Origin of the sequence: Arenibacter sp. P308M17 (assembly GCF_003426735.1) — a bacterium.
GTDB lineage: Bacteria > Bacteroidota > Bacteroidia > Flavobacteriales > Flavobacteriaceae > Arenibacter.
On record NZ_QVON01000008.1, the window covers coordinates 57672 to 115342 of the forward strand.

Here is a 57671-nt window from a genome sequence, read left to right on the forward strand (position 1 = left end):
ACAGTCTAAGACTTTTATTTCCAAAATATCCAGTTTGGAACTAGTTAAGCAATACCGTGCGGAACTCCTACATGGAACTGTAATCTTCGGTACAATGTTGATCGGTCTATGGGCCGTTTTTTCATGGTTTCCAACATGGGTCCAAAGTTTATTGCAGCACAATGACGGACAAAAAGAAAGAGGTTTTGCGATGATGCTATTTGGTGTGGGCGGACTCATTGGTGGATTTTCTTCTGGATGGATTTCGAAAAGCTTGGGCGTAAGACAATCCATGATGCTTTGTTTTGGAGGATGTACCATTATGGCCGCTTTGTTATTTGGATCCAATTCTACCTTTTCCTGGTTAATATATGCGGAAACGGTCATACTCGCTCTTTTTTTTGGACTTAGTCAAGGTTTATTGTCCTTTTATATCCCTCAACTCTTTCCGACAGCGATTAGAGCGGGGGCAACGGGATTTTGTTTTAACTTGGGCAGAATATTTACAACTTTTGCCGTTTTTTCCTTGGGTGCTTTGGTAGATACCCTGGGAGGGTACAGCAATGCCCTATTAATTTTCTCATTGGTATTTGTCCTTGGTTTTCTTAAACTGTTTTTTGGCCAAAACTTTAAACCGGAAATCCGTTTGTCCCAAGATTGAATAAAAATCATCTTAAAGTAAAAAGAATCATGGCACACATTAAAGTCCCCGAAGGAGTTCCTGGAATAAGGAGCCTGGTTGCATTTCGGCCAGAAACCGGAAAACCACTATATGAGTTGGCTGAGGTGTTATTGCGAAACGAGTCACCACTTTCCCCAGCTGAACGGGAACTTATTGCTGCTTATGTCTCATCCCTTAATCAATGTCAATTTTGTACACTCAGTCATGCAGCGGCGGCACGTGAACTTTATGAAAGTGATGGGAAAATCGTTGATGTGACCCTCAAAAATATTAATAATGCGTCAATCGGACCTAAGTTAAACTCCTTGCTCCAAATCGCAGGAAAGGTACAACAAAATGGGAAAGAGGTTACAAAACAGGATGTCGAGGAGGCAAGAAAGCATGGTGCCTGCGACCGAGATATTCATGATACGGTGTTAATTGCCGCCACCTTTTGCATGTTTAACAGATATGTTGACGGACTCTCCAGTTGGGCACCTACCGACCTACAAGTTTATAGGGAAATGGGAAAAAGGATGGCAAAGCATGGATACCAATTTACTAAAGAGAACTAAAATGGCCCATATTCAAATTAATGAGAAACTTCCTGGGATAAGGGGCTTGATGGATTTTCGCCCAGAAACAGCCCAGCCTATGAACGATCTGGCAGAGATACTTTTACGTGGGAACAATACTCTGAGCCGTGGAGATCGGGAATTGATCGCTACCTATGTATCCTACCTGAACGGCTGCTTTTTTTGTCAAAATGCACATGGGGGAATCGCACAGCATTATTTACAATGTGATTTAAATTTTATTGATGGTATAAAGGAAAATTACGAGACCAGCTCTATTTCGGATAAACTTAAGTCCCTATTGGCAATAGCCGTAAGCGTACAGAAAGGGGGTAAAAATGTAACCGTTGGGGAAGTTGAACAAGCACGGAAATTTGGGGCCACGGATATGGAAATTCATGATACCGTATTGATTTCCGCGGCTTTTTGTATGTTCAACCGTTATGTGGACGGATTGGGGACCACTGCCCCTCTCGACAGAAACCTCTATATAGAAAGGGGTAAACAAAGAGCCGAAGAAGGCTATGCCAATTTTGATCCAAAAAACTAAATAACATGCAAAGAATATTTTATATCGGAATAGTTGGTCTTGTCCTTTTTGAGGTACTGAAGATCTATTTCATAATGCCGATGCCTGGAAGTCAGGAAATGCAGAGTATAGATTTGGCCTATTATTTAGAAACTTGGAAGTGGGCATTTCGATTACTATTTGGGGCATTTATTTTGACAGGGGCGTTTTTTGCCTATAGGGCCAAACGATGGCCCATGCTTATTTCTCTTGGACTTTGCATTGCCGTGGTATGTGTTTTTAACTTTAAGATGAGTGCAGATAAAATGTTTTATCAGCCTACCAAAATAATTATGGCGGACAGTAGTACCAATACCATTTCTATAGATAAGCTTGTTCTTGGAATTCATCATAACGGGGAATCGAGGGCATATCCCATTCAGTTGATCGCCTATCACCATCAAGTGATGGATACGGTTACCGGAAATCCCATTATGGTCACCTATTGTTCCGTATGTCGGACAGGAAGGGTATTCGAGCCCAAGGTAAACGATGCGCATGAGGTGTTTCGGCTAGTGGGAATGGATCATTACAATGCCATGTTCGAGGACAGGACAACAAAGAGCTGGTGGCGACAAGTAACGGGGGAAGCTATTGCCGGTCCTCTGAAAGGAGAGGTTTTGCCCGAGATCTTAAGTGAGCAGACTACATTAAAAAAATGGCTTGAACTTTATCCAAAAAGCAAGATTTTACAGTCCGATTCCGTCTTTATCGAGGAATACGAAGATCTAAAGGATTATGATTTTGGAATTGGGAGAGGAGACCTTACCCGAACCGATACCCTATCCTGGAAGGAGAAATCATGGGTGGTAGGCGTACAAATGGGAGATTCTAGCAAGGCCATCGATTGGAACAAATTGAAAAGGGAACGGATCATCAATTTTACAATTGAGGGGAAACCATTGTTAGTTGCTTTGGCCTCGGATGATCAAAGCTTTTTTGCCTTTGAAAGACCGGACTCGTCTCCATTTGAAATTATAAACGATACACTGGTAAATACCGATCTTAAATACGACCTATTGGGCCATTCGCGTTCTCCAAACATTCCCCCTTTAAAACGAATAAAGGCCTATCAGGAGTTTTGGCATAGTTGGAGGACTTTCCACGCGGGAGCAGAAAAAATTGAATGATCCTTTCGTTAAAAAGCCCTGTGGTGCATAAGTAGTGGTATTATTAAGGGAAGACAGTAAATACAATTGGCATTCTGTCCATGGGAAGATTTCGGATATAATGCAGGAACTGGACTAAAATGGAGTATAGCGATGGTTTTTTACATAAATCCGGTAATTTGTCCTGACCTTTACCTTTTTAACAGCTAATTTATTTCAATTATTATTTTTCTTTTTATGATATTGATTTTTAGATTATTATGATAATTGGGGATCCAGTATACGCGCTTCATTTTTTACCTAATATCACAGTCCATTTTAAAGTTATCATTGCAGGGACATGACCATGCCTATGCCCGGGACAGGTAAAAAATAGAGGGACCGGATATAGCACAGGATAATGGTAGGGAAACAAAAATTAATGCTTGGGGAGTGGAAAAAATGCCCCATGCCTTTATCATTGCTATGGATGGTTACTTGTCATGGATAAAAAGAGATACCATGCCAATTTATCTAGGCAAGTGTGTCCTCTCCGATTTTGCTTACTGCCTGGCAGATATGATTATTTTCCCGAACACCACAAAAATTGGGCAGGGTCCATGCGCAACATTTTTGGGTAAGAATTTGGGTACCATTGGATTGGTCTTTTATAGGACCAATTAATTGTAATACCGAAATTATAGGTTATGGTTTTATATATTATAGTTTGGTCCGTAAATTATTGTTTGGCGGAATTTTCGTTATATTAATAAGGTGGTTTAAGGGAATGCTTTATTATTTGGAATATACTAAGAAACTGTCTAAGTTTTATCCTTTGGTCCTTTTATGCGTCTTTTCCCGCCATACATCAGCTATTTTTCGGTCCGTAGCTATGGCTATGAACCTCAAAATACCTTCGTCTAACAAAAAAATACACTATAAAATATTCCAAAAACAAAATTTGGACAGTCTCTAAGTTTGCGTAACTTCCATAATAATTATAATGTGTCCCAAAATTTCAACGACCAGGATAATCTATGAGATTTTTAATAGCGCTTTATTTTTTTGTATTGGCAAGCCCATTGGTTAGAGGACAGAACCTTGTTCCTCCAATAGAAAACTATAGGATATTTGAATATAAGGCAGCGAGTAAAAATTGGGACCTGGCAGTAAGTCCGGAAGGAGAATTGTTCGTTGCCAATAACAAGGGATTATTGCATTTCAATGGCGAGCATTGGGCATTCTACCAACTTCCCAATAAAACTACGATTAGATCTGTGGCGTGGGTTCGGGATAAAATTTATACCGGATCATATGAGGAATTTGGATTTTGGGAAATGAATGTTTTTGGTATTTTGGAATATACATCACTTATCCATTTAATTAAGGACCATGAATTTACGAGTGAAGAGTTCTGGCAAATTTTACCTTATGGCGATGCCATAGTATTTCGATCTTTTTCTGGTATTTATGTTTTGGAGGAAAACCAAATTACCAATATTGAACCGCGTATTGTGGTGAATCATATGGCCGTATGGGAAGGTAAAATATTGGTTGCGGGGGGGAACAATGGGCTAAGTTATTTACAAGGAAAAGAATTAGTGCCCATAAATGGAACTGATATGTTGAATTCCAAGATCGTAGTAGATATGGAATCGACCAACAATGGTCTGTTGATTGGGACTAAGCTTCATGGCGTATATTTTTTTAAGGATGGCCTTCTTCGATCCCTTGATGATGACATAAATATGGAGTTGAAACAACACCAATTGAACCAAATTCTACCATTGATCAATGGACAAGTAGCCTTTGGAACTATAAAGAATGGAATATATTTTTATAATTTGGGGGATAGTAGCTATTATTCTGTAAATAGGGAGGCGGGTCTTCAAAACAATACGGTTTTATCCCTTGAGCAATATAATGATCAACTATGGATTGGGTTGGATAATGGAATAGACCGGCTGCAGTTGGATAATCCGCTTACATATTATACAGACTTAACGGGTATGGTAGGTACCGTCTATGATGTGGCCAAACACAAGGGTACCATATACTTGGGCAGCAATACAGGTATTCATTATTTTGAGGGGAAAAAACTGAAATTTGTTGAGGGCTCACAGGGTCATATTTGGGATTTGGAGGTCATAGACGGAAAATTGTTTTGTGGACATAATACAGGTACGTTTATCCTTGAAAATGATAATTTAAATTTGATTTCCGAGATATCCGGGGGTTACCAAATGATTAAAGTACCTAGTTCTGCATCACTATATCTTCAAGGAACTTATACCGGTCTGGCAAGGTATCTTAAGGAAGAACAAGGTAACTGGTCCGTAAAAGCGATTGAGGGAATAGCTTTTCCTATAAAATATCTCTGTTTTGAAAATCCTACGACCCTATGGGTGGCGCATCCGTATAAGGGTTTATTTCGGGTATTCCTAAATGAAAATTATACAAAGGTAGTGCGGATTCAGGAATTTAAGGAAGATAGTATACCGAATGTCTATAATATAAAACTCTATAATATTAAAAATCAGATCGTTCTCTATAGTGATGGTATATGGTATAAATACGACCCCATAAGAAATGGGATTTTTGTTTTTGAAGAGTTTCAGGATTACAATTTTAAAGAATTGGTTCATTTTGATAGGGATTATTATTGGTTCCGGGATCATGAGGGCGCTAAGGAATTAATTGTGACCAATCTGAATGATGATAATTTTGTTTTGGAGGATGCGCAATTGGGCAGACGTCTGGTGCCAGAGGCAGAAAATGTAATCAAGATCAATGACAGCATTTATTTTTTTACCCTAAGTGACGGTATAGGCAAACTCAACCTGGCAAATTTCCGTTCCCAATTGGGAAAATTTGAATTAACAGTACCTAGGCTTGTTTTCTTTAAGGATAAGGATGGTGCCCACGCTTTGGATGGTACTCCATTTGTGATAGAGAATAAACGGTCCCGTGAAATTGAAATGGAATTTGCCGCTCCCAACATGGTACAGCCTAAATATTTTTATATTTTAAAAGGACCGATGGAATTATCCTCCAATGTGGATAACGGAATTTTGAAGTTTCAAAATTTGCCATATGGTACATATGTTTTGGAGATTTTTACCGTGGGGATCAACAATGCGCGATCACAATCTCGAACTATTGAATTTCAAATTAAACCGCCTTGGTATCTTTCCAATTTAAGTTTTGTGGGTTATGGATTAATGGGGCTTGCTATCATCTTTTTGGTCCGAGGGTACAATAGTCGTAAATTGAGAAGGAAACACTCCCTTTTAAAAGAGAAACTGGAACGGGAACAGCAAGAGCAGCTGGCCCAATTGGAAAAGGAAAAACTGGCGAAGGAAATTAAGGTTAAACAAAAGGAACTGACCAGTACCACCTTGAGTATGGCCAGAAAGAACGAGCTTATCCTCGAACTTAAGAACCTTCTGTTGATGAACAAATCCAAATTCGATAACCAGCAACGTTACCGTTCCTTTATGAAAAAACTGAACAGTGCCATTAGCGATGATGAGGATTGGAGGCATTTTGAAGTCAATTTCAAAGAACTGCACAACGATTTCTTTGAGACGCTATTGCAGCGTTATCCAAATCTTACCCCAAAGGACCTAAAATTGTGCGCTTACCTTAAAATGAACCTTACCTCCAAGGAAATGGCACCTCTTATGGGAATAAGTACAAGGGGGGTGGAGATACATCGTTATAGACTACGCAAAAAACTGGAATTGGACAGCGAACACAACATTTCCAACTTCCTGATTACCCTGAAGTAAGAAAATCAAAGTATTAAGATAGGATTTCTCTGTTGTTTTGTGTATGTATCTACTACATCATTAATACATCTATCTGTTAAAAAATCTTAATAAATCTAGTTCATTACTACTGCAAGAACCTATTGAATGGGGCTTATGGGCATACTTTTTCCCTGATGTAGTTTTTATGTACTATTCCCAAACCTAGCTGAGCCCTTGTTTTAGTAATTTAGTAATAATCTAACTCAATATTTACATAATTATGAAAAATAGAAACGTTTTATTATTAATTTCGTTCCTGTTGCTCCAATGGTTTGTCTACGCCCAGGACAATATAACTGTACGTGGTACGATCATGGACAACGATAATTTGCCCCTACCTGGGGCTTCGGTTGTTGTTAAGGGAACAACTACCGGGACACAAACCGATTTTGATGGCAACTTTGTTTTGGACAATGTGCCTGGCAATGGTACTCTGGTCTTTAGTTATTTGGGATATACCACTTTAGAGATTTCCGTTAATGGCCAGACCTCTTTTAGCATTCAACTTAAAGAGGATACCCAAGCCTTGGACGAGGTAGTGGTTGTAGGGTATGGAACACAAAAAAAAGCGGATTTAACGGGATCCATCACTACCATTAAATCTGAGGATATTACTAGGACACCTTCTGGTGCCGCAATGCAGGCTCTTCAAGGAAAAGTAGCGGGTTTACAGGTGGTAAGTAGTGGGGCCCCGGGTTCATCGCCCACAATTAGGGTTCGTGGTATAGGTTCTTATGTAGGGGGGGCATCCGATCCTTTATATATAGTAGACGGTACATTCTTTGACGATATCGATTTTTTGAACAGTGAGGATATTGAAACCATATCGGTACTTAAGGATGCATCCGCATCGGCAATCTATGGGGTAAGGGCTGCAAACGGGGTGGTACTTATAGAAACCAAGTCCGGAAAGGTAAATCAGAAACCACAGATTACTTATAATGGTTATCAAGGTGTTCAAGTAGCCCAAAATGTGGTGAAATTATCAAATTCTGAACAATTTGCTACCCTGGCCAGGGAGTCCGGCTCTGCTTCTGAAGCACAGTTTATAGAAAATGCGATCCAGCGCTACGGACGGAGTAGGATAAACCCTAACGTGCCCAATGTAAATACGGATTGGTACGATCTGGTTTTGCGCCATGCACTTCAGCAAAACCATAGCTTTGGGGTTACGGGAGGAACAGCAGGTACTACCTATTCCGTAGGCCTTAGTTATTTTGAACAAGAAGGTATTCTTAAAATGAAAAATGACTACGAACGATTAAATATCAGGAGCAAATTGAATTTTGATATAAGCGATCGTTTAGAGGTAGGTGTTTCTACCCTCTTGAGCAATGCAACCAAATTTCGTCCGGAAAATACGGCTTTTGCATTGGCTTATTTTGCGGTGCCCACTATGCCCGTTCTTGATCCCTCCAAAACGGATGCATTTCCCAGACCTTATGCCAATGCACAGGATTTGGGCTATAGAGGTACCCAAAACCCTTTTCCTATAATGGAAAATACGGAAAACAGGGATAAAATCCGAAATACCTTAATGACCATAGATTTAAGCTATCAGCTTATTCCCGATAAATTAACTTTTAAAACAGCATATTACCACAATTTCGAAACCCTTGAAACCAGGGAAGTAAGGCTTCCATTCTTTTTTGGTAATGGCAATGCCTTTAGGGAAAATGCGGAGTTGATCAAAAAAATGGAAACGTTTTCCGAGCAAACTTGGGACAATACGTTGACCTATAACGACAGTTTTGGAAAACACAATTTGACCGTTTTGGGAGGCAGCTCTTTTAGGGATAGGTCTTTGGAGCAGTTGGAAGCAAAAGGACTTAATTTTCCCAATGGCCCAGGAATTGGGGACGAATCCTATTATTTGGATCTGGCAAAAACCATAGATGTAGATGGTGTAGGGGACAATGGGGTAGGACAATACTTCTTCTCCTATTTTGGCCGTGTCGCTTATAATTTTGATAGTAAGTATTTGCTATACGGTACGTTCCGTGCAGATGGCACCAGCAAGTATCAGGAGAAATGGGGTTATTTCCCAACAGTGGGTGCCGGTTGGGTAGTTTCTGAAGAACCTTTTATGGAGAACAATGGTGTTTTCGATTTCCTAAAACTAAGGGCAAGCTGGGGAGAATTGGGGAATGCCAATGTAAACTCCAGCACAGGCGGAATAACTTCGGAAGAGGTTAGTGCTGCTTTTGGGGATACAAGATTTCCGGGATTGGTAACCAGTAGCGATTTTGAAGCCTTAAAATGGGAAGTGACCGCAGAAACGAATGCGGGTATGACAGCCAGATTGTTCAACAATCAATTATCCGTTGAAGCCGATTATTTTAGCAGGGAAACAAGGGATGCCGTAATACCGGTTTCAAGGCTTTTGGTACCTGGAGAAACCAGACAGAATGTTGGGATCATCAGAAATTCGGGAGTTGAGATAGTATTAAATTGGAACAAGCAAGTCTCTGAAAATTTTAAGTATAGCATAGGGGCCAATTTTTCGACTTTGAAAAATGAAGTGTTGGATCTTGCTGGACAGGAAAATTTAACTTCGGGAGGGGACACTGCACAGCGGACCGTTGTGGGTGGAACCATAAGCCCATTTTTTGGACTTGAGGTTGCAGGGGTATACCAAACGCCCGAAGAGATCCAGGCAGACCCCATGGCACAAGCTGCTATCACGGACGGATTGGTGGTACAGCCTGGGGATTTCAGGTTCGTGGACCACAATGGGGACCAGATGATAGATGCACAGGATAGGGTAGATCTGGGGTCCTATATACCAACTTATTCCTTTGGGTTTAATATGGGGCTTAATTATAAGGCGTGGGATTTTTCCTTGAACGTAATTGGGCAGGGGGGCAATGTCATAGCCAATCAAAAACGTTTTGCCATACGGCAAACGTCAGATCCCAATATGGATAAGGATTTTGCAGTCAACCGTTGGCATGGTGAGGGGACTTCCAATACATACCCTTCGGCAAGGGGGATTAGAAATCCGTGGAGCAATCAATTCCTGAATAGCTTTTTTGTGGAAAAGGGCGATTTTGTGAGGCTGCAAAACGTAACATTAGGCTACACCTTACCACAGTTAAAGGGCAAATTCAACCCCAACATCAGGTTTTATATGACCGCTGAAAGACCGTTGACCTTGTTTGACTACAATGGCTTTACCCCCGAGGTTTCGGATGGTAGGGACAATCAAACCTATCCTATCCCCGGAGTGTATACTTTGGGCGTAAATATTAAAATTTAAAAAAACAGCTATGACTCAGTATATAAAAACAAACAGATTTCCGCTGCTTTTAGCCATGTTGGTAGTTATGTTAACAGCTTGTTCCGATCAATTGGACCAACCCGAGCTTAATAACAATTTTGCAGGAGGTACGGACTTTTCCAAAACCGATGATATGATTTTTTCCCTTATCGGGGCCTATCAGGCGGTAAGTGACAGAGGTTGGGAACAACCGTTGGTCGTCTCAACAAGAGGGGACGATGTAAATGCGGCCGGAGATCAGCAAGGCCTTAAAAACCAAGATCGCTATGTCTACGATAACTCTTTTTTTGGTTCAAGAACCTTATGGGAAACCTATTATGGGGATATTATCCGCGCCCATACGGCAATGGAACAAATTGAGCGGTATATGGAATTTGCGGATGCCGATGGAATAGATAAGGGAAACCAATATATTGCCGAGATAAAAGTGCTCAGGTCGATATTGCTCTTTCAACTATCCCAAGTTTATGGGGCGGTTTTTATACCGGAATCTTCCGATCTTGACGCTTTTGCCGATGTAACTTCAGTACCAACAAAGGACGAGGTTATGCAGCATATCTCCGATCAAATGGATGGGGCAATTTCATTTTTGCCCGATATGCGCCCCAATGAGCGTACGGATTTACCGGGTGGGGTTACCAAGTACACCGCTTTAATGGTCAAGGCGGTAGCCAATCAGGAATTGAAGAACTATCAGGAGGTAGCTGATGCTGCCGGACAGATTATAAGTTCAGGAAAGTTTAGTTTGTTCAACGATTTTTACGAACTCTTTAAAACACCCGGAAAATTGAGCGATGAAAGTCTCTTTGAATTTCAATATTCCGATTTTGGTACTGGTGAAGGAGAGAGAGTGGGCCATCTTTATGCACCTTACGGTCCTAATTCTTGGACACCTACGGTAGCAGGGGCCTCCAATGGCTGGGGCTTTTTTGAGCCTAGTATGAAATATGTTACGTTTATGTTGGACCGGGGGGAAACCGAACGCTTGGAAACCTCCGTGTTTTTTAGCCAAAAAGGAATCGATAGCCTTATAGCCACTACCTCCTATACCGCTGAAACATTGCCCGCCTTTGTTTCTCCCACTACTAGGGACGGTGATATTAATACTTCAACTGTAAGATCTATATTCTCCAGTGGAAAGCACTATTTGCCAACGAATCAGTTAATTTCTGGGCGTACGGAGTATGGCAGTAATAAAAATTATATCGTGTTCCGTTATGCCGAAACACTTTTGATATATGCGGAAGCGCTACTGCAAGGGGCCTCGAATTCTGCAATGACCGCAGAACAGGCTGTTAATTTGGTAAGGGGAAGAGCTGGTATGGACCCGTTGTCGGGGGTGACCCTGGATCAGGTTATAGACGAAAAGTATGCCGAATTGAGCATGGAATGGGGCAAGCGGTTTTTTGATATGGTCAGGTTGGGCAGAAACGAGGAGCTAAGTTATGAAGGAAGGACCTTTACCGCTAATAAAGCGTTTGTAACCTATCACCAGGACCAAATAGATGAATTCCCGATTTTGGGGGAAATAAGTAACTAACAAACAATTTGGAAAAAATGAAAAATATAAAATTAATATATGCCAGCTTGATCGCCGTATTTCTTTTCTACGGTTGTGATCAGGGAATAGACGCAATCACACAAGTGGATCCGGGAGCGGACGCCACCGCACCACAGATAAAGATCAATTACCCTACGGAAGGGGTGAAAATTAAAGTATTGGAGGTGGTAACCGCTATTATGATCGATTTTGAAGTGACCGATGATATAGAAATCGCCAAAGTAGAGGTGATGCTGGATGGGAATACTATAGGAACCTTTAACAATTTTAAGGATTACCGTAGATTTTTGAAAAAAGACCTGGTCTATGATAAACTGACCGATGGTGCCCATGAACTTTCTGTTAGCGCCACGGATTTGGAAGGAAAAACTACCGTAACGGCCATAAATTTTGAAAAAGAACCTGCTTATACACCATTATTTGCAGGAGAGACCTTTTATATGCCGTTCGATGGGGACTATTTTGATCTAGTGGGCCTTAACCAAGCGGAGAAGGTTGGAACTCCCGGATTTGCGGGCGAGGGATTGATAGGGACAAATGCCTACAAAGGGGCAACGGATGCCTATTTAGCATATCCAACGGATGGTTTATTGGGCGCCGAGTTTACCGCAGCTTTTTGGTATAAGGTAGATGCCAGTCCAGACCGTGCAGGGATTCTTGTAATCGGGGATGATGCCGATGATCGTTTTCAAGGGATTCGTTTGTTCAGGGAGGGCAATGCAACCAATCAGACCATAAAAGCGAATGTGGGAATTGGCACTGGCGAAAGTTGGAACGATGGCGGGGTGCTCGACGTTGCTGCTGGTGAGTGGGTGCATATTGCCCTGTCTATCTCCGCTACACAAAGTACCATCTTCTTTAACGGGGTAGCCGTCAGGACTGCCGCTTTAAGTTCGCCTGTAGATTGGACGGGTTGTGATGAAATGGTAATAGGTTCAGGAGGACCTACTTTTAGCTATTGGGACCATAAATCCGACAACAGCCCCATGGATGAACTACGTTTGTTCAATACAGCGTTGACAGAAACCGAGATACAGGATATGATCAATATTACCAATCCCTATACTGGGGAGTTTGATGGTGAGATGTTCTATCTTCCTTTTGATGGGGACACCAAAAATAAATTCACCAATGCAGAGGCTACAATTGTGGGAGCTCCTAGTTTTGCTGGAGAAAGTATTAGAGGGGCAGATGCCTATGCCGGAGCTGTCGATTCTTATTTAAGCTTTCCGACAACCGGACTGACCACAGCCGAGTTTAGCGCTACCTTTTGGTATAAGGTAAATGCAGCGCCTGATAGAGGAGGGATTCTTGTTATGGGTCCGGAAGATTTGGAAAGACCGGAATATCCAACAGTACAAAACTTACGAACCAATGGATTTAGATTTTTTAGGGAAGGCAACGCTACCAATCAGACATTTAAATTAAATGTGGGTAATGGAACAGCTGATACATGGGTAGATGGTGGAGCTGCTGCATCGTTGGATCCTACCTCTACCGGTTGGGTGCATATGGCATTTACGATCGGGAACGGAAAGGCCATTGTGTATTTTGATGGTGAAATTGTTAAAGAAGTAGATTTTACAGGTGTGGATTGGACGGGATGCGACCTACTCTCCATAGGATCCGGGGCACCTAGGTTTAGCGAGTGGGGACATTTGTCAGATTCAAGTTTTATAGATGAACTTCGATTGTATAATAAGGCATTGACCCAAGAGGAAGTGCAAAATATTAGAAACGCCGATTTATAGAATATTGAATTATGAGATCAACAATAATATTGGTCGTTGCAATCCTGTTACAGGGTTGCAACGACCAAAAAAAAACAGTTGCCAAAAATAAGGACGGTACGGAAGACCTGATTACGGAAGATTTAAGGGATGCGGAATTATTGGATAAGGTTCAAAAACAGACCTTCGATTATTTTTGGGACGGTGCCGAGCCTATTTCCGGCTTGGCCAGGGAGCGTATCCATATGGACAATATCTATCCAAGCCATGATAAGGATATAATCACTATTGGGGGTTCGGGATTTGGACTGATGGCAATTTTAGTGGGAGTGGAACGTGGGCTTATTACCCAAGAACAAGCAGTGGAACGTTATATTCGGGTATTGGATTTTTTGGAAAAGGCAGATCGTTTTCACGGGGTCTGGCCACACTGGTTAAAACCTGACGGAACCACGGCACCTTTTAGTAAAAAAGATGATGGGGGAGATCTTGTGGAAACCGCGTTTTTAGTACAGGGGCTGCTTACGGTAAAGGAATTTTTTGATAGCCGGGGCACTACAGAGAAGGAAAAATCCATTAGTAGTAGAATTCAAAAATTATGGGAAGAAGTAGAATGGGACTGGTACACCAAAGGAGGTGAAGATGTGTTGTATTGGCATTGGTCCCCTAACTATGGTTGGGAAATGAATTTTCCTGTAGGCGGATACAATGAAGCCCTTATCATGTATGTTTTGGCCGCCGCCTCTCCCACACATGCCATAGATAAAGAAGTATATGATAAGGGGTGGGCCCTGAATGGGGAAATTGCTAAGGACACCGTCTATTATGGATTGGAAACAGAATTGAACCACTACGAGCATGATAAAGCGCCCGTTGGCCCCTTGTTTTGGGCCCATTACTCTTATCTGGGATTAAATCCAAAAGGATTGAAAGATCAGTATGGGGACTATTGGAAATTGAATCAAAATCACGCTTTGATCCATTACAAACATGCCGTCGCCAACCCTAATAATTATAAGGGGTACGGAGAGAATTTATGGGGACAGACATCTAGTTATTCTATGAAAGGATATGCGGGCCACAGACCGGATAAAGATCTAGGGGTAATTTCCCCTACGGCCGCCTTGTCCTCCATGCCCTATACCCCAAAAGAAAGTATGCATTTTTTAAGGTATATGTACCAGGAACAGGACTCTTTAATTGGCAAATACGGTCCCTATGATGCCTTTAGTTTAGAACACAACTGGAGTTTGCCAAGGTACTTGGCCATAGATCAAGGTCCCATTCCTGTGATGATCGAAAATTATAGGTCTGGAATGTTATGGAATTTATTTATGAAAAACCCCGATGTGGGGAAAGGCTTAAAAAAATTGGGATTTACCTTTGAAAGAGAAAATGATTAAAAACTTTGAATTAATTATTATTGCGCTGTTCTTTGTGTGTTGCTCCGGTGATGATGCCCAAGGGCTTACAGGTGAATCCCAATTGCCCGATCTACCTATAGTGAAACCACCGGTGGTAGAAGCGATTTCTGATGAGGAGCTGTTGGATCTCACCCAAAAGGAAACTTTTAAATACTTTTGGGATTATGCGGAAACCAACTCTGGTTGCGCTAGGGAACGCTATCATCCGAATAATCCCGCCCACGATGCCAATACTGTCACAACCGGGGGCACAGGTTTTGGACTGATGGCCATTTTAGTGGGAATAGAGCGAAATTATATTACAAGGGAACAGGCGGTAACAAGACTGCAAAAGATGTTGGGCTTTTTGGAAAGCGCTGACCGATTTCACGGTGCCTGGCCACATTGGCTGGATGGGAATACCGGAAAAGTAAGGCCCTTTAGTGAAATGGACAACGGGGGAGATTTGGTGGAAACGGCTTTTTTGGCGCAAGGGTTGATCAGTGTAAAGGAATATTTTAAAGAAGGTTCCCTGGCAGAAAAGGAATTGGCTGCTAAGGCCGATATTTTGTGGAAAGGGGTGGAATGGAATTGGTACACCCAGAATCAAAACGTATTATACTGGCATTGGAGCCCTAATAATGGCTTTGCCATCAATTTACAGCTCAAAGGCTACAATGAAACCTTGATTACCTACGTCTTGGCCGCAGCCTCTCCGGATTATTCCATTTCCAAAGAAGTATACACCAATGGCTGGGCCTCCAATGGAGGTATAAAATCGAATAAAACGACCTATAATTACCCGTTGTTGGTAAAACATCCCGGTTCTGAAACCTATGGGGGACCCCTGTTTTTTTCCCATTATTCTTTTTTGGGCTTAAACCCTATAGGGCTAAAGGATGGGTTTGTGGATTATGGGGAGGTAAGTGTTAACCACGCCAATATCAATTATCGCTATGCCGTGGAGAACCCCAAACAATTTTTAGGTTACGGCCCTGATTGTTGGGGATTAACCGCTAGTTATTCCCGAAATTCGGATGGTAGTATGGGGTACAATGCCCATTCCCCGGCCAATGATGTAGGTGTTGTATCCCCAACCGCCGCCATAAGCTCTATACCCTATACTCCAGTGGAATCGCTTAAGGCCATGCAGTATTTTTATCAACATAAAGATAAACTGTTGGGTCCCGCCGGATTTTATGATGCCTTTAGTCCACAGCATAATTTTTGGGTGGCAGAAGCGTATTTGGCAATAGATCAAGGGCCACAGATCATTATGATCGAAAATTATAGATCAGGTTTGTTGTGGGGATTATTTATGCAGAACGAAGAGGTAAAAACGGGTTTAATCAAATTAGGATTTACATATGAAAGCTAAAAATAAGATCCTTTTATCAATATTTTGCTTTGGCACCCTTGCTATCTATGCGCAGGAAGTGGTTCCGGAAACTTATATCAATCCTCTGGATATTGACTATACCTATATGGTTTATAATTCAAGTAAGAATATTTCCTACCGTTCCGGTGCAGATCCCGCAGTAATTGAATTTCGTGGTGAATACTACATGTTTGTCACTCGGTCTTTTGGTTATTGGCATTCTACCGATTTGATGAACTGGAAATTTATTAAACCCAAACAATGGTTTTTTGAGGGTTCCAATGCCCCAACCGCATTTAATTATAAAGATTCGCTGGTATATTTTGCAGGTGATCCCGCAGGTTACGGAAGTATTCTTTATACCGATGACCCAAAAAAAGGGGAGTGGACACCTACCGCTTCAATTACCAACAACATCCAGGATTCGGAATTGTTTATTGACGACGACGGGAAAACCTATCTGTATTGGGGTTCGTCAAACGTACATCCCCTTCGTGTAAAAATGCTGAATAAGGACGATCGTTTTCTTGAAACCGGAGTTGGGAAAGATCTTTTCAATTTGGTTGAAGAAGAACATGGTTGGGAACGTTTTGGCGAAAATAATTACCATCCAACCTTAAAGGAAGGATACATGGAAGGTGCCTCGATGACCAAACACGACGGGAAATACTATTTACAGTATGCAGCGCCCGGGACGCAATTTAATGTGTATGCCGATGCTGCTTATATTGGTGAAACCCCACTTGGTCCTTTTACTTATATGAAAAATAATCCCATGAGTTTCAAGCCGGGCGGTTTTGCTAATGGGGCAGGCCACGGTATTACCGTAAAACAAACCAATGGTCAATACTGGCATTTTGCCACCATGGCATTGGCTTCAAATTCCCATTGGGAACGTCGTTTAGCCATGTTCCCCACCTATTTCGATGATGAAGGGTTAATGTATTCCAACACCAGCTATGGCGATTACCCTTTATTCGGGCCAAATCATCCAACAAAAGCAGGACAGCATAGTGGCTGGATGTTGCTTTCTTACAAAGGAAAAACAACGGTTTCATCTTCACAAATGCAGGTGAAAAAAAGTACTTCTACCGATAATGATTTTGAAATCACCGAAATGCCACTTGAAAAGAATAGTGAAGGTGAAATTATTTCGAAGCTGTTAACCGATGAAAGCCCGAAATCCTTTTGGGTCGCTGAATCCAATGATGATCAGCAATGGGTTAAGATCGAAATGTCTTCATCTGGAAATATTTATGCTTTTCAATTGAATTTTCATGATCAGGAGTCGGGCATTTATACCCGTACCGAAGGCCTACGACATCGATTCACACTGGAGGTTTCAGAGGATGGAAAAAACTGGGAAACTGTTGTGGACAGAAGTAGAAGTTATAAAGATGCGCCAAATGCCTACATCACCCTTGATCAATCTGTACGGGGAAAATACGTACGCTACAATAATGTGAAGGTTCCGGGGAGTAACCTGGCGTTATCAGAAATAAGGGTGTTTGGAAAAGGTTTAGGAAAGAAACCGGAAAAGGTGAAGGGATTTGAAGTATCCCGGGAGGAAGACAGAAGAGATGCCTCTTTTACCTGGAATCCGGTGAAAGGAGCACAGGGTTACAATATCCGCTGGGGTATTGCACCAGATAAATTATACCACTCCTGGTTGATTTATGATGTAACTGAACATTTTATGCGCAACCTCGATCGCGATACGCAATATTATTTTAGTATAGAAGCATTTAATGAAAATGGGGTATCGGAGAAATCAAAATTGATAAAAATAGAATAAAAAATAATAATGAGGTCAGTAGATAAATACATATTTTATAAAAATGATAAGTAATTGATAATCAGCTATGTAGTATTTATTCTGTTGTCTGTTCGAGACCCAAGAAATTTTATTTTTCAAGCGGATAAAATTACATTATTTCAAAAATTTGATATTGAGGTACATAACCAATACGGTACCTGTAAAGGGATAGTTAAAGGTTTCCGTTATAAATTGAAGGTTTCCAGGTCGTCATTTCGAATGCATATGAGAAATCGCACATATAGCTCCCTGCCAGAATATGCGACTTCTCGTCGTCCCGAAAAGGGACTCTGTCGAAGTGACTACTGTTGTCCGATTCATATCATTAATATTGAGATTCCCAGTAAAGATGTCAATGGTAGCGCAGTCGAGAACTATTGGGAATCTAAAAACAGGTTTCGACTGCGCTCAACCAGACCTATGCCAACCTTATTAAATATTTTATAGGGAACTGTCTACTGACCTCTAAAACAATAAAAATGAACATATCAAAAACAATTAAAACCATTGCCTTATTTTTTGCAGGGCTTTCAAGTCTACAAGGTCAGGAAAGGATCCCGCAAGTTGAAGAATTTCTTGCAAAAATGACCCTTGAAGAAAAAATAGGACAACTAAACTTACTTACTCCTGGAGGCGGGGTGGCCACCGGTGCGGTGGTCAGTGAGCATGTGGAAGCCAAAATCAAAGCGGGCCAGGTAGGCGGACTCTTTGGAGTGGCCGGTCCGGAAAAAATAAGGAAGGCCCAGGATTTCGCCATCAACCATACCCGTTTAAAAATTCCGTTATTGTTCGGTTCCGATGTCATCCACGGATATAAGACCACCTTCCCCATTCCTTTGGGACTGTCGGCAAGTTGGGATATGGCCCTGATCGAGAGAACGGCAAGGATAGCGGCTATTGAGGCAACAGCTGATGGGATCAACTGGAATTTTTCTCCCATGGTGGATATTGCCCGTGATCCTAGGTGGGGCCGTATTGCCGAAGGAGCCGGAGAAGATCCCTATTTGGGCTCGGCCATAGCAAAGGCGATGGTACAGGGTTATCAGGGAAGCGATCTTTCCCAAGCCAATACCATGCTGGCCACGGTAAAACACTTGGCACTCTACGGTGCTTCGGAAGGCGGACGCGACTATAATTCGGTGGATATGGGCAAAGTGAAAATGTTCAACCAGTATTTGCCGCCCTATAAAGCGGCCATTGATGCAGGGGCCTCAAGCGTTATGACCTCCTTTAACGATATAGATGGTATTCCCGCATCTGGAAACAAATGGCTGTTGACCGATCTGCTGAGAGGGCAATGGGATTTTAAAGGATTTGTGGTGTCCGATTACACCTCGGTAAATGAGATGATTGCCCATGGACTCGGGGATCTACAGGCCGTGTCCGCTTTGGCCCTCAATGCGGGCCTCGATATGGATATGGTCGGGGAAGGCTTTTTTTCGACCCTAAAGAAATCTGTGGAAGAAGGGAAGGTCAGTGAGGAGCAAATCACCCAAGCCTGCCGTAGAATCTTGGAGGCAAAACATAAGTTGGGTCTTTTTGAAGATCCTTATCGCTATATCGACACCAAGAGACCGGCCAAGGATATCCTGAACGAAGAAAACAGAAAAGTGGCCAGAGAAGCTGCCGCACGTTCTTTTGTACTCCTAAAAAACCATAACAATACCTTACCCTTAAAAAAGAATATTAAAATAGCCTTGGTAGGACCTTTGGCCAATAATAAAAACAATATGTTGGGTACTTGGGCACCAACTGGAAACCCACAATTATCCGTTCCTATTTTGGAGGGCTTTAAGAAAGCAGCCCCTATGGCAACAGTTTTGTATGCCAAAGGGGCCAATATTTCCGATGATCCTGAATTGGCTAAAAAGGTCAATGTATTTGGGCCAAGAATAGAAATTGATGGGCGTTCCCCAGAGGAAATGCTCAAAGAAGCTTTGGATCTGGCCCATACATCCGATGTGGTGGTCGCTGTAGTTGGAGAGGCCACCGAAATGAGCGGCGAAGCGGCCAGTAGAACAGATCTTTCCATTCCGGAAAGTCAGAAAAAAATGATTCGGGCCCTAGTAGCCACGGGTAAGCCTGTTGCCCTGGTGCTTATGAGCGGTAGGCCTTTGACCATTCCCGAAGAGTTGACTCTTCCGGTCAGCATACTGCAAGTTTGGCATCCGGGCGTAGAAGCTGGGAATGCTATTGCAGATGTAATTTTTGGGAACTATAATCCCGCAGGAAAACTAACGACCACATGGCCCGTAAATGTTGGGCAGATCCCCATTTACCACAGTATGAAAAATACGGGTAGACCGGCAATTTCCCCCGTTTTTCAAAAATTCCAATCCAATTATTTGGATGCCCCCAATACGCCTTTAGTGCCTTTTGGTTACGGACTTAGCTATACCCAATTTGAGTATTCCGATCTTTCCATCGATAAAAAGGAAATAGGACAGGGAGAATCCGTGAAGGTTTCTGTAACCCTGAGAAATACGGGCAACTATCACGGAGAGGAAGTGGTTCAACTCTATCTTAGGGATGTGGTTAGGAGTATTACGCCGCCTATGCGGGAGTTAAAAGGTTTTAAAAAGGTATTCCTAAAACAAGGCGAAAGTATATTGGTTAGTATTACCCTTACTCCCGACGATTTAAAATTTTATAACAGTCAATTGGAATTTGTTTCGGAACCAGGAGAATTTGAGGTATATGTGGGGACGGATTCCAATGCCTCGAACAAAGTAACCTTTAAATTAAAATAGATCAACAGGGTCAAGCACTACGAATTGACACAAAAGAATTGAACATGCATTACCTTAATAAATTACTGATTCTGGCTCTTATAGTGCTTAGCTTTTCCTGTAAACGGGAGCAACCAAAAAAAACCGTCGACAATAAAAGGCCCAACATTCTTTTTATAATGGCAGATGATCATGCAGTACAGGCCATTAGTGCCTATGACCATCCTATTGGAAAGGTGGCACCTACTCCTAATATAGATCGGATTGCCAAGAATGGAGCTCTTTTTACCCATAGTTATGTCACCAATTCTATCTGTGGACCCAGTAGGGCAGTGATTCTAACAGGGAAACACAGCCATATCAACGGTTTTAGACAGAACGGCGACCGCTTTAACGGGAGTCAGCCCACCTTGCCCAAGATGCTGCAACAGGCAGGGTACCAAACTGCCCTTTTGGGAAAGTGGCATTTACATGGATACCCAGAGGGTTTTGATCACTGGAAAATAATAGTGGATCAAGGCAATTATTACAATCCCGATTTTATAGTAAATGGGGATACCACAAGAATTAAGGGGTATGCCACAGACATTATTACAAATGACGCCTTGGATTGGCTAAAGAACAATCGTAAAGATAGTTTGCCATTTTTTCTGATGGTACAACACAAAGCCCCGCACAGGAATTGGATGCCGGCACTGCGTCATATTAATAAATATGATTCCGTACAATTTCCATTACCGGATACCTATTTCCCCACTTTTGTAGAGCAAGATGCTGCGGAAGAGCAATTACAGACTATTTATAAGGACATGTACGAGGGGCACGACCTTAAGATGTCCAAAGAATATGGCAGCACGGAATTGGCCCATAACCCTTGGAAGACCGATTTTGAAAGGATGGGCCCGGAACAGTGGAAAAAATGGGACGCCGGATATTTGCCCAAGAATAACGCTTTTCACAATTCCAATTTAAAAGGAAGGGAGTTGGCAATTTGGAAAGGACAGCGATATTTACAGGATTATATGGCAACCATAGCCTCGGTAGATGAAGGGGTAGGCCAATTGCTGGATTATCTGGAAGAAACGGGGTTGGCGGAAAACACTTTGGTAGTCTATACTTCCGACCAAGGGTTTTATTTGGGAGAAAATGGCTGGTTCGATAAGCGGTTTATGTACGAACCCTCCTTTAGGACTCCATTATTGATGCAATGGCCAAGAACGATCAATCCAGGAAAAAAAATTGATGCCATGGTACAAAATCTGGATTTTGCCCAAACTTTTTTAGAAGTTGCAGGAGTTCCGGAAATGGGGAAGGAGATGCAAGGGGAATCGTTTAAGGGCCTTTTGGATGGCAGTAGGTCAGAAACCGATTTTAGAGAAATTATTTACTATCATTATTATGATTTCCCTGCCTTCCATATGGTAAAAAAGCATTATGGGATACGCACAAACCGCTATAAATTGATGCATTTTTATGACGATATCGATCAATGGGAACTTTATGACCTTAAAAAGGACCCTCTTGAAAAGAATAATTTAATAGAGGATGGGAAATATAGTGATGTATTAATTGAAATGCACCGTAAATTGGACAGTGTCCAGGATTTTTATAAGGTGACGGATAAGGAGTTCCAAAAAGCCCCCAAAGAAAAAGTGGAGAACGCCTATAAGTTATTTGAAAGGCTAAGGGGGCTATTGGATAAATGATCGGTATAAGCTTAAAGGCTCCGCCCCATCCAAAACAGCACTATCCAACTCTCTTAAATAGTAACAAGCGCATATCCATAACTTCCTCTCCAGGTATTTCTATTGCTTTTAATGTTAAATTGCCCTTGCCCTTCTTCAGTTGAATTTTCCCTAGATCCATAGGAATAAAATCCTTGGTATAGGATTCAATTCTGGGGGCACGGTCCCGATCTGCCCCTACTAGCAGCGGATCATGCGCCTTTGTAATGGTCGCCTTTAAGAAACTTTCCCCAAAGCGTAATTCAATTTGGGATCCTAAATCCCTTTCTTTCGCGGTATAATAAAGCTCCACTTCAAATTCACCGTCGGTCAACACTTCCATATCCCAGCTTATACTATCCTTGGGGCTCTTCCATTTTGTGAAAAAAGTACAGTTGGGATGCCTATTGCTCCGTTCTATATTACCATGTGCCACCCCATCCCTGGCAGGAATTTGAGTATAGATATAATCAGGATGACCTAAAGTAAAGGGCCGCTCCTCTGTCTCTTTGGATTTTGGTGTTACTTCTTGTAGCCAATCTCTTTTTAGCTGTTTCAAGGAATCCGTGAGTTGTGGTAGTTTCACTGAAAGGTCTATGGTCTGTCCACCATCCTTGATTATATCATAAAGTCTGTCCCCACTATCCAAGCGATATCTTTGTGTTCGGATACTAGTACGGCCGTTCCAATGATTATAGACCACCCGATCATCCCAAAACGGCTTATCGTCCATCAACAGCGGTTTTAAGCTTTTCCCATCCAAGGGTTTCAGCGTATTCATTCCTATTTGGGCCAAATCCGTTAAGGTGGGCAATATGTCTATGGAACTTGCTATTTGCGCTATATGTTTGCCCTTAGGCAGCATGTTCTTCCATTGCATTATCAAGGGGGAACGTACCCCGCCCTCATCAGTGGATCCCTTTCTGCCCCGCATCCCCGCATTCCAACGCCACCCATTTGGTCCGTTGTCCGACAAGTATATCACCAATGTATTTTCTTCCAGTTCCAAGTTCCTTAGTTTATCGAAAACCCTGCCAACATTGTAATCTATGTTTTCCACCATAGCCAGGGCTGCCCTCGTAAAGTTCTCGTTCTCTTCTTCCTCCCCGTGATATTTCATAGTCAGTTCCTTGTTCTTAAACCTGTTCCAATACTCATCCGGTACCTGCATAGGGCTATGGGGCGTATTATATGGAAGATAAAGGAAAAATGGCTTTTCCTTGTTCCTATCAATAAAATCCAATCCTTTGTTGGTAAGGTCGTCAATGATAAAGCCTTCACCCTTTACTACTTTCCCGTTGTGTTCCAACATGGGACTGAAATAATTGCCCCAATGCCCAGAAGCAAACCCGTAAAAGTCATCAAAACCCTGGGCATTGGGATGGTAAGGAGGTTGCATCCCGTTATGCCATTTGCCATAAGCGGCAGTAGCATATCCGGCCTGCTTAAAAACTTCCGCAAGAGTGGTTTCATCCAAATTTAGGCGTTCACCACCCGATGAGGTGGAATAGACCCCTACCCTGGGATAGTAACGCCCGGTCAAAAGTTCGGCCCTGGTGGGCGAACATACCGGACTAACGTAAAAATGATCAAAAGTGACCCCATTTTTTGCAATGGCATCTATGTTCGGGGTTGCCAGATTGGTATTCCCGGATATCCCCAAATCTCCCCATCCTTGATCATCGGCTAATATGAACACAATATTCGGTTTTTTATGCTGTAAATTATCAGAATTTGATTCTGTTTTTACCGTTTCCATACATGAAAGAAATATTCCAAACATGACAATAATCATGCGTTTATGTAAGAAATACCCCATATGATTCCTTATTTTTAGTTTGGATTTTGAAACTTACTTATTGAAAAAATGTATGTTTTCTTAGAAAATTAACCCTTTACTTCCTTTCACCGGCTGTGTTCTGGATATATGCCGTTAGTTTTTGGGACAATTCCGAAGCCTTATCAGGATTTTGGGTATATAGGTTGTGACGTTCGCCTAAGTCATTGGACAGGTCGTACAACTGCCCTTCATATTCATCACGTGGAAGAATTTCAGGGAACTTATTCATAACAGCCTTGGAGAATCCACCAGGCCCCTTTCCGTTGATATACTTCCAATGGCCATCAATTATACTGTACATATCTCCATTGTTATGGATAATGGGGGGTCTTTGAATGTTGTTTTTACCCGTAAGTAATGGAAGGAAGCTATAGCTATCTTCACCCGCATTTGCGGGCAAAGGCTTATCAAGAATATCGGCAAAGGTAGAAAGGACATCGGTAAAACAGATGGGATTATTATTTTCCAAACCTGGCTTTACCATATTTGGCCACCTTACTATAAAGGGCATCCGATGGCCACCCTCAAGCAGGTCACTTTTCATGCCACTAAGGAAGCCAACGCTATTATGACCATATTTGGACACGTCATTTGGATACCAAACAGGCCCATTGTCACTAGTAAATAAGACTATGGTGTTTTCGCTCAGTCCCAACTCATCCAATTTTTGTAGTACTTTCCCAACATAATGATCTGCCTGCATTACAAAATCTCCGTACATTCCTACTTGACTCTTCCCTTCAAATTCTGGTTCGGGTAACCAAGGGGTATGGGGTGCCGTCATTGCAAAGTACAGGAAGAAGGGTTTTTCCGATTCAGACTTTTTGTAGTCTTCAAGATATCCCGTAACCTTACCCGATAGTTCCTTTAGTATATTTTTATGTTCGTATCCTTCGGCAATTTTACCCTTTCTCCAAAAAGCACCTTGAATTGGGCTCCATCTTTCGCTGTTATTGTCGCCTATGCTGTCATAAAGGGAACCAACGATTAGATCATTTTCTATAAAATAATAGGGCGGAATATCTAGTGAAGCCGGTAATCCGAAAAAATAATCGAAACCATTGTCTACCGGACCACCTCTAAGTCGCTCTCCCGCTTTCGGGTTTTTCTCATCAATGATACCCTGGTGCCACTTTCCGATGCATGCGGTTTGGTAATTGTTTTGTTGTAAAAACCCTCCTATTGTAATCTGTCCAGGAGCTATCAAAGATTCTTCGTACTTACGGTCATTCCTAAAAGGATATCTCCCAGTCAATAATCCATAGCGGGAAGGAATACACCAAGGTCCAGCGGCATGGGCGTTAGTAAACTTCATGCCGCTTTCTGCCAAGTTATTTATGTTTGGGGTTGCAATCTTAGAATTGATATTATAGCTAGCTGGATCACCAAAACCCATGTCATCTGCGAGTATTACCAAAATATTCGGTGTTTTCTTTTCCTTAGTGGTCTTTTGTTCCGAACAACTAAAGAGCAATAGAGAAGTTAATACAATTGAAAAAGTGGTTTTAATCGAAATTGTCATATCCTATTTTTTGGTGCTTTCGCATAATTTAGCGCTTTCTTTTTTGGATTTAATAAATGACCTCCTTTATGTGAAAGGACATATCACGTATTCGAATTACTGTCAGCGGTGCCAAACAGAAAGAGTAGGTGATATGTCCTTCTTGCATTATATGCGCTTTATAATATTATTGGCCATTGGTCAAATTTGGATTTGCTTGTACTTCGCTTAATGGAAAAGGAAACAACAAATGATTTTCACCATATGTTTTTCCCCAATTGTTGGTATAGCCCACAATATTTACATATTCTCCAGATGCATCATCCCTAATAAGCCGAGTCCTAGCTATATCAAACCACATTTTGTTCTCATAACATAGTTCAAAATAACGCTGATCCCAAACCTCTTTTCTAAAGGATTCCAAATCAAGATTCGTGAAGTCCAGAAGATTTGCGCGATTGCGTACTGCGTTCAGAGCATTTATAGCCATTGTACTAGGGATTCCTTCTGCTTGCGATTGAGCCTCGGCATATAGTAGCAATACATCTGCATACCTGTAAATTGTCCAATTTAAACCAGACTGTCCAACAACATCAATTGCATTTTGATCAAAAAATTTATAGATGTATGACGCATTAAAATCCATAAGTTCAAGTTCAGGTGCCCCAGCCGAGAATTTACTTGGATGTCCCTTGTATGTGGTAAAAAAGAACTGTTTTTCCTCAGCTCTTTTATCTCCTTCAACATAGCTCTCCACAAAATTGGGTGTTGGGATTAAACTACCATACTCTAGATTAAAGGCGGACATTCCACTTCTTGACGGCAATACTCCAGGAACCATTTCGTTGGTCCTTTTGTTGACAGAAAATTGTACTTGAAATATAAATTCCTGCCTATTATTATTTAATGGGTTGCGCAGATCGTCATACTCCGGAAACAATGAAAACATTTCTGAATTAATGATTTCCTCTGAACGTTTGGCCGATTCCGCATAATATTGCGGTCCACCTTGCACAGGATATCCTGCATACGTAAGATAAACATCGGCCAGTAATGTTTTAACTGCAGCCATTGAAACCCTGCCCGTTTCCTCTTTAAAAGGCAATTCAGAATTTTCAGCAATGAGCAAGTCCGGAATTATGATGTCATCATAAATTTCTTTAATGGGGGATGGGGCCAACTGTAATTCTCCAAGTTCTGTTTGGGGTTCCATTACCTTAGGGATATCCCCAAAAATTCTAACCAAATAAAAATAATACATAGCCCTCATAAAGCGTACTTCTCCCTGATATCTGGAAATCAAGTTATCTTCGACACTTCCCTCAAATTCTGGAAGTTTTAATAGTGCCAAGTTACATTTTGCAATACCCGAATAAGAATCTTGCCACCATTCCTCAATAAACGGGGAACGTTCGCTAAGTACCAAATCTTCAAACTCCTTAAAATTACTTTGTGAATTTTCCGAAGCTGCCTTTCCTGTCATATATTCCAATAGCAATACCGTATTTCCGCCCCAACTAAATGCTGGCTCGTTAAGTACTGTAGTATTGGAATAGCTACTATTCGTAAAGGCTAGAGCGGCTTCCTTACTTGTCAACCTACTTTCACTTGTAAGTGTACCCGTTGGTAATTCATTCAAAAAATCACTAGTACATGAGACCATAGAGGTTAACACAACTAATATTAGATAAAATAATTTGTTCTTCATCACTGATTATTTTTTAAAAGTTAACATTTAGGCCTAATGTGTAGGTTCTGGCCCTAGGCTCTCCAAAATCATCGATACCCTGTCCAAAATCCCCATCAAAAGTGCTTATTTCAGGATCGTAGCCATTATACTTCGTTATAAGAAATAGGTTTTGCCCACTAGCATATAGCCTTAGCCGATCCAATCCTATTTTATCCAATATTTTTTTTGGGAAGTTGTAGCCAACGGTCAAATTCTGTAACCGAATAAATGAACCATCTTGCAGCCAATGGGTATCGGGGTATGAATCGTAATAGGTTCTCATGTATCGTAATTCTCCTACCATGGTGTTTTGATTTTCTGGAGTCCATGCGTTCAATAATGTCCTAGAACCATTTGCAACTCCTGAACGATCCTCCCTATTATGGGTTCCAGCATTCATTACGTTAATTCCTTCTACGATTCTAATATCAAATAATAGGTCAAAATTCCTATACGTCAACGTATTTGATATACCCATGGTCCATTTTGGCGAGTCAATTCCTATTATGCTATTGTCATTTGCGTCAATTTTTCCATCATTGTTAATGTCTGCATACTTTAAATCCCCGGGCAACCTGTTAAATGTTTCAGCTTCGGCAGCCTCTTCCGTACCCCATGTACCCAGTCTGGTTAGGCCCCAAAATGATCCAACGGGCTCACCAACCCTTAAAATTTTCATAAATCCCTGAGCATGGCTTGTGGTCAAAATATCCTCATCGTTCTCCCCCAATTTAATAACCCTGTTCTTATTTGTGGCAAATGAAAGCCTTGTGGACCAAGAAAAATCTTCTGAACTAATGTTATAGGAGTTAATAGACAGTTCAAAGCCTTTATTTCTTACAGAACCTATATTTTTCAGAACAAAAGGTAAACCGGAAGAGGAAGGGATGGGAGCATTCAAAAGTAGGTCATCCGTTGTTTTATGATAATAGTCCATTGTCATATCAACACGGTGATTCAGTAAACTTATATCAAGCCCAAAATCTATCTGGGTAGTCGTTTCCCATTTAAGATCGGGGTTTCCAAAATTACTGTTGTACAAAGTTGATTGAAATTCGTCTCCAAAAATCACGTTGTTTGAACCCAAGTTTTGTGAATATGCATAATTCCCTATTTCTTGGTTCCCTGTTTGACCAATACTGGTTCTTAACTTTAAATTGCTGATGTATTTATGGTCCTGTAAAAAATTTTCCTCGGATACCTTCCAGGCAAAAGCGAATGAAGGAAAGAAGGCATATCTGTTATTCTTTCCAAATTTGGATGACCCATCATAACGTCCGGTAGCTGTAAATAAGTACTTATCTTTAAGAACATAATTTGCACGTGCAAAATAAGAGTTCAACGCCCATCTCCAATCGCTTGATGAAGAAGGTTGAACTACTGTGCCTAGACCAATATTATGCCATTGATAAAAATCATCGATGAAATTGCGATGCTCCGCCCCCAAAAGTTCGGCATATCTTTGTTGCCAACTTAAACCCAATAGAACATTCAGTCTACTATCTTCGGTAAAATCCAAATTATAGTTAAAATAATTCTCATTCTGCCAATAGAGCTGTTTTTCAGTACTTATTTGGGCAACTCCTCCATTGGTTATGCCACCAAACTGAATTAGATTTTTCCCTACATAATAATTGGTCTTCCTGTGGGTGTTGTCAACTGCGAAAGTTGCCTTAAATCCCAGGTCATCCGTAATTTTAAAGTCGAGATATAGATCGGATAGAAACTGAGAGTTGCTAATTTCATTTACCATTTCTTCTAAATATCTTGCTGGGGTGTCTTGAACTGCACCGGGGAAATCCCGATTGCTGCCCCAAGATCCATCCGGATATTTAACAGGTATAATGGGAAGCGCTTCTTGTTGTAACCTTTTAATAATGTAATTCCCATATAGGTCATTTCCAATACTATTATTATAGGAAGCATTTATACCTATTTTTAACCAGTCCTTTACTTGGGAATCAATATTTAATTGACCACTATATCTTTTGAGGTAATTATTTACCATTAGTGCCTGTTGGTCAAGGTAATTCACAAAAAAACCATATGTGGTTTTTTCATTTCCTCCCCTAAAACCTAACTGATGATTTACCGAAACTGCAGTCCTATATGTTTCGTCCTCCCAATCGGTATCATATATAGGGTTTCCAGATGAATCGAATAGATTGGGAAGATTTGCAGGATTTGCTCTCTGGTATCTACCTTGTGCAAATCCGGCGGGGTCGTATTTCTGAATATTATCATAACCGGTGTTATATACGGACCACCACTCTTGGGCGTTAAGGAATTCCAAGTTTTGTTTTTTGTTCAAAACCCCAAAGGACATATAAGTATCGTAAGAAATTATACTTTCACCATCTAACGGAATACCTCTTTTCGTGGTTATCAAAATTACTCCATTAGCCCCTCTTGCACCATAAATTGCCGTAGCAGATGCATCCTTTAAAACCTCAAGCGATTCAATATTGTTAGGGTTTATCAAATTTATATTAGAGACCCCAATAACACCATCTACAACAAATAAGGGTTCATTGGAAGCAGAAATGGAATTATTTCCTCGAACACGAATAGATACTTTACCGTCCGGTCTTCCCGAATTGGTAAATGCTTCTACGCCGGCAATTTTTCCAGATAAAGCTTGACCAACATTTACTGCTGGCTTATCCAACAAGTCCTTTGATTTTATATTGGAAACTGAACCGGTCAAGTCACTTTTCTTTTGGCTCCCATACCCAATTAAGACTACTTCATCCAATCCGGCCGCGCTTTCCTCTAATGTAATGTTCAAAGTACGCTGTCCATTCACCCCAACTTCTTTTGTTGCAAATCCAATATAGGTAACCACTAAAACGACATCTTCGTTTTCTACGGATATTGAAAAATTCCCATCAAAATCGGCGGTGACTCCGTTTGTTGTTCCTTTTTCTACAATATTGGCCCCAGGTAAGGGTTGGCCATTGCTGTCCATTATCGTTCCAGATACAGTGAATGTCTGAAGTACAGTATTGGAAGGTTCGGTAGCAATAATGATTATTTTATCCCCCTTGAGGTTCAATTTAAAATCCTTGCCCGAAAAACAGATCTCCAATAGCTTATTGGCCAGAATAGTGCCCTTTTTTAATTGTACCTTAGGGACATCCTTAAAAAGATCCTCCTCGTAAATAAAAGTATAATCGGTCTGGTCCCTGAGTAAATCGAAAACGGCATCTATAGATACTGTCTGATCTTTGTCTATGTGGATTTTGGTGTTCTGTGAGAACACTTCGCTCGAAGTAAATCCGAAGGCAGTGGAGCAAAGCAAGAAAATGAATGTCCTCATAATGAACTTTAATAGCTTTTTCCGCTGACGGAAATGGTTGTTGGTACATTTAATTTTCATAAATTTGAGTATTAGTTGGTTAAGCATTTTTAATCGACTGATTCAAAAAAAGGGGACAAAAGCACAGTACTGTCCAGGTATACACTTTGTTCCCTTTCCTTATTTTAGGATGATCTTCTTGTTGTTTATCTCATAGGCTTTAATAGAATTTGTGGTTAGGATAGTATTTAATATTTCTTCTATTGTTTCTTCTTTTCTTAAAACACCATTAAATCTTACATTTTTAAGTGCTGGTCTGGAAAATTCGATATCCACATCGTACCATCTAGACAATACCATGGCAATCTCTTCCAGAGACTTTCCCTTAAAACTAAAGAGACCCCTTCTCCATGAAATCTCTTGATTTACGTCTGTCTGGTGAACACTTACGTGATTGTTTTTAAGATCTAAATTGGACTGTTGACTGGGCTTCAGGACCTGCTTTGTTGTAGCAGTGCTAATGGACACTTTACCTTCTACCAGTGTGGTGTAAATATTTGTTTCGTCCCTGTAGGCCTTTAGGTTAAACGACGTTCCCAGCACCTCTATCTCTTGCGATGGATGCAAAACCCTAAATGTGGCCCCCTTGTGCTCCGTACTCGGGGATACCTCAAAATAGGCCTCTCCATAGACCAATTCCACGGTTCTTGTTTTTCCCTCCGTAAAGGCAACGGGATATTTTAACCGACTTTCAGAGTTGAGCCAAACCAAAGTTCCATCGGCTAGTTTTATATGAAATTGCCCCCCTCTCGGAATGGTCAAATAGTTATAAGCGATCTCGGTACTTGGTATGTTGGAGGAATCATAAATTAATTCTTCCCCATTGCTTTGACCATTTTTTGTACGTACTGTTTTTCCTTTTTCCAAATCTATACTGGAACCGTCTTCCAAGGTAAGGGTAGCCTTGTCCGTACCCACCTCAATTTTGTTGTCCAAGGTTACGGGCATTGAAGTATTCGAATCTATTGAAGTAGGTGTATTGTTAAGAAACCCATTTTTAAAGAGGAAACCAATCCCTAGAAAAATCAAGATTACCGCGGCATATTTTACAATATGGAAGGTTTGGCGCATTTTATGGGCCTTCTTTTCCTTTTCGATAAATTTGAGCAACAATTCTTTGGATTTATCCGTACCATACTTTTTCATGTTGAAATCGATTGCATGATTGATTTTTACATATTGTATAAACTCCTCCTTATGGGCAGGGTCTTCGATCCACTTGGTAAGCTCATCCAACTCGGAGAGGGATGCTTGTTTTGTGAAATATTTTGCGATTAGGTTTTGCATTATTTAAGATATCAAACACGTAAATCCATAATTTAAACGCAACAATTTTATACAACCCTTGCTTTTTTGATAATTATTTTTCTATTTTGGCAAATATCTACATAGATTATTACAAATTTCCCATAATGAAACCGACATGACCAAAATAATCATTGCTCTGTGTGTCCAAAGATTATTTTGGTCATCAAAGGTTACATTTGACCAATGAAAAACCTGTTTGCCGAACAGGTAGGCAATAAAAATAAACACATTAAAATGGAGTACATCAACGAAGTTTCCTTTGTTCAAGGCCTCAAAAAAGGGGATTCAAAAGCCTATACCTGTTTGGTGGAAACCTACCATCATAGGCTCTGTACGTATGCCTTTGGGTTAACTGGCGGTTACGATTTGTCCGAGGATATCGTTCAGAATGTATTTATTAAGATCTGGAAACAACGTAAAAAGTTGAAGGACGATGTTGACCTAAAGAATTATTTGTACAAATCCGTATACAATGGGTTTGTTGACCATTACCGGAAAATAAGACCTGTTTTTTCCCTGGAAAAAGTGCACATCGACACTTTGGGGGTATTTGTTCAAGAGGATTCCGAAAGTTCGTTTGAAAGAATTATTTTACAAGTGAAAAAGGAAATTGATAATCTACCACCAAAATGCAAACAAGCTTTTGTGCTGAGTAAACAAGAGGGGCTTACCAATATTGAAATTGCAGAGTACTTGAACATTTCCACAAAATCTGTAGAAGGCCATATTACCAAGGCGTTTACTATTTTACGAAAATCCTTGGATAGTAAAATGAAAGGTGTTTTCCTATTGCTTTTTGGAGTGGATTTGAAAAGGGGGGTCTAGTGAATATAGGACACGGACGTCTTTACCAAGGCTTTTATCTTCGCCCAACGCATAAATTACCCCTCCTCTTTAGGGGAGCTAAAATTCTTCGGGGCAATGGCGTTCCCTGAAAAGATGAGTTCCCTCGCCCGTTTTAAATATATCCTGCCAATGGGGATGCTTTTTGAATCAATTTCGATACTGTTCCCATCAACGGCGGTAATTTTGTCAATGGCTATGGCATAAGATTTGTGTACCCTAACAAAATTTTCGGAAGGCAGCTCCTCAACAATGCTAGACAATGCCTTATAGGCTACTAAATAACCCTTGGTGGTGTGAATTTTGATATAATCCTTCAGACTTTCTATAAATAGAATTTCATTTAAATTCACTTTCACCATTTTCTTATCCACTTTTACAAATACATGGGGGTCCAACATGGGGTGTCCCTTGTTTTCATTTTTGGCCTTAAGGCGATCTACAAGCTTATTGGCCGATTTCAAAAATCGGTTAAAAGGGATAGGTTTTACCAAATAATCAAGCACGTCAAGCTCGTAACTCTCCAGGGCATATTCCCTATAGGCCGTTGTTATTATAATTAAAGGGTGATTTTTTAGGGTGCGGAGAAATTCCAGTCCGTTTATTCGGGACATATTGATGTCCAAAAATATAACGTCTATGTTCCCCTCCTTAATATCGGAAAGGGCATCTACCGCATTGGTATATGAATTTACAATATTCATATAGTCCAGGGTTTTGATGTAGGATTCCAAAATACTTATGGCAAGGGGCTCATCATCAATTATTAGACAATTAATTTTCATCTGTTTATATTTATTTCTGCCTGTTCGGCAGACAGGTTTTTCAAATGTCACACCGGCCCGACAAGGTCATTCCCGTCCGTACCGGAACGGGCGGACTGGCGGGTGTAACCTCCGGTCCGTGCCGGTATGGACGGGTTTGATGTTTAAAAATAATCATTCCTCTGTGTGTTTAAGGATTATTTTAAACATGTAGGTTTCATTTTATTGGGATTTTTAAGACCACTATATAATGACTGCCTGAAGGATAATTCTCCAATTCAAACTGGTTTCCATATAATAATTCCAGTCTCCTTTTTATGTTTATAAGTCCAATTCCGGAGTTGTCTCGTGCATTTTTGTTTTTTTCAAAATCATTTTTAAGGTAAAATTCCAAATGCCCTTCATTTCTAATAAATTTCATTTCCATAAATATCTTTCCATTCTCCAATTGTCCGTGTTTAAAACAATTTTCAACAAAGGGCAGAAAAAGAAATGGTGGAAGCATTACATCATCAACCTGTCCTATAATTTCAATATTGGATGTTACCAGATCCTTTTTTCTTATCCTTTCCAATTCAATATAATTTTCTACGTAGTTGATTTCTTTACGCAGGGATATTTTTTTTTTGTTCAGGTCATATATCATATACTCCATGATTTCGGACAGTTTTAAAACGACCTCGGCCGCTTTTTTTGATCTTTTAAGGGTAAGGGCATATAGATTGTTCAATGTATTGAAGAAGAAATGGGGTTGAATCTGGGCTTTAAGATATTTCATTTCAGTTTCGGACTGAAGCTCCAAAAGAAGATTGTTCTTGTTCAGTTCAATTACATAATCTATAGTGAACTTAATGGCGGAGACCAAGCCAATAACATAGATTTCACCCAAGGTAACCGTAACAATATGGTTAAAACTGAACAAGCCGTGGGCAGCCTGCACTTCAGTAGCGGTGTTACTGGGGATAAGCCAATGAAAAAGGCCTATTCGAACAAAATAATGGATCGCAAGTACAATGGAAAAAAGGGCTAGGTAGGTTTTATACTTCTTGCCTATTATAAATTTGGGAACCAAATAATATATATTAAAATAGACGATAATAATATGCAGCGGAAACTCTACCAGATTGGATTTGAAAGAATGCCAATAATCACCAAAATAGCTTCCCCAACGAATGGAGTTGAAGGTAAAATATATGATCCAAAATATAATATGGTACCTTCTAGGTATTGTAGGCCTGGCATGTTCCCCCTTTTCTTGGAGCAGCTTTTTAATTTGCATTGGATTCCTTGGAATTAGATTGAAAAGTAGGGATATAAGTGGTTCCGGCAAAATATTCCAAAAACAAAATTTAAACAGTTTTTGTGATCAATGGCCTAATTTTCAATGTAATAAATACGGATATCCATTGCAGGATGTAGTTGATTATAAAAAGAATGCTGTTGGGATAAAAAGCGGAATGCGCATTAATAAAAATAATAACTTCGGATAAAGGATAATCCATTGGATTTATCTACCTGAATAACAATTATTTAAATAACGTGAGTTCGACATAAAAATAATTTTAAGACATTGATTTCGTGTAAATTAAAAAATTGCTATTGTCTCCTCGAGCGGAGTCGAGAGGTTATTTTACTGTAACGCTTTTACAATGAGGTCTCGACTCCGCTCGACCGGACAGATGTTATATAAATAACTGATTTAAACAAAATATTTATCGAACTCACGTTAAATAGTCTTCTTTGGGAAGAAGTTAAATTCAAATTTGGGACCTAGGGGCAATTGCCAGCGGTATCCAAGCCTATAATTGGGGAAGGGATACCAATAAGCTATAAAATTGATACAAAACATGAGATTGTATTCCATTGATATTTTAAGGGCACTTACCATGTTTTTGATGATTTGGGTCAATGATTTCTGGACATTGAACGATGTTCCCAAATGGTTGCTGCATGCCAAGGAAAATGAAGATTATTTAGGGTTTTCGGATATCATATTTCCCTTGTTCCTTTTCATCGTTGGCTTAAGTATTCCTTTTGCCATAAAAAGTCGCTTGGACAAGGGCCATAGCTTACGGGAAATTGGTAAGCATATCATAATACGGTCTTTTTCCCTCCTACTGATCGGTCTTTTTATGGTCAATTACGAGACTGCCTACGATTTGGGAATTCCAATTGGAAAATATTTTTGGGGCATCTTAATGGCCCTTGCCATATTCCTTATATGGACCGATTGGAAAAAGAGCCCCGTCTCCAGGAAATGGCAGCTTCCATTGCAGATTTTGGGTATTCTTGTTTTACTTTTTCTAGCGATGATTTATGAAGGGGGTGCCTCTGGGGAGTATTGGATGCGACCCCAGTGGTGGGGCATATTAGGGCTTATTGGTTGGGCCTATCTGGTAAATGCGCTTATCTTTCTCCTTTCGCGCGGCAAATGGACCGTGATAGTGTCCTTTTGGCTTTTATTCAATGTGCTGTCTGTTTGGAACCAAACCGATGCCGCCTTTGAACTTCAAGGGATATTCAGTTATTTTTCAACTATCGCGCAGGGAACGATTCCCGCATTTACCACCTCGGGAATGGTAGCCTCCTTGGTGCTTATTAAATGGTCCGGGCCAAGTTTAAAAAAAAGGTATGCCATATTAGTTCTTTTGGGGTTGGCAAGTATAGCATTTGCCCTAGTTGCCCGTCCTTTATGGGGAATCTCCAAATTGGGAGCTACACCTTCATGGTTGGCCATCTGTTCCGGACTGGGCTTTTTGGTTTTTGCAATTTTCCATTACCTCGCGGACCAAAAGGGGATTATCCATTGGGCAAAATTTATAGCCCCGGCGGGAACGGCAACATTAACCTGTTATATGTTGCCATACCTAATCTACCCCATAAGAAATCTAAGTACGTTCAGATTGCCACCTTTCTTTAATACCGGGGTTGTGGGTCTTTTAGGCTCCCTGGTTTTTGCCTATATGGTTGTTTTACTTACCGGATGGTTGGTAAAAAAAGGAATAAAACTGAAACTTTAAAACACGGATGGCCATGAGAGGGACATTTTTTAAGAAGTACATTTTCTTCCCATCGATCATTTTAATTGGGATTTTACTTTTTGTAAAATGTAATTCCAATAATGACCTCCCTGCCGGGGATAAGGACAATGGCGGACTTTATTTGCCCGGGGATTTTGAGGCGGTAGTGGTGATAGACAGTCTAAAGGGCAGGGCCAGGCACCTAACGGTAAACACCAATGGGGATATTTATGTGAAGCTGAGGTTTCCGGATTCCCTTGGGGGCAATGCTGCACTTCGGGATACCGACAATGATGGGAAGGCGGATATTGTTAAAACTTTCGATGATTATCTGGACAGGAGCAGTTATGGAACCGAAATGAAAATTCACAATGGGTATCTATATTTTAGTTCGGTGACGCGTATTTTTCGCCAAAAACTTACCAAAGATTTGGTGCCGGATACTGAGTTGGAGTTAATATTGTCAGAAACGGAACGTCCCGGACAACATGCAACCAAGCCTTTGGCCTTTGATGATCAGGGCAATATGTACACTATTTTTGGTGCGCCTTCGGATGCTTGTCAGGTGGATGACAGATCGCCCATGTCCCCTGGTATTTTTCCATGTCCGTTATTGGAGCACAGGGCGGGCATATGGAAATTTGATGCCAACAAAAAGGGGCAGTTCCAACAGGACGGAACAAAATTTGCCACCGGACTTAGAAGTGTGGTAGGATTAAGTTGGAACAAGCAGGATAACAACCTGTATGCCGTGGTTCATGGTCGCGATTACCTCCACAATACCTGGCCAAGGGAATTTACTGCCTGGGAAGGTGCGGTCTTGCCCTCAGAGGTCTTCCTAAGACTTAGGGAAGGGGACGATGCCGGTTGGCCCTACCATTATTATGATCAGATCAAGAAAGGCTATTATCTTAATCCAGAGTATGGGGGCGATGGGGAAAAGCAGGGCGACATAAGTAAACTTACAGAGCCTGTAGTGGGTTTTCCGGGTCATTTTGCCCCCAATGACCTCCTGTTTTATGAAGGCGACCAATTTCCGGATCGATACAGGAACGGGGCATTTATAGCCTTTCACGGGTCTACCAGTAGTTCCCCTTATCCACAATCCGGTTATTTTGTAGGCTTTGTACCCATGCAAAATGGTATTCCTACGGGGCCATGGGAGGTATTTGCCGATGGTTTTGCGGGCAGGGATACCGTGGCGAACACTAGTGAAGCCAAATATAGGCCTATGGGATTGGCTGTTGGGCCAGACGGATCATTGTATGTTTCCGATTCCAAAATGGGAAAAATATGGAGAATTATGTACAAGGGGAACAAAGCGGATTTTGGGAGTTCCCAGCTTGCTGCCATGGATAAAAGAAAAAGGACCGCCACTAATATAAAGACACCTGATGAAAAAGAGGATATACTCGTTCCCGATGGATATTTTGGGGAAGTAGAGGAGGATAAATTGTCCAAAGGCGGCCAACTGTACAATATTTTTTGTTCGGTCTGCCACCAAAGGGACGGGAAGGGCAATGAGCGTTTTCCACCTTTGGACAATTCGGAATGGGTCCTAGGGGATAAAACGAAATTGATCAATGTTATCCTTCAAGGGCTTAGGGGAGAGATAATGGTGAAAGGGAAGTCCTATAACAATGCCATGCCCAAATTACATATGTTGAAGGATGAAGAAATTTCTGAAATCCTGACTTTCATAAGGCAAAATTTTGGCAACAATGCCTCACCTATTGAACCCGAGGAAGTTGCGAATGTTAGAAAGACTGTTCCCAATGGCCCTTGAGACCTAATAAAAGAAAAACCAACTTCTATATGCAGTCAAAATGAATAAACCGTATTTTTAGATCACTTCTAAAACAAAACCGTATGAAATATCCATTAGCAAAATTTTCAAACCTTCCGATAATTATCGGGACGAAAATGATTTCTTGGATATTTTACCCGCCTGTCCGCCCTTTCCGGTACGGACGGGAATGAAGAAGTCGGGCAGGTCTGACCTATTAAAAATAAATAAAAAAGAACAGATGAAATACCAATCCAGTCCATTTATAATTTTCAATTCAACCGTTTTATGTCTACTGCTATTGGTTGCCGGATGTAAGGACAAACAACCCAAGGATACACCAATGGTACCTAGTGATATTGTCCAAGAAGCAAAATCGTCCTTGTACCATAGTTCCCAATTTACCAAACCTTCCGGTTTTCCATCGGGAATTGAAGGTCCTGCGGTAGACGCCAATGGAATTTTATACGCCGTTAATTTTGAAAAACCGGGAACCATAGGACAGGTAGATCCCCAAGGAACGGCCTCCTTATTTGTGAATTTGCCGGAAGGCAGCATAGGCAATGGGATCCGTTTTAACAGCAAAGGTGAAATGTTCATAGCAGATTATACAAAGCATAACATTTTAAAAGTGGATATGGACACCAAAGAGATCAGCGTTTTTGCCCATAACGGGGATATGAACCAGCCCAATGATATTGCAATAATGGACAACGATATTCTTTTTGCCAGTGATCCTGACTGGAAGAATTCCAAAGGGCAGATCTGGAGAATCGATACCGAGGGAAAAATAACCCTATTGGAAGGGGATATGGGTACCACCAACGGAATTGAGGTTAGTCCGGATAACAGAACTCTTTATGTAAACGAATCCGTACAGCGCAATGTTTGGGCCTACGATCTTTCGCCGGAAGGAGGGATTGCCAATAAGCGTTTGTTAATAAAATTTGAGGATTTTGGGATGGATGGAATGCGTACCGATACCGAGGGAAATCTGTACATTACCCGCCATGGAAAAGGTACTGTGGTCATAGTTTCGCCCGAAGGGGTTATTCTTGAAGAAATTAAGTTAAAGGGGAAGACACCCTCCAATATTGCTTTTGGGGGAAAGGATGGCAGAGCTGCTTTTATTACACTTCAAGATAATGGCAATTTTGAAACCTTTGAAACGGAACATCCGGGGAGGGAATTTATTATGATGGACAAAAGCAAATAATTTTATAGATCCCATAATATCAATTACGATAAAACGAACATTAAAAAATTTAAACCTGTGAAATGAGTATAAACTTTTTTAAGCATACCATACCGATATGATTAAAATAAGTTTTTGCAAACCCGCCCAAACGTACCTTTTCGGTACGGGCGGGAACGAAGTGGTTACATCTGTTTGTAAATTTTGTAATCACTTATTTTTTAGCTAATTATAAAATTTTAAACAGATGAAAAGCAACCTTACCATCTATTTAGTTTCTATGGCATTACTATTCCTTTCCAAATCGGTTCTTGGACAGGAATATGATTTATTGATCAAAAATGGGACACTGATAGATACCAAAAGTGAGATCAACAAAAAAATGGATGTCGCTATTTTTAATGGCAAAATAGCTGAAATTGCCAATAGCATTTCAGATAAAAAGGCAAAAACGGTTATAGATGCCAATGGGATGTTGGTAACCCCCGGCCTTTTGGATATACATGGCCATGTCTTTTATGGTACGGACGAAAACAGTATGTACAGTGGAGGTATGAGCAGTGTAGCCCCGGATAATTTCACCTTCCGTACCGGGGTTACCACAATAGTGGACGCGGGAAGTTCGGGATGGAGAAATTTTCATATTTTCAAAAAGCAGACCATTAACAATTCAAAAACAAGGGTTTTGGCCTTTTTGAATATTGTTGGTTCCGGAATGAAAGGGGGTGTCGTGGAGCAGGATGTTAACGATATGGATCCCAAGTTGACGGCAAAAACGGTAAAAAGCAATCCGGAAATAGTGGGGGTTAAACTGGCACATTACGAAGGCTACGAATGGGATCCTTTGGAAAGGGCGGTAGAAGCAGGGGTTATGGCCAATGTACCGGTAATGGTCGATTTTGGGGGCAGTAAACCCGCCCTATCGTTGAAAACCCTTTTTCTGGAAAAATTAAGGCCGGGCGATATTTTTACCCATGCCTATGCTTCCTTAAATAGTAGGGGAAAAGTAGTGGATGATAATGGCAAGGTAGCCCCCTTTGTATTTGAGGCCCAGAAAAAGGGAATTATCTTCGATGTGGGACACGGCGGAGGTAGTTTTGCATTTGAACAGGCCGTACCGGCAATGAATCAGGGTTTTAAACCCAATTCCATAAGTACGGATCTGCATATTGGGAGTATGAACGGTGGTATGAAGGACCTACTAAATATCATGTCCAAATTTTTAAATATGAATATGGCATTGCCCGAGCTTATTGCAAGTGTTACCTGGAATCCTGCACAGTATATACATAGGCCGGAACTGGGACATTTGGAGGTAGGCGCCATTGCCGATGTGGCCGTTTTAAGTATTCGGCAGGGCCATTTTGGTTTTATGGATACCAAGGGGGTTAAGATCATGGGCAACCAAAAATTGGAATGCGAACTTACCATTAAGGATGGGGAAGTTGTTTACGATCTAAACGGACTTTCAGGTAAGAATTGGAAGGACTAAGAAACTGTTTGAATTTTGGTTAGGGGGGTAGGATTATTGTTATCTTTTCCAGCATGGACCAAGCTAGTGTAATGTTAATCGTGAAATGACTTCTCGATTGCGCTCGAAGTGACGAAGATTGTCTGGTCGAGCGCAGTCGAGACCTGAATTTAATGACATAACATCCTTAACATAACACTAGTTCTAAAATTTAAACTACAGTACCAACAATTAGGGGAATGGCCGTGTTAGGGTTGGAGAAATTTTCATATCTTCAAAAACCGTGGGCCAATGGCACTCTGAAAACCATATAGGATTTTTAATGTATTGGTTTGGGAAGCGAAAACACATAGGAACAATAATAAATAGCAAGCATGAACCGTAGGGAAATAATTAAACAGTTGGGTGTTGTTCCCATTGCAGGAAGTTTAATGGCCAGTGAGACCATGTTCGGGAGTGCCCTTGGTACAACGGGGCCTCTGGCGCCAGGACCGTACTCCGCCGGGCAAAGTATCTTTGAATCCATTGGGGTAGATACCATCATCAACTGTCGCGGTACCTTTACCATTTTAGGGGGTTCTACGGAACGTCCCGAAGTATTGAAGGCCATGGAGGCCGCTACGGGCTATTTTGTGCAGTACGATGAATTGGCCTTTGGCATAGGACGCCGCTTGGCGGAACTCACCAAGGCACCATGGGGAATGGTATCATCGGGTTGTGCCGCGGGTATGAAACACGTAACCGCCGCCTGTGTAACCGGGGGCAACCCGGAAAAGCTGATCAGGATTCCCAACTTGGAGGGTTTTGAGAAAAATGAGGTTATAATTCCCCGTAGCTCCAGAAATGTTTATGACCAAGCCATTCGAAATATAGGGGTAAAGGTAATTATGGTGGAAACTCCTGAGGAGTTGGAGCGGGCCATCAATTCCAGAACCGCAATGATCTATATAATGACCGGAAGGGATAACGAAACGGGGAGACCGCTTTCCCTGGAAGTGATCAGTGGGATCGCCAAACCAAAGAACATCCCTATTTTGGCCGATGCGGCCGCGGAGAATTTGAGTATTCCCTGTGTACATCTGGAAAGGGGCGCTACCGTAGTGGCCTATAGCGGTGGCAAGGCACTATGCGGACCACAATGTGCCGGCCTTTTATTGGGGGATAAGGACATATTGATGGCTGCTTGGCAGGCCAGTTCCCCACACCATGGCCCGGGAAGGGACAATAAGGTAGGGAAAGAGGAAATGCTGGGAATGCTGGCGGCCGTAGAGGCCTGGACCACTAGGGACCATGATAAGGAGTGGGACACTTGGCTGTCCTGGTTGGAGGAAATCTCTTCAAAACTCACCAAAATAGAGGGAATAAGCGCTGAAGTAGAATTGCCGACGGGTTTGGACAATAGGGCCCCCAGACTCATCCTGAAATGGGATCCGGACAGGCTTCATATTACCGGGGAAGAAATTGCCGAGGAGGTGGCACGCAACAGACCAAGGATAGCCATTGGAGGCAGATCTTCCGAGGACGGGACAACAAGCATATCCATTACCCCCAGTCAAATGAGACCGGGAAATGCCAAGTTGGTGGCCAACCGACTTTATGATATATTATCCGCAGAGCGTAAGCCCCGATCGGACAAGATGGCCCCGGCAAGTGTTAACGTTACAGGGCATTGGGAAGTGGAGATACAGTTTTTTACCTCCAAAAGCACCCATAAATTTTTCTTGGAACAGGAAGGGAATTGGATCAAGGGAACCCATACCAGCGATTATGCCATGCAGGAAATGGCCGGAATGATAGAGGGGGACGAGGTAAAACTTAGGAGTCATTTTAACGTTCCGGGAAACTCCATAAATTATTGGTTTTCGGGAAAAGTATCCAACGGAACCTTTAATGGATCCGTATTTTTGGGCGAATACCTTACGGCCAAGTTTACGGCCAAACAGCTGGCCTATAAAGCGGAACATAAAAAAATAAGCGTTCCGGGAGGTCCACCCTTGGCTACTTAGAAACGAAACTATAAATCGATATATTACAATAACAATTAAATCTTATAATTATGGAAAACAAAACAACAAGAAGGGCATCTTTTAAAAAATTAGGAATGGGATTGGCGGCTATGTTTGGAGTAGGTGCCACCGCTAGGGCAATAGACGGGGGCGAAAGGCCAAAAAAGGAAGTAGTGGGAGACATTGTCATGGACCAGGACATACCTTTGTTCTCTGGTGGGGTAAAACATGGAAATACACTTTATATAGCGGGCAAGGGGGCACATGTGGAGCCTTTTGAGATCAAGGCACATACCGAGATTGTTTTGCAGGAATTGGAAAAGGAGCTAAAAAAGCATGGTTCTTCCATGGACAAAGTATTGAAAGTGAATGTTTATTTGGCTGATTTGGCAGATTATAAGGGAATGAACGAAGTTTTTAGGGGGCGTTTTGGACCCAACCCCCCGGTTAGGACCACCGTGGCCACTTATGGGGGAGTACCAGGGAATTCATTGGTAGAAATGGACTGTATAGCCGCTTTGGACTAGATAACGATGTATTATCCTTTAAAAACTTTTTAAATGAAGTTCCATAGAATTGCACTATTCTTTTTTGGTTTTTGTATCACCTATAATGCCTTTTCACAGACCCTTCCCAAGGAGGAATTGATTTTTTTGACCTCCGAATGGAAAGGGGCACGCTTTGATGATGGCCGGCCAAAAATACCGGACGACCTATTGGAACGGGCAAAAAAAATTGGGATAGACGATGCATGGACCGTCCTTGAAAATGAAGGCTATAAAAATCAGTTCGAGGGCAATTGGAAAATGGTCCATAACGATGTCCCCGTTGTAGGCAGGGCACTCACCGCCCTGTTCATGCCAAGTCGGCCGGATGTGGAGAGGAACATCAAGGAAAGGGGCACAACCTCCCAAGGGAGGAAGGGCAATACCAATTCTTGGCCCATAGAGGTCCTTACCAAGGGCGATGTATATGTGGCCGATAGTTTTGGTAAGATAGATGCAGGCACCCTTATGGGAGCCACCTTGGCAACTTCCATATACAGCAAATCCGGTAACGGGGTAGTTTTTAACGGAAGTGCAAGGGACCTTGAGAGCATAAGCCAGATGGAAGGATTCAATGCCTTTGTCCGGGATTTTCACCCGTCCTTTTTGGAAGAGGAAGTACTGATGGGGCTCAACACCCCAATACGTATTGGGCAGGTAATGGTGTTGCCGGGCGATCTTGTCCTGGCCAAGAGGGAGGGAGTACTGTTCATTCCTGCACATTTGGCCGAACAAGTAGTTAGTACTGCCGAATTCGTAGCCCTTAAGGACCAGTTTGGCTTTGAGATGGTAAGGACCAAGAAATATTCCACAGGAGAGATAGATAGTCAATGGACAGAGCAGTTAAAAAAAGAATTTCTGGCCTGGTTGGACAAACATCCGGAATTGGGAAGGATGTCCAAGGAGACTTTGGATAAGGTTTTAAGCAAAAGAACATGGTAATCGGAGTACAGAAGTGGATGAATAGGGTAAGCTGCGGCTGGCTCATGACCGTTGTACCAATGTTAATTTTGTTTGGGTGCAAACAAAATGTGGATCAAACTAAGACCCTGCTTTTGGGGGAGGACGTTCAAATTACAATGGATGAAGTGCAACGGGCCGTGTCCACTTTTAATGAAGCCATGGTAAATCCGACCGCGGAATTCATGGAGGCCCTTTGTGCAGATGCACTCACCTACGGACATTCCAGTGGACTGATCCAAAACAAGGCCGAATTTATAGACGATATTGTAAACGGGCCCTTCAATTTCTCCTCTGTGGAGGCCCCTGATCAGACTATACATATATCTGGAAACACAGCAATCGTCCGTCATATTTTTTTGGCCAAGGCCACCAATGCCGGAGTGCCCGTAGATATCCGTATCGGTAATATACAGGTATACCAAAAGGATAAGGATGGCAAGCTCAAACTTTTGGCCAGACAGGCCTATAAATTGCCAGTAGAAACCAATTAATCCAAACCGACCAATTTTGAAAAAACCAACCATTCATTCCATTTGCCTTGGCATGGCCGCTATATTGCTGTTAGTTGTTCTGGGCATGATCCTTACAGATAACATAGAAAATGCGGGGCTTTTAATAATGGCCTTTTTTGCACTTCTGGCCGTTGGCTTTAGTGGGTATAAATCCCTGAGCAGTTATGTTTTTACCGCCTCCATATTTGCAGGGGTAGCCTTGGCACTATATTACCCGCAATACTTTCTGCAAATAGGCGATTTTAAGCTTACGGGATTGATCATACCCTTGATCCAACTTATTATGTTCGGCATGGGGACCTCCATGAGTATTGGCGATTTTGCCGAGGTGGTCAAATCCCCCAAAGGGGTAATGGTGGGTGTCTCTGCACAGTTGTGCATAATGCCCATAATGGGCTTTGTGCTGGCAAAGGTCAGTAATTTTCCACCGGAGATCGCGGCAGGGATCGTTTTGATCGGTTGCTCTCCCAGTGGGGTGGCATCCAACGTAATGGCCTATTTGGCAAAGGCCAATCTGGCCCTCTCCATTACAATTACTTCCATATCAACACTACTTGCACCTTTTGTAACTCCCCTTCTTATGAAGTTATTGGCCGGGGAATTTATAGAAATAGAGGTGCTGGACATGATGTGGAGTATTGTAAAGATGATTATTTTGCCGCTTGGGGCAGGAATTCTATTAAACCGTTTTAGAGGGGACAAGGCCAAATGGATGGACAGGGCACTTCCCATAATCTCCATGTTGGGCATTGGCCTTATAATCGTGGTCATAACGGCCGCAGGTAGGGATAGCCTATTGGATATTGGCGGAATCTTAATGCTATTGGTATTGATCCATAATTTGTTTGGGTATATGCTAGGTTATTGGTACGCCCGTCTACTGCGTTTGAACGAGCAGGATTCGCGCACCATTGCCTTGGAAGTAGGCATGCAGAACGGGGGCTTGGCCTCTGGCATAGCCAATTCCTTGGGGAAAATAGCCACCATGGGTCTGGCTCCGGCCGTATTTGGGCCCTTGATGAATATAACAGGGTCCATTCTGGCCTCCTATTGGCATAAAAGGCCTCCAAAAACGGCTAAGGATACGGATTAATAATGTAATTTGACCAGGCAAAATATATATAAATAGCATTATATTGATTATGATCAAATTAAGGTCGGTTTTGCTTCTTCTTGTGATTGTAAATTGTGGGAAAAAAGAATACAAGGATAAAATTTATGTAAAACCAGAAATTGTAAGGGAAGCACCTTCCGATTTTCTTTCTCCCGAAGAAAGTTTGAAAAGATTTTATCTGCCCGAGGGGTATAGGATAGAATTGGTGGCATCCGAGCCAATGGTGAATGAACCTGTGGCTATTGCCTGGGATGGTGATGGCAAGATGTATGTGGCCGAAATGGACACCTATATGCAAAATGTGGATGGTACAGGGGAGGATGAACCTATTAGTCAGATAAAACTTTTAGAGGATTTGGATGGGGATGGAAAAATGGACAAGAGCACCGTCTTTATTGATAGTTTAGTATTGCCAAGGATGATCTTACCGCTCGATGACCGACTTATTGTAAATGAAACCTATTCGTATGATCTATGGAGCTATAGGGATACCGATAATGATGGAGTGGCCGATGAAAAGATCAGGGTTTATGAAAATCCAAAAAGAAGGGGGGGCAATCTAGAGCACCAACAGAGTGGTCTGGTTTGGAACTTGGACAATTGGGTGTATACCACCTACAACCCATTGCGATTTAGGTTTAATAAGAACGGAATACAAGTAGATTCCCTGGTAGATGGTTCCAGTGGACAATGGGGCTTGACCCAAGATGATTTAGGAAATATGTACTATTCTTCTGCAGGTGGAGAAACTGCGGCGTATGGTTTTCAGGTACCGCCAATTTATGGTGAAGTGGATTTGGAAGGACAGATCTCGGAAGGATTTATGGAACCATGGCCGATTGTTGGCACCCCTGATGTACAGGGTGGTGCCGAATTAAGGTTGAAGGAGGATGGTACTTTGAATAAATTTACCGGGGTAGCCGGCCAAGAAATATTTAGGGGCGATAAATTACCCCCATCCACTTATGGGGATCTATTTATTCCCGAACCAGTGGGCAGGTTGATCCGTAGGGCAAAAATAAAAAATGAGAACGGTAAAAAAGTGTTGTATAATGCCTACGACCAAGCAGAATTTTTAGCCTCTACGGATTTGAACTTTAGACCGGTGCAGGCACAAACAGGACCTGATGGGAGCCTTTATATTGTAGACATGTACCGTGGCATTATCCAAGAAGGCAATTGGACCAGGGAAGGGAGCCATTTAAGACCCGTAATTCTTAGGAAAGGTTTGGACAAGAATATTGGAAGAGGTAGAATATATCGTATTGTCCATGAGGAGATCAAACCAGGTGGAAAACCCAAACTTTTGGATAAATCCGCCAAAGAGCTGGTAGATTACTTAGGTCATCCCAATGGATGGTATAGAAATACCGCCCAAAAGCTGATCATATTAAAAGGAGATATGGCTGTGGTGCCCAAACTTAAGGATATTACAAGGGATAATGAGTCTTTTTGGACAGAAAACTTTGGAGATAAAGACTATCCCCGTGAAAGGATCCATGCCTTATGGACTTTGGAGGGTTTAGGTGTTGTGGATAAGTCACTTATTCTTGAAAAGTTAAATGATGTGGATCCAAGGGTTCGAATGACGGCCATAAGGTTAAGTGAAGAGTTTTTGAAGAAAGGGGATCAAGACATTTTGCAAGCGTTGGCCAAATTACAAAAGGATATGGACATTAATGTTGTAAATCAATTGGCATTAAGTTTAGGACATTCCAAAAGTGCCGATGGCTCCGCTCTGTTGGGTTCTATCTCGGAAGAATACGGGGACAATGAACTGGTAGCGGCTTCGGTAAAGCTCAGTTTAAAGGCAAATGATTCTGAATTGCAGAAATTAAAGAACAGGATAGCCCACAGGAGCAATGGAGAAAAATATAGGACTATAGATGGTTATGATATTTATAAACAGACCTGCATTACCTGCCACGGCCCTGATCTAAAAGGGGTTCCCAATGGAGAGAATTCTCTGATTGCACCATCTTTAATTGGGTCACCTAGGGTAATTGGTGATAAAGAAGTGCTTATAAAAATCCTTTTAAATGGCCTTACAGGTCCTATTGAAGGTAAGGAGTATGGTATAATGTTGCCTATGGGAAGTAACGATGATGATTGGATCGGCCATGTGGCCACTTACATTCGCTCTATGAACGATACTACTATGGTCCATGAAAATGAGGTTAGGGATATCCGTGCCAAAAACGCGGAAAGGAAAAGCTATTGGACGTTACAGGAACTCATGAAATAATAGAAAAAGGGACAACTAGAAATTTACAGTTGTATACGTTGTCCCTTTAAATTACTTTCTTCCAACTTTTCAATTACCAGCATATTCTTAACGGCATCCTCTAGTGGAGTGGGGACTGGGGTATTATTTTGTATGGCCAAGGCAAAAAGGTCGGCCTGGATGGTGTATTGATTACAGATATCAAATTCAATGGTTTGGCACTCTTCGTCTATGGTGAGCCATATTTTTGCCGGCCTATCAATGGGGGGGTTAAAGGGTAGTTCAAATTTTATATTTCCTTTGGTTCCGAAAACTTGTGCCTGTTGATTGTACGCCAATTGTGTAGCGCTGAAGAATACTGAAGTGCCGGTTTCGAACTCCAATATGCCTGAGGCTAATATATCTACCTTAAAATCTGGGTGATACTCTATAACGGAAGAAATACTCTTTGGCTCCGAATTGAACAAAAAACGGGATAGGGATATAGGGTAGCATCCTATATCCATTAAACTTCCACCCCCAAATTCTTTATTGTTTACGATACTATTGGGGTCATCTTCATAGAACGAAAAGGACGATTGAATGGCCTTAATGTCACCTATAACCTTTTGGTCCACTAGTTCCTTGGCTTTTATCCATTGGGGGTGATGCCTGTACATAAAGGCTTCCATTACCTTTAAGTGAGGGTATTTAAGGGAAGTTTTTAATAATTTTTCAGCTTCCTTACTGGACAGGCCAACTGGTTTTTCAACCAGCACATGTTTGTTCGCTTCCAAGGCCTTAATGGCCCATTTCACATGTAGGTGATTGGGCAAAGGAATATAGATGGCCTCTACTTCCCTATCGGACAATAATTCCTCATACGAACCATATGGTTTTTCTATCCCGTACAGCTTGGATATTGTTTTGGCCTTCTCCAAATTTCTCGAGGCAATGGCATGAACATCCCCATGTAGGCAGTTGAGCATTGCTGGAATTACCTGCTCCGTTGCAATATGGGCAGTGCCCAAAATTCCCCATTTAAGTTTCTTATCCACCATTTTTTATATGACCTGGAATCCAGCGAACTGGTCTAAATATTCCTTGACTTTTTCCCTTTCCCTGTTTTCAAATTTTCTCAGTGGTAGGGCCATATGGTCCTCGCAGATATCCATTACCGATAGGGCACATTTGATGCCCTTGGTTATTCTGGAAGCATTCTTGCCCACACAATAAATACTGTTGTTAACAAATGCCACCTTAGAGCGCAGTATTTTTATGTCTTCCAAATTATTGGCCAGTGAGGCATTATATAGATCGACAAATAATTCTGGCAGGAAGTTAGCGCCCCCTGCAACGGCCCCATGACCACCATAAATGATGGTTTCCGGTAAAAACATTTCGGTGCCCACAATGATGGAAAATTCCGGGCTCTCCTTAAAAGCTTCGATCAATGAGTAGAAATAGGACATGTCGCCAGAGCTGTCCTTAATACCTATGGCACCCAATTCCTTAGCTTTTTTTACGGTCTCTAGGGAAAGGTGTAGTTTGGTGCAACTTGGCATATTGTACATCATTACGGGCAAGGGCAATTGCGGAATTAAGCGCTCCAAATAGTTCATCATTTCCTCTTGCGATATGGGAAGATAATAAGGTGGGGCTACCACCACGGCATCTGCCCCGGCTTCTTTGGAGTGGGCCGCAATGTCCAGGGAGCCATCAAAGGAGGTGTCGGTAATTCCTACCAGTACGGGTACCCTACCCCCTATAAATGTACAGGCCTTTGTAATAAGTTCCTTTCGCAATGCATAACTAAGACTGGGAGCTTCCCCATTGGTTCCCAAAAGGAATATACCGTGTACCCCGCCATTTATAAGGTGCTCTATGAGCCTTTCCAATCCTTTTACATCTAAACCGCCGTCCACGTTAAGAGGGGTTACCATTGGAGGGATGATTCCTTTTAATTCTAATGCCATATATTATATTTAACAGGACAAAGTAACTTTAAAAGGCAAGGGTGTACCACTATTATATTATTTAAAACAGATAATATATTGACCCTTGCGTATTTTATGTCAAAGTGATGTTGGATAGTGTTTAGGCCGTATTTGCCATGGGTATATCCAAGATCAATAGTTATGGCCATTTTGGACCTTAAGCTGGTTTTCAAGGTAAATTATGGTGTCTATATGTTTGTCCGCCAATTTTTTATGTATGGCATCAAAGGGAAGGATAGGATTTCGAACAATGGGGGTGTTGTAAATGCCTTGCCGGTACAATAACCGTTTAAAGAAATGAATGGAAATGTCCAAATGTTGATTGGAAAAGGCCAGTACTGGAATTATTTTCCCGAACAGGGCTTCCGCTTCTTCCGTTCTACCTTCTGTAAACATCCGGTATATGGCAGTATAAATGAAATGCATTCCAGTAGGCATAAAAGCATGTACGCCCCTTTGAAGCCCTTCCATCATTTGGGTAACCGCCCAGCCCCCACTTACGTTCAATTTTCCATGTGTGAGTTCTAGAATTCTGGAATATTTGGGTCCGGCAGGAACGGTTTCGATCTTTAGACATTGGAAGGCGGCCACCTTATCGAATAAATCCACTATAAGGGCATCCGAAAGGCCATACCCTGTAGCATCCCAATCTTGTAGCATGATCATTTCCGGGTCAAGGGCAGCCAATTCCATAAAATGTTTTCTGAACTGTTGTTCCTCTATAAAAGGTATTTGGAACAGCACATTTTTACAACCTATTCGCATATAGGCCTGAAGCAGTTCCTTGCTTTTGGACAGATCCTGTTCCCCGGCACCTCCAATAACCGGAATTTTGTCCCCTACGGTTTCCAATACCGTAGATAGCATTTCCAATCTTTCCGAAGGGGATAATCTATATACTTCCGCTGCCATAGCAGGCACCAATATTCCGGCAACCCTGGCCCTTAATGCCTCCTCTACATTGCACTTTAAGGCGGCATGGTCAATGGTATTCTCCTTGGTAAAGGGAGTATTTAGTACGCTAACAATTCCCTTTAGGGGGAAGGGTTCCTCTTGGGAAAACATCTTATTATTGTTTAATAAGCCAGACATCGGTTACTCGAGATTGTTTTCTCCAATTGAGGTGTTCCTCATCGGGCTTGTCAAAGCTTATTTTTAGCTGTCCGTCCTTGATCAACTCTTTCGGAAGTGGAAACTCCTTGAACTCCTCAAAGCCCTTTTCGTATTTGGTAGGTGATAGACGTTCTCCATTGGCTCTTAAAAGGGCCTCTCCATAACCTGATACTCGAATTAAATAATTGGAATCCGGATTCAACCCTTGGTATTCCAGGGTAGGGGTAAATTGGAACAATTGGGTAGAGAGCCGCTTTCTGCTTAAACCATCGTTTTCCCAAAGGAAGTCTATGGCATCATCTGTTTTTGAGGTTACATGTCTGGCATCTGCACTGGAAATATTGTCGTAAAAACTACCTTCGCCCGGAGATTCATAGTTTTTGATAAATTCTAGTCGCGCCAGCTTTTCGGCTTCCGACTTATATTTACCAATTTTTTTAAATTCATCTTCCAGCCACCATCTATTATTAAGGGGATAATCTATAAAATCCAAAATGGCCCCTCTTTCCGCACTACGTGCCTGATATTTTTCCACGCTGGTCTGAGCCCCTATGGATTGAAATAGTTTTTCACCATATTCAAAAACCTTTTCCTTCAGGTCTTGGGAGACCAATTCGGTATCTGCCTTATGGATATGCTGTAGGGCATCGCCCATGGCTTTATCGGCCCCAATGGTATTGGCCTGTGCCAATATTTCATAAGCTTCGGCCTCCAGCCTTTTTTCGTAGGCAAGTCGGTCTTTTATATAAGCATCGTAATAGGCCCGCATGATCAACTGCTGCCACCTCCAATTCTTTTCCAGCTCAGGGTTGTTTTCTTCCAAGCTTTTCCATAAGGATAAGGTTTTTTTAATGGATTCGTTTTCCAAAATGGGTCCGTCCCAATTCTTTTCCAGATCAAATATGCCTTGGGCCGCTTTTGCGGCCACCTTGGAGCCAAAGAAGAATTGGGCATATTCATGAATGATATCTTTGGGATTTTTCTTGGAATCCCAGCCCAATTGGCTCCATAGTACTTTATTAACATCGTCATGGGAACCATCGGAATAGGTAATAAAGCCATCGGTATATTTGATGTCCCTGTTAAATAGTTGGGTATACATAATTGGTTGAGGATTTATCGGTTCCCTTCCCAGGGTCAATGCATATGCCTGATCCCAATTATCTACCGGATAATGGCATCTTACGGTGTGGGTTATATCCGGATAAAAGCGGTGCAGGTATTTTTTCGGCAACATTTCCCGTTCCAATTCTATGGGCGGACTACTGGGACCATAGACAACTCCCTTGAGCCAATCAGGGCTTTCGGAATTTAGGTAATTAAAAAAATATTCCACTTTTTCCTTGTTAAAACCTTGTAATGAAACCCATATACCGGCATTTGGATGGTATTTGTGCAATATCTCCGACAAATCGTATAAATAAGGTATTAGTTGGGCAGGATGGTTTTCTCCTGGATCCCCTCCCGGAACAAATACTCCGTCCAATCTTGGGCATTTTGCGTAAAATGCTTCCTGCTCCGCAAGTCCGTCCTGATGGGCATTTGTTAGGGTCAGGTCGTGTGGGGCCGGCGTCCAGACCCAATAATCGGCATCGTATTTCTCACATATTTTGCTTAGTTCCACTTCCATGACCTGGGGATCTACCTTAAAATGTGGACTTGAATCGGGTTCTTGAAAAGGAATGTTTTCAAAACTATTGGCCCCAAAAAGTACTTGTTCCCTAAAATGCTGATCAAACTGCTCAATGGTCCAGGCATCCCAGGAATTGGCCGTGTTCCTATATCCGAATTGATGCCCACGAAGGGCGTATTCCGGGGATTCGGAAAAATCAATATTGGGGTTCAGCGTTATTTTGCCGTTTTCCATTTTGGCCGTTCTCAATAGTTTGCCAATTCCGTAGAGCACTCCTCTTGCGTCTGCCCCTATGATCCATAAGGTATTCTGATTATCTGTTACCTCATGAAAAATACGATAGCCTTCTTTTTTTAATTCGGGGGTATTTTCCCCATCACGGGCCGGTACTTTTGTTCCTAACAATTCCTTTTCGTTCGCCAAGGCCAAGGCAATGTTGGTTTTGTTGTCCCAACTGTTGTTTAATCCGAGTTGAAGGTCGGTTCGTTTTTTAATTTCTTCCACCAGGATATTAGCGGCCGTTTCTTGGATGGGAGATGTAATCTGGGCCGATATCACAATGTTTGCTTGGGAAAGATCCAAGGTTTTGGGCTGTTCCTTTTTGCAGGAAAGCATAATGCCAATACCCATCAGTACCAACCAAAATCTCAATTGTTTTTTCATTTTGTGAGTTTTTCTAAATTATAATATTTTTTATCAGTGCATGGTTCTAATCGATATCCTTTACACATCGTATGCCAACAGGGTATACGTGTATTTTTTCCGGTAACACATAATAGCGTTGTGAGGTGCGGATAAAGGAGTGGTTGTTAAAATTGGATCCGCCCCGCATTACTTTGTAGGTTTCACCATATTGTTCCATGGGTACGGTATTGCCAGGGTAGGGTTTATACCAGTCCGATGTCCATTCCCACACCCCCCCGGCCATATCATAGCAACCATATGGACTTGCAGGCTTGGCAATGGAAGTTCCGCGTGTCTCTTTTTGGTCCCACACAACATAGGTATTGTCATAGGTGTCTCCCCAAGGAAATATTCGGCCATCGATACCCCTGGCCGCCTTTTCCCATTCTTTTTCCGTGGGCAGACGTTTCCCTGCCCATTTAGCATAGGCGTCCGCTTTAGACCAGGTGACAACTGCAGCATTGTTCTTTTTTTCCGGAGGGTATTTAAAAGTAGGGTCAAATTTGGCAAACTCCGTATTGCTAACCTCGTACGTATCTATAAAGAACGCCTTTGTGCTTGCAATTTGTTGTGGTCTTTCATCCGGATCGCCATAGGTACTGCCCATAATGAACTCTCCGGCGGGAACATAAACCATTCCATCGGGCGGAGTGGGATTTTCCTGCCCAACAACATAAAGTATAGGTATTAATAAAGTGAGGAGGGTTAAATGAGATTTCATACGCTTCCTATTATTTGAGATTACCATTTTTCATCAATTATTCCGTAATACCTACCAAACCAATAATTTCTGATCATGGCGGCTGCAGTATGCTCTTCCTCGGAACGCACTATTTTAAAACTACCGTCTTTTTGTGGAATTTTAAATTCCCTGCTAGTGCGTTCAAATCCCCACATGTCCTTAATGCCCTGCTTTTTCTCTTCGGTAAAAATGTCCTCCCCAGTAAGTACCTTATAGACCATTAAAAACCAGATATTGCTTTCCCAAGTAAATTCTATATCCTTCCAATCGTACCAATGTCTGTTTAAATTCATTCTGTATTTATTGAGTAGATCGGGATCGGTCTCTAAACGCATCACCATATAGAGGGAACGGGCAGCGTGGTAATCGTCCCCTACATTGCGCCATTCTTTAGGGAATAGTATTTTGGAATTAATTTGGTGGTCGTCATAATGATAGCGATCTATAAGCATGTGGTAAGCGGCATTGTAACGTTCCTTTCCGGTAATATGATGGGTAACCTTAAGGGCGGCCAACATTTCCAATGAGTTGAGTTCCTGGTGCGGAAGGTTGGGACAGAAATTGCCCCACAAGGTCATTTTTCCGTCAAGATCCGTAAGCTTAAAATTGTTGTCCACTACCCGCCCAATAAATCGATCTAGGAGACCGGCTGCTTTCTCCTTGTATTCTGCATCGGCACATAATTCCCAAAATGTTCCCACGCCGTAAAATATGGAAGTGAACTTATCTGCGCTTAAATCCCCCAGCCATCGGTAACCGGGTATGGAGGACGATGGGTGCCATTCATGGTACCAAAAGACCTCTTCGTGCCAAAGGGGTTGGCTGGTCCTATTGAAGCTACGCGCTACCAATCCTTCAACACCTGTTACTTTTTCCAATTTTAGTATGGCTTCAAAGATGTCATTGGCTATTTTCTTGTCCCTCGGGTCTCCTGTAATGGCATACTTATGGGAATAGGCGGCCAACATTTCGGAAGTGGGATCAAGACAATCGGCCTGGGAACCTACTATAGGCTGCTCCAGTCCGGCAGGAGGAAAAATAACGTGCTGCATTATGGCGCCTTCGTTCCAGTGGTTGCCAAGCATCAACCTATCAAACATTTCCACCTTTTTGTATAATGGGTCTGTTTTCTTTGGGAATTCATTTACTTTTTGGGCAAGCAGTCCATGGCTTAAAAAAATGAAAACCGTAACCAAGGGCAATAATGAATATTTAAACATGGCTATTTCCTTTTGTAAGCATTTAAGTTTTGGTTGAAATGATTTTTGCTATAATTCTATGTGGCCCATTATACTCTTGGTGTTTCGTAAAGAATATACATTAAGCGCGTTTATTCTTTCTTCATTACATTAATGAAATAATATTAACTCAATTTAATGAATAAAACCAATAAAATATTAGTTGAGGTTAATATATAATGCATATTAAGTAATATATATTATATGACACTTGCTAGAGGGGCTGCTTTTAAAATTGGTCCTGGGCAACCAAGGGAATTTTGTCGCTAGTTGGAGCTTACCTCCTGTACCTCTTTGTTGTTTTTTGGCCGTCATTTGGATTTCAACGCTTTCTAAGTTAATCTATAAGGGTTGGCAAATATTTTTAGGGAAAATGTCATGTGTAACAAAAGTTGCTGTGGACAAAAAATGGCCGGCCTATCTTTACGGTATAAATGTTTTGGTTGGTTGTATAAGGAAACGGTCATTGTAAAAGGTGGCGGTTTCCTTTTTTTGAACTAGGACTTTGGAATAACTCAAAAAAAAGAAATAATATGTCTATTTTTAGTACACTTTTCGGAACAAGACAGGAGAAATCGGATAAAATTGAAATTTTGGATCAAGCCGACTTTTCAGCCGCCATAGCGGGTAAAAAAGTACAACTTATTGATGTTCGTACGCCTAATGAATATGCTGACGGTCATATAAAAAATGCCGTAAATGTTGACTTTTTCAATGCCGCTGGCTTTGAAAGATACTGTGAAAAAATGTCCAGGGAAAAGCCAGTGTACCTATATTGTCATTCCGGTGCAAGAAGCCGGAGAGCGGCGCATAAATTGATCGGTATGGGTTTTGAAAAAGTGGTTGATCTAAAGGGAGGCTACATGGCTTGGAGATAATGTCCTTGCTATGGGGAACATATAAGTATGGCTTAAATTAATGGTATGAAATGAGCCATAACAATAAAATGGATACCAACCGATAATTATCGGGACAAAATGTTAATAGGCGAAATCGAAGATTCATGAACTCCATTAAAAATAAGTCATAATGATGTGAATAATTACACCTGCCTGTCCGCCCGTTCCGGTACGGACGGGAACGAAGAAGTCGGGCAGGTCTGACCATTAAAAACATAAATAGTAACAGATGAATAAGGATGGGGGCAGGAATAAATCCAAAATTATGAACATTATGAAATATCTATCTTTTTTTACTATTCTATTAATGACCCTAGCAAGCTGTAAGGAGGCTAATAAAACGGATAACAAATTGGTAGAAACCAAGGTAGATAGCTCATCGGTAGATCGGGCAAAGATACATCCAGGGAAAAAGATTATGGAGACAGAGTGCTATTTATGTCACAATCCCAAAGCTTCCCAAGTCAGCATGATTGCCCCTCCCATGGTGGCCATTAAGAGGCACTATATAGATTCAACGACTACTAAGGAACAATTCATAGAAGCTATTGTGGCTTGGATCAATGATCCACAGGAGGAAAAATCCAAAATGCCCGGTGCACTTAATAGATTTGGTATAATGCCCTATCAACCCTATCCCGAAGAAACCATTGGCCTTATTGCCGAATACATGTATGATTATGAAATTGCACAACCTGAATGGTTCAATGAACATTATCAGAGGGAGCACGGAAGAAGAATGGGTAAAGGAAAAGGTATGGAAAAAGGAATGGACCCCGTTTCAAAACATGGATTACAACAGGATTATGGAGATATAGGTCTGGGTTATGCCTTGGCTGCCAAAGCGGCATTGGGGGAAAATCTAATGAAGGCCATACAGGAAAAAGGTACGGATGGAGCCGT

The 57671-nt window shown here is 41.6% G+C and carries 39 protein-coding genes (2 of these 39 cut by a window edge); 26 read left to right on the forward strand and 13 right to left on the reverse strand.

All coding sequences use genetic code 11. The annotated features are described in order from the left end of the window. The 13 genes from D0S24_RS17475 to D0S24_RS17540 form a co-directional block, all read left to right on the forward strand. Positions 1-640 carry the 3' portion of an MFS transporter gene (locus D0S24_RS17475; RefSeq protein WP_117021120.1) on the forward strand. The gene continues 608 nt to the left of window position 1, outside the view, so only the last 640 of its 1248 coding nucleotides appear in the window; its start codon lies off the left edge, out of view; its stop codon occupies positions 638-640. Positions 641-669: 29 nt separating this feature from the next. Further along, entirely contained in the window at positions 670-1215 is a 546-nt protein-coding gene (locus D0S24_RS17480; RefSeq protein WP_117021240.1) for a carboxymuconolactone decarboxylase family protein, read from the forward strand. Continuing rightward, on the forward strand, positions 1187-1765 hold the full coding sequence (locus tag D0S24_RS17485) for a carboxymuconolactone decarboxylase family protein (protein WP_220377780.1): 579 nt from the start codon (positions 1187-1189) through the stop codon (positions 1763-1765). Before D0S24_RS17480 ends, D0S24_RS17485 begins: the two co-directional genes overlap by 29 nt. A 5-nt stretch (positions 1766-1770) precedes the next feature. Further along, on the forward strand, positions 1771-2913 hold the full coding sequence (locus D0S24_RS17490; protein WP_117021121.1) for a DUF3179 domain-containing (seleno)protein: 1143 nt from the start codon (positions 1771-1773) through the stop codon (positions 2911-2913). A 995-nt stretch (positions 2914-3908) separates the two neighbouring features. After that, positions 3909-6662: a Two component regulator three Y domain-containing protein gene (locus D0S24_RS17500; protein WP_117021123.1), complete on the forward strand. Its 2754-nt coding sequence runs from the start codon at positions 3909-3911 to the stop codon at positions 6660-6662. Between the two features lie 241 nt (positions 6663-6903). Further along, a complete protein-coding gene (locus D0S24_RS17505) occupies positions 6904-9942 on the forward strand; it encodes a TonB-dependent receptor (protein WP_117021124.1) in 3039 nt (1012 codons plus the stop codon). A 10-nt stretch (positions 9943-9952) separates the two neighbouring features. Then, positions 9953-11503: a RagB/SusD family nutrient uptake outer membrane protein gene (locus D0S24_RS17510; RefSeq protein WP_117021125.1), complete on the forward strand. Its 1551-nt coding sequence runs from the start codon at positions 9953-9955 to the stop codon at positions 11501-11503. Positions 11504-11520: 17 nt separating this feature from the next. After that, a complete protein-coding gene (locus tag D0S24_RS17515; RefSeq protein WP_117021126.1) occupies positions 11521-13275 on the forward strand; it encodes a LamG-like jellyroll fold domain-containing protein in 1755 nt (584 codons plus the stop codon). 11 nt (positions 13276-13286) lie between these two features. Beyond that, on the forward strand, positions 13287-14657 hold the full coding sequence (locus D0S24_RS17520; protein ID WP_117021127.1) for a glucoamylase family protein: 1371 nt from the start codon (positions 13287-13289) through the stop codon (positions 14655-14657). Then, complete coding sequence (locus D0S24_RS17525; protein WP_117021128.1) at positions 14650-16035, forward strand: glucoamylase family protein; 1386 nt, start codon at positions 14650-14652, stop codon at positions 16033-16035. The genes D0S24_RS17520 and D0S24_RS17525 overlap by 8 nt, the downstream gene beginning before the upstream one ends. Then, entirely contained in the window at positions 16025-17830 is a 1806-nt protein-coding gene (locus tag D0S24_RS17530) for a family 43 glycosylhydrolase (protein ID WP_117021129.1), read from the forward strand. Before D0S24_RS17525 ends, D0S24_RS17530 begins: the two co-directional genes overlap by 11 nt. A 500-nt stretch (positions 17831-18330) precedes the next feature. Further along, entirely contained in the window at positions 18331-20601 is a 2271-nt protein-coding gene (bglX, locus tag D0S24_RS17535) for a beta-glucosidase BglX (protein ID WP_117021130.1), read from the forward strand. Between the two features lie 44 nt (positions 20602-20645). Continuing rightward, a complete protein-coding gene (locus D0S24_RS17540) occupies positions 20646-22286 on the forward strand; it encodes a sulfatase (RefSeq protein ID WP_117021131.1) in 1641 nt (546 codons plus the stop codon). A 40-nt stretch (positions 22287-22326) separates the two neighbouring features. Here the strand turns inward: D0S24_RS17540 and D0S24_RS17545 are convergent, their stop codons facing one another. The 5 genes from D0S24_RS17545 to D0S24_RS17565 all read right to left on the reverse strand — a co-directional run bounded on the left by D0S24_RS17545 (position 22327) and on the right by D0S24_RS17565 (position 32019). Then, the gene (locus D0S24_RS17545) at positions 22327-24003 is read right to left on the reverse strand and encodes an arylsulfatase (protein WP_251795820.1); all 1677 of its coding nucleotides are present in this window, start codon (positions 24001-24003) and stop codon (positions 22327-22329) included. 196 nt (positions 24004-24199) lie between these two features. Continuing rightward, the gene (locus D0S24_RS17550; RefSeq protein WP_117021133.1) at positions 24200-25666 is read right to left on the reverse strand and encodes an arylsulfatase; all 1467 of its coding nucleotides are present in this window, start codon (positions 25664-25666) and stop codon (positions 24200-24202) included. Between the two features lie 166 nt (positions 25667-25832). Then, positions 25833-27353, reverse strand: coding sequence for a RagB/SusD family nutrient uptake outer membrane protein (locus D0S24_RS17555; protein WP_117021134.1), 1521 nt, complete (start codon positions 27351-27353; stop codon positions 25833-25835). Between the two features lie 13 nt (positions 27354-27366). After that, a complete protein-coding gene (locus D0S24_RS17560; RefSeq protein ID WP_117021242.1) occupies positions 27367-30693 on the reverse strand; it encodes a TonB-dependent receptor in 3327 nt (1108 codons plus the stop codon). A gap of 159 nt (positions 30694-30852) precedes the next feature. Beyond that, entirely contained in the window at positions 30853-32019 is a 1167-nt protein-coding gene (locus tag D0S24_RS17565; protein WP_117021135.1) for a FecR family protein, read from the reverse strand. Positions 32020-32223: 204 nt separating this feature from the next. Between D0S24_RS17565 and D0S24_RS17570 the strand changes: the two genes are divergently transcribed. Then, positions 32224-32865 (forward strand): RNA polymerase sigma factor, encoded by a 642-nt coding sequence (locus tag D0S24_RS17570; RefSeq protein WP_251795821.1) that lies wholly within the window; start codon positions 32224-32226, stop codon positions 32863-32865. Positions 32866-32921: 56 nt separating this feature from the next. On the opposite strand, the gene D0S24_RS17575 is transcribed toward D0S24_RS17570, so the two are convergent. Further along, a complete protein-coding gene (locus tag D0S24_RS17575; RefSeq protein ID WP_117021136.1) occupies positions 32922-33668 on the reverse strand; it encodes a LytTR family DNA-binding domain-containing protein in 747 nt (248 codons plus the stop codon). 196 nt (positions 33669-33864) lie between these two features. Next, positions 33865-34926 carry a sensor histidine kinase gene (locus D0S24_RS17580; protein WP_117021137.1) on the reverse strand — a complete coding sequence of 354 codons (1062 nt, stop codon included), beginning with the start codon at positions 34924-34926 and terminating at the stop codon, positions 33865-33867. Between the two features lie 568 nt (positions 34927-35494). On the opposite strand from D0S24_RS17580, the gene D0S24_RS17590 reads away from it, so the two are divergent. The 10 genes from D0S24_RS17590 (at position 35495) to D0S24_RS17635 (ending at position 48504) form a co-directional block, all read left to right on the forward strand. Continuing rightward, on the forward strand, positions 35495-36667 hold the full coding sequence (locus D0S24_RS17590; RefSeq protein ID WP_117021139.1) for a heparan-alpha-glucosaminide N-acetyltransferase domain-containing protein: 1173 nt from the start codon (positions 35495-35497) through the stop codon (positions 36665-36667). Positions 36668-36680: 13 nt separating this feature from the next. Next, a complete protein-coding gene (locus D0S24_RS17595) occupies positions 36681-38453 on the forward strand; it encodes a c-type cytochrome (RefSeq protein ID WP_117021244.1) in 1773 nt (590 codons plus the stop codon). A 241-nt stretch (positions 38454-38694) separates the two neighbouring features. Continuing rightward, positions 38695-39669: an SMP-30/gluconolactonase/LRE family protein gene (locus D0S24_RS17600; protein WP_220377781.1), complete on the forward strand. Its 975-nt coding sequence runs from the start codon at positions 38695-38697 to the stop codon at positions 39667-39669. 226 nt (positions 39670-39895) lie between these two features. Then, on the forward strand, positions 39896-41140 hold the full coding sequence (locus D0S24_RS17605; protein WP_181938127.1) for an amidohydrolase/deacetylase family metallohydrolase: 1245 nt from the start codon (positions 39896-39898) through the stop codon (positions 41138-41140). A 353-nt stretch (positions 41141-41493) separates the two neighbouring features. Then, positions 41494-43125, forward strand: coding sequence for an aminotransferase class V-fold PLP-dependent enzyme (locus D0S24_RS17610; RefSeq protein ID WP_117021140.1), 1632 nt, complete (start codon positions 41494-41496; stop codon positions 43123-43125). A 50-nt stretch (positions 43126-43175) separates the two neighbouring features. Continuing rightward, positions 43176-43652, forward strand: a complete 477-nt coding sequence (locus tag D0S24_RS17615; protein ID WP_117021141.1) for a RidA family protein — start codon at positions 43176-43178, stop codon at positions 43650-43652. A gap of 33 nt (positions 43653-43685) precedes the next feature. Next, complete coding sequence (locus tag D0S24_RS17620) at positions 43686-44612, forward strand: RraA family protein (protein WP_117021142.1); 927 nt, start codon at positions 43686-43688, stop codon at positions 44610-44612. 89 nt (positions 44613-44701) lie between these two features. After that, positions 44702-45124 (forward strand): nuclear transport factor 2 family protein, encoded by a 423-nt coding sequence (locus tag D0S24_RS17625; protein ID WP_181938128.1) that lies wholly within the window; start codon positions 44702-44704, stop codon positions 45122-45124. Between the two features lie 16 nt (positions 45125-45140). After that, entirely contained in the window at positions 45141-46238 is a 1098-nt protein-coding gene (locus D0S24_RS17630) for a bile acid:sodium symporter family protein (protein ID WP_251795822.1), read from the forward strand. Between the two features lie 49 nt (positions 46239-46287). Next, positions 46288-48504 (forward strand): c-type cytochrome, encoded by a 2217-nt coding sequence (locus tag D0S24_RS17635; protein ID WP_117021145.1) that lies wholly within the window; start codon positions 46288-46290, stop codon positions 48502-48504. Positions 48505-48527: 23 nt separating this feature from the next. Here the strand turns inward: D0S24_RS17635 and D0S24_RS17640 are convergent, their stop codons facing one another. From D0S24_RS17640 to D0S24_RS17665, 6 genes are all read right to left on the reverse strand, one after another. After that, entirely contained in the window at positions 48528-49523 is a 996-nt protein-coding gene (locus tag D0S24_RS17640; protein ID WP_117021146.1) for a Gfo/Idh/MocA family protein, read from the reverse strand. A 3-nt stretch (positions 49524-49526) separates the two neighbouring features. Beyond that, positions 49527-50438, reverse strand: a complete 912-nt coding sequence (locus D0S24_RS17645; protein WP_117021147.1) for a dihydrodipicolinate synthase family protein — start codon at positions 50436-50438, stop codon at positions 49527-49529. 153 nt (positions 50439-50591) lie between these two features. After that, the gene (locus D0S24_RS17650; RefSeq protein ID WP_117021148.1) at positions 50592-51551 is read right to left on the reverse strand and encodes a dihydrodipicolinate synthase family protein; all 960 of its coding nucleotides are present in this window, start codon (positions 51549-51551) and stop codon (positions 50592-50594) included. Next, positions 51529-53868, reverse strand: a complete 2340-nt coding sequence (locus D0S24_RS17655) for an alpha-glucuronidase family glycosyl hydrolase (RefSeq protein ID WP_117021149.1) — start codon at positions 53866-53868, stop codon at positions 51529-51531. Before D0S24_RS17655 ends, D0S24_RS17650 begins: the two co-directional genes overlap by 23 nt. A gap of 46 nt (positions 53869-53914) precedes the next feature. Then, positions 53915-54610: an SUMF1/EgtB/PvdO family nonheme iron enzyme gene (locus tag D0S24_RS17660; protein WP_181938129.1), complete on the reverse strand. Its 696-nt coding sequence runs from the start codon at positions 54608-54610 to the stop codon at positions 53915-53917. Between the two features lie 20 nt (positions 54611-54630). Beyond that, positions 54631-55851 carry a hypothetical protein gene (locus tag D0S24_RS17665; protein WP_117021151.1) on the reverse strand — a complete coding sequence of 407 codons (1221 nt, stop codon included), beginning with the start codon at positions 55849-55851 and terminating at the stop codon, positions 54631-54633. A gap of 551 nt (positions 55852-56402) precedes the next feature. On the opposite strand from D0S24_RS17665, the gene D0S24_RS17670 reads away from it, so the two are divergent. Both D0S24_RS17670 and D0S24_RS17675 read left to right on the forward strand, forming a co-directional pair. Continuing rightward, a complete protein-coding gene (locus tag D0S24_RS17670; protein WP_117021152.1) occupies positions 56403-56747 on the forward strand; it encodes a rhodanese-like domain-containing protein in 345 nt (114 codons plus the stop codon). Positions 56748-56997: 250 nt separating this feature from the next. After that, positions 56998-57671 carry the 5' portion of a DUF3365 domain-containing protein gene (locus tag D0S24_RS17675; protein WP_258922840.1) on the forward strand. 388 nt of this gene lie beyond the right edge of the window, so 674 of the gene's 1062 nt are visible here — the first part of the coding sequence; the start codon lies at positions 56998-57000; its stop codon lies off the right edge, out of view.

Coding starts and splice junctions, on each gene's coding strand:
- D0S24_RS17560 (WP_117021242.1), bottom strand. CDS start 30,693: ATGAGGACATTCATTTTCTTGCTTTGCTCCACTGCCTTCGGATTTACT.
- D0S24_RS17550 (WP_117021133.1), bottom strand. CDS start 25,666: ATGACAATTTCGATTAAAACCACTTTTTCAATTGTATTAACTTCTCTA.
- D0S24_RS17615 (WP_117021141.1), top strand. CDS start 43,176: ATGGAAAACAAAACAACAAGAAGGGCATCTTTTAAAAAATTAGGAATG.
- D0S24_RS17515 (WP_117021126.1), top strand. CDS start 11,521: ATGAAAAATATAAAATTAATATATGCCAGCTTGATCGCCGTATTTCTT.
- D0S24_RS17505 (WP_117021124.1), top strand. CDS start 6,904: ATGAAAAATAGAAACGTTTTATTATTAATTTCGTTCCTGTTGCTCCAA.
- D0S24_RS17575 (WP_117021136.1), bottom strand. CDS start 33,668: ATGAAAATTAATTGTCTAATAATTGATGATGAGCCCCTTGCCATAAGT.
- D0S24_RS17635 (WP_117021145.1), top strand. CDS start 46,288: ATGATCAAATTAAGGTCGGTTTTGCTTCTTCTTGTGATTGTAAATTGT.
- D0S24_RS17480 (WP_117021240.1), top strand. CDS start 670: ATGGCACACATTAAAGTCCCCGAAGGAGTTCCTGGAATAAGGAGCCTG.
- D0S24_RS17540 (WP_117021131.1), top strand. CDS start 20,646: ATGCATTACCTTAATAAATTACTGATTCTGGCTCTTATAGTGCTTAGC.
- D0S24_RS17530 (WP_117021129.1), top strand. CDS start 16,025: ATGAAAGCTAAAAATAAGATCCTTTTATCAATATTTTGCTTTGGCACC.
- D0S24_RS17655 (WP_117021149.1), bottom strand. CDS start 53,868: ATGAAAAAACAATTGAGATTTTGGTTGGTACTGATGGGTATTGGCATT.
- D0S24_RS17595 (WP_117021244.1), top strand. CDS start 36,681: ATGAGAGGGACATTTTTTAAGAAGTACATTTTCTTCCCATCGATCATT.
- D0S24_RS17490 (WP_117021121.1), top strand. CDS start 1,771: ATGCAAAGAATATTTTATATCGGAATAGTTGGTCTTGTCCTTTTTGAG.
- bglX (WP_117021130.1), top strand. CDS start 18,331: ATGAACATATCAAAAACAATTAAAACCATTGCCTTATTTTTTGCAGGG.
- D0S24_RS17500 (WP_117021123.1), top strand. CDS start 3,909: ATGAGATTTTTAATAGCGCTTTATTTTTTTGTATTGGCAAGCCCATTG.
- D0S24_RS17660 (WP_181938129.1), bottom strand. CDS start 54,610: ATGAAATCTCATTTAACCCTCCTCACTTTATTAATACCTATACTTTAT.
- D0S24_RS17570 (WP_251795821.1), top strand. CDS start 32,224: ATGAAAAACCTGTTTGCCGAACAGGTAGGCAATAAAAATAAACACATT.
- D0S24_RS17555 (WP_117021134.1), bottom strand. CDS start 27,353: ATGAAGAACAAATTATTTTATCTAATATTAGTTGTGTTAACCTCTATG.
- D0S24_RS17640 (WP_117021146.1), bottom strand. CDS start 49,523: ATGGTGGATAAGAAACTTAAATGGGGAATTTTGGGCACTGCCCATATT.
- D0S24_RS17580 (WP_117021137.1), bottom strand. CDS start 34,926: ATGCAAATTAAAAAGCTGCTCCAAGAAAAGGGGGAACATGCCAGGCCT.
- D0S24_RS17590 (WP_117021139.1), top strand. CDS start 35,495: ATGAGATTGTATTCCATTGATATTTTAAGGGCACTTACCATGTTTTTG.
- D0S24_RS17670 (WP_117021152.1), top strand. CDS start 56,403: ATGTCTATTTTTAGTACACTTTTCGGAACAAGACAGGAGAAATCGGAT.
- D0S24_RS17645 (WP_117021147.1), bottom strand. CDS start 50,438: ATGGCATTAGAATTAAAAGGAATCATCCCTCCAATGGTAACCCCTCTT.
- D0S24_RS17620 (WP_117021142.1), top strand. CDS start 43,686: ATGAAGTTCCATAGAATTGCACTATTCTTTTTTGGTTTTTGTATCACC.
- D0S24_RS17510 (WP_117021125.1), top strand. CDS start 9,953: ATGACTCAGTATATAAAAACAAACAGATTTCCGCTGCTTTTAGCCATG.
- D0S24_RS17565 (WP_117021135.1), bottom strand. CDS start 32,019: ATGCAAAACCTAATCGCAAAATATTTCACAAAACAAGCATCCCTCTCC.
- D0S24_RS17600 (WP_220377781.1), top strand. CDS start 38,695: ATGAAATACCAATCCAGTCCATTTATAATTTTCAATTCAACCGTTTTA.
- D0S24_RS17650 (WP_117021148.1), bottom strand. CDS start 51,551: ATGTCTGGCTTATTAAACAATAATAAGATGTTTTCCCAAGAGGAACCC.
- D0S24_RS17525 (WP_117021128.1), top strand. CDS start 14,650: ATGATTAAAAACTTTGAATTAATTATTATTGCGCTGTTCTTTGTGTGT.
- D0S24_RS17520 (WP_117021127.1), top strand. CDS start 13,287: ATGAGATCAACAATAATATTGGTCGTTGCAATCCTGTTACAGGGTTGC.
- D0S24_RS17485 (WP_220377780.1), top strand. CDS start 1,187: ATGGATACCAATTTACTAAAGAGAACTAAAATGGCCCATATTCAAATT.
- D0S24_RS17610 (WP_117021140.1), top strand. CDS start 41,494: ATGAACCGTAGGGAAATAATTAAACAGTTGGGTGTTGTTCCCATTGCA.
- D0S24_RS17605 (WP_181938127.1), top strand. CDS start 39,896: ATGAAAAGCAACCTTACCATCTATTTAGTTTCTATGGCATTACTATTC.
- D0S24_RS17665 (WP_117021151.1), bottom strand. CDS start 55,851: ATGTTTAAATATTCATTATTGCCCTTGGTTACGGTTTTCATTTTTTTA.